The organism is Mycobacteroides sp. H003, from assembly GCF_001440135.1.
Lineage (GTDB): Bacteria > Actinomycetota > Actinomycetes > Mycobacteriales > Mycobacteriaceae > Mycobacterium > Mycobacterium gwanakae.
On record NZ_LJYL01000013.1, the window covers coordinates 1 to 55,601 of the forward strand.

Consider the following 55,601-nt stretch of genomic DNA (forward strand, 5'->3'; position numbering starts at 1 on the left):
TTTGGTCGGTCCCTCGAAGAATCACGCGATGACCTTCATTCATCCGGCTACGACACGCCGGTCATCACCGGCTCGTACACCACTCTGCTGGACGCAACTAGGTACTGGAATCGATAGCCTTTGGCACCGTGGTCTAGTACGGCCACCGGCGTAATTTAAGCGTCGCCGCCGGTTCCGCCATGCGACAGCGAAGCGTCGCGTGGCCATTGACGTCCGCGATAACAGCAATTCAGGCGAGGACATCGAGCAACCTCTCTCGATTAATCTTGACGAGTTCGACCGTGAAACGGTGCGCAGTCTCCGTCATCCCTGGGGCAGAAGCAAATAGGTCCTCAACGGTCCGCCGTTCAAGCGACAGTATCCGTTCACGCCAGTACTCGCGGGTGCTCGGTCCACAGAGTCTGATGGCGTCGCCTGCCAGGTCCACGAGTGTCTGCCAACGCGTGCCCTTGCGATGCTCAAATCGGCTCGCGTGCCCACGTTCTGCCCATTTCATCACTGTTCCGTCGCGTAAGTGCTCGGCGCGCAGTTCGTCGCTCAACGTAAAGCCGAGGCTAGCTGCGTGGTCGAAAGAGGGCTCGGATACGTCCGGCGGCGGCACAAGGACGGCCCAGTTGCGGTCGTGGCGATCTCCATGCGCGATCAACGCGTCAAACAGGAGATATCCTGCGAACGCATCGAAAGCCCGAAACGACGTAGGCATCGATGAGCCTGGCGGTGATCCAAACCGTGTGAGTGCCTGCCTGATAGAGCCGACATTGTATCCGCGCGCTTCAGGATCAGTCGGGTCGTAATCGATAACCACCTCTGGCATTAGCGCCTGCCCTGCCTGCAATTCCCACTCTGGCAATCGCACGTCTTCAACCAATGCGCCACGCACCCCGCCCCGAGTGGCTAGTTCGACCGTGGCCGCCGGCACTCCGACCAGCCGAGCCATCTCGCTTCCGAGCTTCTCCACAGTGTCTTCCCCGAGGGAACGATCGCGCTCTGGCCGTGCGGGTTTGAACAGCCAGGTACGCTCTCTCGACGGATGTTTGAGCCAGTCGTGCGGATGCTGGCCCTGGCTCTCGAGGCCAGCGACAGCCCAGTCGTCGGCAGCCACGACTGACCAGCGAACGGGCACGACGCAATTGTGCCTCGCAGGTGCTAGTGCAATCGCCACTGGCCACGCGCATGTCGCGTAGGGCTCCGCTCGAAGACAGCGGAGAGTCGAGGGGGACGGATCCGATACAGAGTTGGCAGCGACGGCACCTCGTTTTTGGCCCCATATTGGCCCCATCGCCGAGTCCGAATCGGTGATGACGAGTTCGTAGACAGAGCGAAAAGGGGCGCTGAAATGCACAGATACTTGGTGGCCAGGGGCGGGATCGAACCGCCGACCTTCCGCTTTTCAGGCGGACGAGATAGCCACTGACCTGTGGTTTATTTGATTCTGTGCGTTGTATGCGCCGCATTGAGCTGCGCTGACGCATCGAGTCTGTCCGGCGAACGGACATAAACCGGACACGGTGCTTGCACTCCTGACCAGGAGCTTCGGCGCTGCCGCTTGCGTTGTGGGCAGCCTCGGAGTCTCCGGGGAGCAGGCACCCCGATGCCCAGCATCGCAACATCAGCCACCGGATCGAAGCCGTCGGCGGGCTCGACTTTTGCACCTGATGGCCCGGTACCGAGGCCCGGTTCTCCGGGTGCCTCGGTGGACGGGAGGTCGCGAGCGCCCGAGGCCGCCAGGCCGCAGGGCGGGAGAGCGACAGCGGTCGGCCGTATGTCGACCGAGGCGCCCGGCCTCAACCCAGCCGCGGACGGCGGGCTTGTTATATGTGCCGAAAATGTCCGGGAGTCGGTCGACGACCGGATCGCGACGGGCGAGTTGCGGGCAATCGACGCATTGGGGTTGCGGTTCCCGACGCCCGAGATGGTCGCGGCGGCCGCGGCACTATTCGAACCAGCACCACCGTGGGCGCGTGGTCCTGGGCGTCGCGGCGTCGAGCCCGAATCCGGGCGGTTTCGCATTTCTGTCGGTCCTGGTGTGGTTCGGCTCGGGTGGACCAATCCGGTTCGTGCCGAGAAGACCGCCGAACGGGCAGTCAGCCATCACCAACGGGATGTTGACGACGCGAAGTTCCATGTCAGAAACGACCTCGAATGCGTGGCCGGGCACGGTGATCGGGCCGTCGTGTCTTTGACACGACGGAGTCATACGGAAGATGAACAGTTCTGTGCCGGCGGCGTCATCACCGAGTGGTCCCGGAAATCACGGTCGTCGATGTGCCGCACCCTCGCCGAACTTGATTACAGCCCATTGGTGGAATCGGGCCGTGTCCCGGCCATGGTGACGCTCACCTACCCCGGCGAGTGGGAAACCGTCGCCCCAGACGGAGCCAGTGTAAAGCGACACATGGTCCTGTGGCGCAAACGCTTTCAACGCGAGTACGGCGAGCCGGCTCGCCATATCTGGAAGCTGGAGTTCCAGCGACGCGGCGCCCCGCACATACACCTGTGGATGGCGCCTCCGACGTCACCGGGTCGCTCGGGTCGTGGTTTCGCGCAGTGGCTGTCCGAGGCGTGGGCTCAGGTTGTCGATCATCCTGACGCGGAGCAGAAGGCGCGGCACCTGCTCGCCGGCACCGCCATCGATGTGCGCAATGGACTGAAAGCGTGCGACCCCAAGCGGTTGGCCGTCTACTTCACCAAGCATTCATCCCCAAACCTGCACGGCGACAAGGAGTATCAGCACATCGTGCCTGAACTGTGGCGTCAGCCGGGACGTGGACCCGGCAGATTCTGGGGCGTGTACGGACTCAAGAAGGCCATTGCCGTCGTCGAGGTCGGCCAGGATGCGTACTTGACCGCTCGGCGCATCGTGCGGCGGTGGTCACGAAGCCAGGCGGTGTACGGCGATTCTGGCAGCCGCTTCCCCACGGCCGTGGTGCCACGGACGGCCAGGCGCCTTGTCCCTCGCGTCAACCGCGATACCGGCGTAGTGGCGCACCGGCACGTCGGGCGACGACGAATGCTTTGTAACCAAGGCGGATTGGCAGGCGGATACGCACTGGTCAACGACGGACCAAGCTTTGCAGCCCAGCTTGCCCGTGCGATCGCGTAATCCCGTCCTACGCCGCTGCCGGGCATGCGCCGTTGCGCACACCTCCCTGCAAATCGGACATCGCGTGCGCGACGAGCTACTTGACCTATTCACTCCGTGGACGTGGGATGGGCGGTCTGCGTGTATTTCGCAGCGCTGTGACCCACTCATGTGGGTACAGCACCTGGACACTCGGTTCGAGTTGATCCGCGCGGCAGGCTTCACGAAATTCGCGGTCACGGGTTACGCAGTACCTCGGCGATTCGAGGACATCGCCAGAGGACGCAGCAGTACGCATCACGCAACCGTCTTCGCGGTCCAACGGCGGATGGTTGAGCGGATCAAGGACCCTGCCCGCCGTACCGCCATGCGTGAAGTCGAACACCAGGTCGTAGACCAGCTTCTCCAAGAGATCCTCGGCGTTCGCCTGCGTCCAGCCTCTGCCCGCCGCGTCGGTGGCGTTCTCGTGGACCTTCTTGACCACTAGGTCATCGATGTGCTCGCTGGTCCACACTTCTAGACGCTCGCTGGACCCGCTCGGTCCAACCTGCCCCGTCTTGGACATGAGTACCGCACGAAGACTGTCGAATCGTGCGTCGGTCGGATGGGGAAGCGCGTCGTTCCAATGCCCAACCGCTGCCGCTTCGAGCTTGTCCCATTCAAAGGGCTGCGTGATGAGCCCGGCGAGGTCTACGTAGATGTTGACATCGAAGACGACAACCGCAGGCGGCGATTCCCCCACCGTGTCCGCTGTCGAGGATTACCGAGCGGGGCGCGTGCGCGTGCGCGTGCGGATCACGGTCGGGTAGTCACAGACACCCGCCGCCTCCGTCTGGCCACGACCAATAACCGGAGTGGGCGCAGGATGTTGTGCGGGGGCGCCCCAGAACTGCGCGGTCACGTCCGCGATCCTGACGCCAGCGACCAAGGGCTGAGGTGCGGCGACAACGGTCCAGCCGAGGTCACTCCAATCGCCGTTTGACGCCTCGTCGTCACATTCGTTTCCGAACGCACGGCGATCCAGGAATTTCGTACTCACCAACTATCTCGCCTCCTCCCATGCTGTTCTGCGGAACTTGCCTGCCAACTCTGCTGCGACATTACTAGCAGTTTGTTGAGCTTCGGTCACCCGTTTCATAACGTCAGATACATCATCCACACTTCCACCAGTTCGCCAGAATCCGACCTGGTCGACGTACACCGAGACAGGCGGGACATCGCGCCCGGGTTTCGTCCGATGAGCGATTCTTGCTCGTTCATCCACAGGCATCCTGTTTCCAAGTCTGCTCATGTCGGGATGACGCAGCCTGTCCAACAACTCCTGATTCTGGACGATTCCCCACTCTACCTGGACTTTCATGGTCTCGGATGTGAGATCCACAACGGCGGAGCCATCCGTGACTCGCCATAAGGCCGAACCTCCGAAGGCGTCACCCGATGCGAGCGTGCCGAACTGCGCGCACCGTTCGTAGTAGTCGTCGCCCTCTAGCGGAACCACTCCCGTAGACACGTACTGAGTCGCCAATACGGATGACGGCGCCATCACTTTGAACACGCCCTCGACCGCTGGCATGAGCTTCTCGATGGGGACATCAGAAAGGCCAGATTCAAGGGTCATCCCTCCTCGCTTGACCGTTATGCGCAGGTCAGGAGCAAGAAGCGCAACCCCCAGCAACTGTTTGTCGGGGTGGTCGACAAATGCGACTGGCTCGATGTTCTGCTCGAACCAGTCCAGCAACGCAAGGTGCCGCCTGGTGTAGGTGAGGATAGGAGTCCATTGGAACTGGAAGCTGGACAGCCAGTCCTGGTACATAGCGGAAGAGTACCCGCTTGTACCCATGTGCTCTCGCGCTATCGGTCCTGCATGTGGCCTTCAAGAGTGTCGACCGGCTGGGCGCGCGCCACACTGACTACGCAACCGCAATCTGTCGGGGGCCTCTGGCAGTGTCTCCGGTAAGCCGGCCGCGAAGCCGGGAGGACTTCCAGTCAAGGGGCACAGCGTGGTGCAACGAGCCTTCATCAGCTTCGACTACGACAACGACGCACGGTTGAAAGACCTGCTGATCGGCCAGTCGAAGAATCCCGACTCGCCGTTCGAGGTGCACGACTGGTCCATCAAGACGGCCTCACCGACATGGCGTGAAGAGGCCCGGCGCCGCATCCGTGCGAGCGGGCTGGTGATCGTCCTGTGCGGCAAATACACCCACCTTGCGACTGGTGTCGGCGTTGAGCTCGGCATCGCCCAGGCGGAGGGCGTGGACTACTTCCTCCTCGCCGGATACAAGGAAGGCGCGACCCGCCCGACGACGGCGAGGGCGACCGACAAGATGTACGACTGGACCTGGGAGAACCTCAAGAAACTTGTGGACGGCGCGCGGTGAGTGAACCAGCTGAAGCACTGCCCGACCCGCGGGTCCTGGACATCTACAAGCTGGCCGTAGAGATGGCCGACCGTGTCTCGGCCCGGCGTGCGTTGGCCAATGCCTTCTTTCTCACCGTGAACACCACCCTGGTCGCGGTGGTCGGGTTATCTACCACGCAGCCGGATTCCACCCTGCGGTTCATCGCGGTGTGCGTGGCTGGTGTCGCGGTGTCTGTGTGCTGGTGGCTCCTTCTCCGCGTCTACCGCAGGCTCAACGCGGCCAAGTTCGCGGTGATCAACAGGATCGAGGACGAGCACCTGCCCGTCAGGCCTTACACGGACGAGTGGACGGAGCTGATGCCTGATGATGACGTCATCAGCCGCCGCGCAAGGCTCGGCAAGGCCTTGCGCGAACTGGGCGGTGTCGAGCGCATTGTGCCGGTCGTCTTCGGTTTGCTATATATCGCGCTCTTGGTTGGCAGACTAGCGACATGAGTTACCTCGATGCCGACGCTCAGCTGATCCGGAGCTGCCTACCCGCGTGCACCGGTTTACCGGAAGACTCTGACGACCTGTTCGTCCTCTACGCCGTCCTTATGCGCGCCAAGGGCGAGAGCACGCAGGCTGCCGACGTGCACGACGCCTGGTCGGCGTGGATGTCCCGCAGCGAACCAGACCACGAGTCGATCCGCCCCTACGACCAGCTGGCGCCGTCGGTGCAAGAAGAAGATGCACCATTCCTCACCGCAATACACAGTGCCGCCAGAGCTCGCGCCGAGCGTATCTGACACTCACAGAGCCGCCTGAGATGAGGGTGCCACCCCCACTGACATGCGCCGACTTTCGTCGTGGCGTACCCGTTCCAGTGTCTCGATTCATTAGGCTCACCCCGTGAACTTGGTGAGGTCGAAGGAGCGCGTGGCAGACCACGGTGAGGTGTTCACACCCCTGTGGATCGTGGACGCAATGCTGAATCTGGTGAAGGATGAGTCGGAGCGCATCGACTCGCGTTTCCTGGAGTCTGCGTGTGGCTCGGGCAACTTTCTGGTGCCGGTGCTCATCCGAAAGCTCGCCACGGTCCACGCCCGGTACCGGCAGAGCGACTTCGAGCGGCGTCACCAAGCGCTACTGGCCCTGATGTCCATCTACGGCATCGAACTGCTCGACGACAATGTGGCTGAATGCCGCGAGAACCTGCTGGCGATCTTCGCCGACTACCTGGGCATCGCTGCGGGAGAACCCTTCCACACCGCGGCGGCCGCCGTGCTGACCGCGAACATCGTCCACGGCGATGCACTGACGATGACGACCCGGACGAGCTGCCCTGCGCCGATCACCTTCGCCGAGTGGTCGTATCTGGGCAAAGGTCGCTTTCACCGCCGGGACTTCCGGTTCGACACGATGACCAAGATGTCGTCATTTGACGAGGAGGACACCCTCTTCGCTGATCTGGGCAAGCACGAAATCTTCACCCCCACAACCGACTATGGGACGCTGTCGGTCGCCGATATTGCAGGCAGAGGCCCGGGCAGTGACTGATCAAGTTGCGTTCAGTCTGCGCAACCGAAACCCGGACGTGTTGACCTGCATCGCGAACCTGTCGAACGACGAGGTGTTCACTCCGCCGGAATTGGCCAGCCAGATGCTCGATCTTGTCGCTGACGCATGGGCTGGCGCCAATGGTGGGTCGGTCATCTGGGCCGACAAGTCGGTAACGTTCCTCGACCCCTTCACGAAGTCGGGTGTTTTTCTGCGCGAGATCACGGCTCGCCTCACCGAGGGCTTGAAGTATGAGATACCCGACCTAAACGAGCGTGTGGATCACATCCTGACCAAACAGGTCTTCGGCATCGCGATCACCCAACTCACCGCAATGCTGGCCCGACGGAGTGTCTACTGTTCAAAGTCGGCCAATGGCGAACACTCCGTTGCCAAGTCGTTCACGAACACGGACGGCAACATCTGGTTCGAACCCCTCGAACACAGCTGGGCTGGAGCGACCGAGTTCGTCGAAACCGCTGACACAGATGGCAACCCGGTCAGGCGAGGCATCAACGGCAGGTGCTCCTATTGCGGCGCAAGTCAGACCACCCTCGACCGCGGCGCCGGTCTCGAAACCCACGCATACGCCTTCATCCACACTGACAACATCAAGGCTCGGATCGCCGAGCTGTTCGGAGCAGATATGCAGTTCGACGTCATCATCGGGAACCCGCCGTACCAACTTCAATCTGACGGCGGGACTCGGGACATCCCGATCTATCATCACTTCGTCGAGCAGGCGAAACAGCTTGCGCCCCGGTACCTTGCGATGGTCATTCCATCGCGATGGATGGCCGGCGGCCTGGGCCTGGCCGAGTTTAGGGAGACGATGCTCTCGGACACTTGCATCCGCGAACTCGTCGACTATCCGAATGCGGCGGAGGTCTTCCCATCCGTCGGAATCAATGGCGGCGCCTGTTATTTCCTGCGAGACGCCTCACATGACGGCCCTTGCAATGTGACGACCGTTCGGGGCGGACACACCATCGGCCCGATGGCGCGGTCACTGAACGAGTTCGACGTGCTGGTGCGTGACGCACGGTCGCTCACCATCTTGCGCAAGGTCCTTGAGAAGGGTGAACCTTCGATCAACAAGATCCTGGCCCGGGACAAGGAGTTCGGCTGGACGTCCAACTTCGACGGCTTTCACGACGTGCAGCAGCCAGGAGACGTGGCGCTGTATTACATCCGTTCAATGAAGCGCGGCAAGGGATTCATCGAGCGGGAACAGGTCACCAAGAGCGCCCACCTCGTCGATACCTGGAAGCTTCTCGTCCCGAAGGTGGGTTCCGGGCGTGAGCGTGAACGGTCCGGCGTCGACCTCGTGCTCGGCCCCCCGCTTGTTGCCCCGTCCCCATCCGTGTGCACGCAGTCGTTTCTGTTCTTCTATCTCGATTCAGAGGACCAGGTGCGCAGCGTCAAGTCCTATTACGCGACGAGGTTCTTCCGATTCCTGGTCTCTCTGCGAAAGATCACCCAGGATGCCACCCACTCGACGTACACCTGGGTTCCCATGCAGCCATGGGACAGAACGTGGACGGACGCCGACCTTTACGAGAAGTACGGCATCGACGATGAGGAGCAAGGCTTTATCGAGTCGATAATACGGCCGATGGATCTGTCGGATGCCTAAGCCAATTGACGACCTCCTGCCTGCGAAACCCGAAGCACGTTTGCGCATCTACGCGTACTCGATCGAGGATGAAGCCCATGCCGGCTTGCTGAAGATCGGCCAGACCACGCAAGACGTCAAGACCCGCGTTGCGCAGCAACTCAAGACCGCGGCGATCAAGAACTTCACGATTCAGCTCGACGAGTCCGCGGAGCGCGATGACGGTTCGACTTTCAGCGATCACAACGTGCGGGATCGGCTCAAGACGAAAGGGTTCATCAACACCGAGCTGGAATGGGTGGCGTGCACGGTCGCTGATGTGGCGACGGCCATCGCCGAGTTGCGAACCGGACAATCGTTTAGCGGGACGCACCACGAGACGTTCGCAATGCGTCCTGAACAGTCTGCGGCAGTCGGCAAGGCACGAACCTACTTTGAGTCGATCTGGGCAGAGGACGACAACGCTGTTCCCCGGTTCCTGTGGAACGCGAAGATGCGGTTTGGCAAGACCTTCGCCACCTATCAGCTCGCAAAGAAGCTCGAAGCCCGCAAGGTGCTGGTAGTGACTTTCAAGCCGGCGGTGGAGGACGCCTGGCAGAGCGATCTTGAGTCCCATGTTGATTTTGAGGGCTGGCAGTACCTATCCAAGGCAACCGGTACCGATCCGACCACGGCCGACAAGTCGCGACCCCTTGTCTATTTCGGCTCGTTTCAGGATCTCCTGGGCAAGGACAAGCTGGGCAACATCAAAGCCAAGAACACGTGGCTGCACGAAACAAATTGGGATCTGGTTGTTTTCGACGAGTACCACTTCGGCGCCTGGCGTGACAGCGCCAAAGAATTGTTCGAAGGCGAGGACGACTCGGAGGCCAAAAAGGAGGCGGCCGCCGAATACAATCCCGAGCTCGATGCGTTCAACGAAGAACTCGACGAGCTGGGCGAAAGCGAAACCGAGTTCCTGCCGATCACCACCAAGGCGTACCTCTACCTGTCTGGCACACCGTTTCGAGCTTTGGCGACTGGCGAGTTCATCGAAGAGCAGATTTTCAACTGGACCTACACTGATGAGCAACGCGCCAAACAACAATGGGCGCATGACCATCCAGGTGCTTGGAATCCTTACGGCGCACTACCCGAGATGCGGCTACTCACCTATCGAATGCCGGACGAGTTGCTAGCGATCGCCGCTGAGGGGGAGTTCGACGAGTTCGACCTCAACGAGTTCTTCGCCGCGAGCGGTGTCGGTGCGGCAGCGCAGTTCAAACACAAGGACGGCGTGCAGAAGTGGCTAGACATCATTCGCGGCGCCTATTCGGCCACCCAAGTCGACAACCTCAAGCTCGGTGCTAAGAAGCCTCCGTTCCCGTACTCCGACGTGCGCCTACTGCCGTACCTGAACCATTCCTTCTGGTTTCTGCCGTCGGTCGCCTCCTGCCACGCCATGGCCAATCTCATCGCCGAGAAGCAGAACACGTTCTTCCACGACTACAAGGTTCTTACGGTGGCGGGTCAGGGTGCTGGAGTCGGCCTGGCCGCCCTGCCACCGGTGCGCGACGCCATCGGCAACGGACACGACACGAAGACCATCACATTGTCGTGTGGCAAGCTCACCACCGGTGTCACGGTCCCGCAGTGGTCTGCAATCCTGATGTTGCGCAACCTGAAATCGCCAGAAACCTACTTCCAGGCCGCGTTCCGAGTGCAGTCGCCGTGGTCGATCAAGAACCCAAACGGGGACGACCCGAACTTGGAGGTAACCCTCAAGCCGGTCTGCTACGTCTTCGACTTCGCCCCAACACGGGCACTGCGCCAGATTGCCGAGTACGGATCGGGCCTGCGACCGGACGCGGCCAACCCCGAGGACGCGGTGAAAGAACTTGTCGGTTTCCTGCCTGTGCTGGCTTATGACGGGTCCTACATGGTGCCTGTGGACGCCGGCGCCATTCTTGACACCGCGATGACCGGCACGTCTGCGACGCTGCTAGCCCGCAAGTGGGAGTCGGCGCTGCTGGTGAACGTAGACAACGAAACATTGCGCAAGATTCTTGACAACCCAGCGGCCTTGGACGCCGTGATGCGGATCGAGGGCTTTCGGGCACTCGGCAGCGACGTGTTCGAGACCGTGATCAACAAGAGCGAGAAGGTCAAAGACACCAAGAAGACCAAGGGTGACGACATCAGCGACAAAGAGAAGAAGGAGCTGACCGCGGAGGAGAAGGAGTACAAGTCCAAGCGCAAGCAGATCCAGGAAAAGCTGGTGAAGTTCGCGACCCGGATCCCAGCATTCATGTACCTCACGGACTTTCGGGAGAACACGCTTAAGGACGTCATCACGAAGCTGGAACCCGAACTGTTCAAGACTGTCACCGGCTTGAGCGTCGCTGACTTCAACCTTTTGGTGTCGCTAAATGTCTTCAACAGCACGCACATGAACCAGGCGGTGTTCGCCTTTCGCCGTTACGAAGACGCGTCACTGTCGTACACCGGCATTGATAGCCATGAAGGTCTCAGCCATCTTGGACTCTACGACACGGTTGTTGCACGGGAGGCGTGAAGTATGAATCCACTCTTCTCGGTTATTGGGCGATCAGGCTAGTCGTCCACTCGTTGTGAGGGTGCGTCCTGCGTATGGACGGTCGAAGGATCGGAATTGGCAGGAAAAGACTGCCGCAGCGCCTTTGCGGCAGCCTGCCATGCCCTACACGCTTCGGCTGATGTCCTGCGAGCAGCTTCAAACGCATCGAGGACATCCGCCACTTGGTCTGCGGCGAGTAGATCAGTACGCAGCCGCATTGCGAGGCCGCCGAGAACGTCAGCTTGCGCAAGTGCCACACCGGCGAGGTTCCTGACGATGCTGTTGACGACCGCCGGATCACCCACCGATTCAACCTCCCTGATGTCCCCATCAAGGATGTACATACGTGTCCGCAGTGTCTCGGAGTGCAGGATCAGGGGTGCAGCGTCGCCCCACCGATTGAAGTCGGGCATATCCGCACCGGCAGGCAAGCCCGGCTCCTGCGGCCAACGTTCTCTGATCGGTGGCATCGAGCGGACAAAGACACCACGACCGTGCTCAGACACAACAAGCCCTTCGGAACGAAGCTCCTGTATGGCTTGCCTGACCGTCATTCGCGCTACGCCGAAATGCGCGATCAGTTTCGCTTCCGACGGAAGCTGGTCCCCAGGCCGCAACTGATCCGAGGCGATAGCACGCCGCAATATGTACGCGATCTGCCGATACGGTGGCGTGTCCTCAGCCCGATCGATTTGCCCAAGCTCCAACATTCCTCCAGCTCCACACGTCTAGAGGTCAATGTACGCGTCCCGGGCTGGCTAGGTCACGCCCGACACGAGCATCCCAGCCTGCTTCAAGTGCAAATCACGAGCTAGCGAGGCCTGCAGTCCAGATCTCGCACAACAATCGCCCTGCAAACTACTTGACCAACTCATATAGACGACTAGGGTAACTAGTCATCTAGTCAACTCGATATGAAAGGTTCAGTAATGTCCATCCCCAAATGGCTCCAGATCGGCCACGACCAGGTGTTCTCGCTCGGCGCGTTCCTCGTTTCCGAGGTGACACCGATGATCGACTTCGACAAGTCCTCCGGCGAGAACCGCATTCAGGCGCGAGACCGCGATACCGGCCTACCGATGTGGCAGGTGGAAGTGCTCGACGGCGATCCCGCCGCGCCGAAGCGAAGCCGCACGGTGACCGTCAAGTTCGCCGCGCCGACGCAGCCAACGGCACCCACCAATTCCAGCGGAACACCCTTCACACCAGTCATTTTCGACGGGCTGATGGCGCTGCCGTATGTCGAGCGGTCGGGTGATTTCTCTAGGATCGCGTGGTCGTTCCGAGCCTCGGATATGCGGGCGCCGGGTAAGTCATCCGCCAGCGCAACGACAAACCGGGAATCGGCGTGAATCCCGATCCGTTCGCGCCAGTCGATATTGATAGCCCGTTCCGGTTCGACCACGTACTGGACTTCCTCACCAACCTCGCTCTGTACGTGGCGGTCATCGTCGGCGTCACCGGGGCAGCCCTTATCTACTGGCGGCTGTACTCACCAGAGACCTACGAGGAACGATTCGCGACACCTGCCCGGCTCCTGCGCTGGCGATTCTGGGCACATTTCTCGTGGCAGAAGCTGTGCAAGCGCTGCGGTTTGTCCGCCTCCGAGCAAGTCAGGCGCCGTGACAACGAAGGTCGGCAAGTGGCGTCGACGCGCTGGTTTCATCCAAAGTTGTTGGGAACTGACGTGTCTCGTACCACCTTGCGCCTGACGGTGCGAGCACGAATGGGGCAGACTGTCGAGGACCTGGAGCGTGCCGTTCCGGCGATTCGCGATGCCGCGGGTGCTCACTCGGCACGGTCGGTGGTCGTCTCGCCCGGGACGCTGCGGATCGAGCTGGTCATGCGGGAACAACTGTCGACTACAGGCCACGCAACACCACCGACAGCCGTGGCAACTGGCCGAGTCATGCTCGGGCGATGCGAAAACGGCTCAGCCTGGACCTTGCCCTTTAGCGGCCGGCACACCCTCACCGTGGGCTGCTCGGGCGCAGGCAAGGGCTCCATCTTCTGGGGCATCGCCGGCGGACTTGGGCCCTCCGTGGCTGCCGGTGTGGTGCACCTCGTGGGCATTGATCTAAAGTACGGCATCGAGTTGTCGGTCGGGTCCGGCCTATTCACCAAGATCGCCACCACCGAAGCCGATGCCGTGGAAACCCTTGCCGCGCTGGAGAAGCTGATGAACAACCGCGGCAATGCGATGGCAGGCCGAACGCGTGAGCACAGTCCGACCAAGGCGTCACCGCTGGTGGTGCTGCTCATCGACGAGCTGGCCGGCGTGACCGCCTACATGAGCGACCCGGCACTCCGCAAAGAAGCCGCCGCGTCGTTGTCACGCATTCTCACGAAGGGCCGTGCGCTGGGAATCGTGGTCGCGGCGTTCCTGCAAGACCCACGCAAAGAGATCCTGCCGATGCGAGGGCTGTTCACCCAGACCATCGCGCTCCGGCTGCGTTCCCGAGACGAAGTTGCCATGGTGCTCGGCGATGGGATGGCCGACGTCGCGCCCGCACACCGAATCAGCCCCGACAAGCCAGGCACCGGCTACGTCATCGCCACGGACGGACACGTGACCAAGGTGCGCGCCGACTATTGGTCCGATGAACAAATCCGTTCCACTGCAAAGCAATACATCCGGGCAAGCTCGCCCCGAGGGAGGGCAGCGCAATGAGCTCTATCTTCGACCCACCAGACCAGGGTCAAGTCACCCGGCATGCCGACGATCTGATGCAGCGTGCCAACCTCGTCCGCAGAGACGGATGGGACCAGTACCGGCATCTCTGGTCCTGCGGCGAAGTCATCGGCACTGCCCTGGTTCTCAGTGACGACGCCGCGCTCCAGCGCTGCGGCGAGACCACGATCTCCGCTCTGGAGCGGTGGGCATTCGACCTGTGGGGAATCACCGGCGGCCAGTCCGACGTCGACAGCGGATTGTTACGCACGCGCGCATGGTTCAACTCGATCCGTGCAGCGAGGTGAAGCGATGGTCACTCATGGCCTCCGGGACGCTCTCGTCGCCGCAGGCAACTTCCCTGAGCTGCTGACCGCGGAGCAGGTGTCAGCACTGCTCGGCGTCTCCGCCGCGACCCTCAACCGCTGGGCAGCGATACGCGAAACGACCGGCGAGCAGATCGGCCCGCCCTGCTACACGCTGTCAGAGCGGGTACGCCGCTGGGACTGCGCCGAAGTCCGGTCCTGGCTGAAGCAGGTGCGTCGGTAATGGCCGGCAACACACCGCGTGGCATCCGTAAACGGCTGAACGCTGCCGGGGAGCCCCGCTATCAAGTCCGCTATCTGATCCGTGACCCCGACGCCCCATCCGGCTGGGTGGAAACGTCCGCGACGTTCCCGACCCTGCGGGAGGCGAAGGCCTTCAAGTCCGAGCGCGACAACGAGGCCGCGCTCGGCGCCCGACGGTTCGATCCCCGTCTGGGCCGAACGCCGCTCAGCAGGATCTGGACGCAGTTCTCCGACACCAAGAAACCGGCGGTCTCACCAAAGACCTGGAGCGGTTACACCCAGCACTGGGAGCTGCGGATCAAACTGCGGTTCGGTCACGTACCCGTCGACGAGATCAGCCGCGGGGACGTCCAAGCCTTCGTTGACGACCTGACGGTCGGCCCTTGGGCGAAGGTATCGACACTGCGTCTTCTGCGGTCGATCCTCGACGTCGCACACCAGGACGGCCGAATCCACCGCAATCCCGCCCTCGGCGTCTCAGCGGGCCGTATCCCCGAACGGGAGCGTCACCGATACCTGGCTGCCCAGGAGGTGCAGAAACTCGCTACCGCGTGCGGGGACCAGGGCGACGTTGTCACGATCCTGGCCTACACCGGCCTGCGCTGGTCCGAACTCGTCGGCCTCCGGGTCAAGGACATCGACCTGACCGCTCGTCGGCTCTATGTCCGACGGGCCGCACCGGAAGTCGAGGGCCGCATCGTCATCGGGCCGCCGAAGACCCGGGCCGGTATCCGAACCGTCCCGCTCCCCCAAGTCGTCGTCGACATCTTCAAGGGGCGCATCACCGGGCGGGAACCGGACGAGCCCGCCGTCACCTCACCCAATGGCGCGATGCTGCGCTCCAACAACTGGCGTCGCCACACCCACTGGAACAAAGCCCTCAAGAAGACCGACCTGGCGCCATTGACCATCCATGATCTCCGCCACACCTATGCCAGCCTGGCCCGGAAGTCCGGCGCCGACCTCAGATATGTCCAGAAGACCATGGGCCACTCAACACCGACCGTGACCGCGAACATCTACAGCGACCTCTATGCCGATGAGCTGGACCAGGTCGCAACGAATCTCGATCAGCTTCACGCGACTGAGGTTCACACACTGAAGACCGGACAAGAACCGGACGAATCAAACTGACAACCGAGTGCAAGACCCGTGTCGATGCAGGTGAAGATTGGTGGCCAGGGCCGGGATCGAACCGGCGACCTTCCGCTTTTCAGGCGGACGCTCGTACCAACTGAGCTACCTGGCCGGACGGCAGATCCACAGATACTGCCTCGCCGTACTGGCGACCCTGACGGGACTCGAACCCGCGACCTCCGCCGTGACAGGGCGGCGCGCTAACCAACTGCGCCACAGGGCCTTACTCTGCTCCCAGTATGACTGGTTGCGTACCCCCAACGGGATTCGAACCCGTGCTACCGCCGTGAAAGGGCGGCGTCCTAGGCCACTAGACGATGGGGGCCCATTCCGAATCTCTCCGGGGTACCCACAACGCTTGTCGCGTTGGGAGCTCGCCCAGCTTAGGGCACAACCCGCCCAGAACCCAAACCGGATAACCACGGTGCTCGCGTGGTGAGCCAACCAGTATCCTGTCTCTCCGCGCCCCTATAGCTCAGTTGGTAGAGCTACGGACTTTTAATCCGCAGGTCCCAGGTTCGAGCCCTGGTGGGGGCACCACATCGCTGGTTGTGATCAGCGGGAGCAGGAGCCTTATCAGGCCCTCGCCCGCTGCCTACCGTTCGGGCAATGACGTCGACAGCCGAGGAAACCACCGAGACACCCGCGCGGCAATCCCGCCCGGTGACCTTCCGGCAGGCGTTCTTCGTCGCCGTGACAGCGGGCCTCGGGTACGGCTTCGACTCGTATGCGGTGAACATCTACGGTCTGGTGCTGCCCGAGATCAAGAAGACGCTGCACATCACCGAGGCCCAGGCGGGCTACATCGGCTCGATCTTTCTGCTCGGGTACACCATCGGCACCATCGGCTTCGGTCTCGCTGCCGACCGGTGGGGTCGCAAGACCACACTCGGGGCCTCGATCCTGCTGTACGGCATCACGACCGCCCTGGCAGGTCTCACCACGAACGTCGCCGCATTCACCGGGCTACGGTTCCTGACGGGCGTCGGCGGGGCTGGCGAGCTCGCGGTCGGCGCCCCCTACACCGCCGAGGTGTGGCCGGCCAAGACCCGCGCCATAGGCGTTGGCGGCGTCATCTTTTCACTGTTCTCGCTGGGATACGTGCTCGCCGCCGGCGTTGCCCTGGTCCTAGTACCACGGTTCGGCTGGCAAGCCGCATTCGTCGTCGCGATCGTGCCCGCGGTCGTACTTTTCCTTGCCCGGCAAGGCATCAAGGAATCTCACCGCTACACCCAGACGAAAGCCAAGATCGAACGCGGCGCCACCAAACCCAAGCTATGGCATGTCCCCGGTGTGCGTCGACGGCTCATTGTCGGCTGGCTGGTCTACACCGCCAACGCGGTCGGCTACTGGGGCATGACCCTCTTCCTGACCACGTACATCGTCAAGAAATTCCACGCCACTTCGGTGGAAGCGATCCGCTATGCCCTGATCTTCTTTCTGCTGCAGGCCGTCTTCGTCTTCATTGGCACCGCACTCGCCGACTGGATAGGGCGGCGCCCCTCGGCCATCCTCGCCGCAGTCATCGAAATCGCCTCTACTGCACTCGGAGCCACGTCAGACTCACTCTCGCAGTATCTGGTGTTCGGCGCCATCTCCATCGCGACACTCGGTTGGCTGTGGGGCGTCGGCGATACCTATGTCGCCGAACTGTTCCCCACTGTCTTGCGCGGCACCGGATTCGGTATCGCGGTCGGCGGTGGTCGCGTCGTATCCATCGCCGCACCCACCCTGGTGGGCTGGGCCATAACGCATTACGGAATTCAAACGCCCTATCTTGCGCTGAGCGGGCTGTGGATCCTGACGATTATCGGATACCTGCTGGGCCCTGAAACCAGGGGCAAGGAGCTCGAAGACCTTGCCGACGAGGCCTTTACCGAAGATCTGGCGACCTAACGAACGCCGATGGGGGCACCGGCAGCATGTGCCGATGCCCCCACGCGTGTGATTCTCTTAGCCGGCGAGTTCCTCAGCGGCCTCGGAGATCAGATCGGCGATGGCAACGGGTTGCGACGCCAAGGAGGCGTGGCTGGCATCCAGTTCGATGGTCTTGCGAGGATTGATCCGCTGCGCCATCTTGCGCTCGTTATCCGGGTTGATCATCCGGTCTTGCGTGGACACCTGGTACCAGGAGGGCTTGACCTTCCATGCGGGTGCCGTGATGGCGTCACCGAATGTCGATGCCAGTGGCGCCTTTTGAGTGACGGCCATGATGAGTGCCGCATCCTCGGGCAGATCCTGCGCGAAGCTCTCACGGAACTTGTCCTGCTTGATCCACAGATAGCCATCGCTGTCGGGGGCCAGATTGGCCGCCGCAGCAGGCGGCAGCTGCTCGGTCAGCTGACCGGGGCTCTCCCCCGCGTCAGGAGCGAACGCCGCGACATAGACCAGGCCCACCACGTTCGGCAGATCGCCCGCCTCGGTGATCACCGCGCCGCCGTACGAGTGCCCGACAAGGAGTACCGGCCCGTCGATCTGCTCCACCATCTGCCGTGTGCGGGCAGCGTCATCGGCCAGTGACGTCAATGGGTTCTCGACCGCATATAGCTCCCCGTAGCCACGCTTGTGCAGCTCGACGATCACGTTCCCCCAATGTGCGGCGCCACCCCAGAATCCGTGGACCAGGACAATAGCCGGTTTGCTGGACATATCTGCCTCTCAGTAGATGTTGGACGACCTCGACCCCGCCGTGTCCGCTCTCGGCGGCACTGTTGACTTACCGGGGCCCCACCAACATATTTGGACTATGGAGCAAGTGGTATGACCAATAATCCTGAATATTTTGCCGATCAGCCAAAATCGCACAGCTGGTTCTCAGATTCTCCCGATATCGACGCCTTCTCGGGAGTCTTGTCCGCCATCGGGTTGCGCGGAGAAACCGTCATGCGTTGCTCCTCCGAGCCGCCTTTCGACATCGCACTACCTTCGAATGAGCGCGTGCTGCACATCGCAGAAACTCCGGGCCTTCGCGTGCACATCGACGGAGATCTCGAGTACACCCTCGGCGCAGGGGACATGGTGCTGCTGGCACGGGGTACGGCGCACCGCGTCGCCCAGGGCGAGCCAACCTGTGTCCGAAATCTTTCTGCGGCGGACGGGCACGTGAGCGCGCGTGATAGCCGCACCGCAACCCGTTGGGTCAGTGGACGATTCACCGCGGAGAAGAAGGCCGCCGACCCCCTACTGTCGGTCCTGCCGCCAGCCATCGTCGTGCGGACCGACCAGCCCGGACATGAATGGCTATCACTGTCTCTCCAGCTCGTGCTGGCCGAAGTCGTCACGCCCAGCCCGGGCTCCTGGGTGATGCTCTCACGGATCCTGGACCTGCTGTTCATTCACGCACTGCGGGAGTGGTCTACCTCCGACCGCGCCGAACCAGGCTGGCTCACCGCGGCGCTGGATCCCCGGCTTGCACCCGTCCTCACCGCGATACACAACAACCTGGCGCACCCCTGGTCCATCGCGGAGCTCGCCAAATACGCGCAGCAGTCACGCTCGGCCTTCACCCAACGATTCACCGCGCTGCTGGGGCAACCGCCCGCCGGTTACATCACCGAGCGACGGCTCGACCGGGCAGCGCATCTCCTGCGCTTCAGCACCGACGCGGTGAGCCAGGTCGGCAGAGCCGTCGGGTACACCTCCGACGCCGCGTTCAGCCGGGCGTTCCAACGCCGATTCGGCGAGCCTCCGCTGCGGTGGCGCATGCGGCACCGGTCCAGGTGACCATCGTTCAGCGACTTCCCTTGCGGCTCAATATGATTCCTGCGACCACGATCGCCCCTCCCAGGGGTTCATGCCATCCGATTCGCTCGTTCAAGACCAGTGCCCCCAGCAGCACCCCGATCACCGGGGCCAGGTAGGTGACCGAGGACGCGGCGGTGGCACCCCATCCGTTGACGATCTGGGTGTTCCAGACGTACGCCAGTCCGGTGCCCAGCACCCCGAGAGCCGCCATGCTCAGCAGCACGGCGGGGGTGATCGCCATCCGGTGATGGTCAGCGAGCGCCACCACGGCGGTCATCAGCACCGCTCCCAAACCCACCTGAATACCGGCGACCGCAAGCGCGGGTAGCCCCAGCGGCGTGACGTACTTGCGCATGTACACAAACCCGATCCCGTAGCTCATGGTTGCCCCCAAGCACGCGAACTGCGCCAGCACCGGCCCTCCGTGGCCGATCAACTGCCACGGGGCCAACACCACGCACACCCCCAGAAACCCGAGCCCCAATCCGAGCAGCTGCATCCGGTCCGGACGCTCAGCGCGCAAGGCGACAAGGGTCACCAATGTGGTCATCAGTGGGGTCGCCGCGTTGTAGATGCTGGCCAGCCCGGAGTCGATGCTCTGCTCAGCCCAGGGATAGAGCACGAACGGAATGACGCACAAGGTCAGCGAGACAACGCCGATGTGCCCCCACACCTTGAGCTCGCGCGGCAGCGAAACACGCAGCAGCACAACCAGAGATGCCAGCGTCAGGGCACCGAAGTCCAAACGTGCGGCAGCCACCTGTAGCGCCGACAGTCCGTGCAGCCCGACCTTGATGAAAAGGAAACTCGCACCCCATACCAAAGCAAGAGCGGCGAACCTCAAGGGAAGCCAGCGGCTACGGGCAGGGGCGGCAGTCGCGGTGTCCACCCAACAATTCCACAGGACACCCAACCGCCCGCGCTAGCGGTTTTCCGCCATCTAGACGCCGGTACTGGACCCTGGGCGCACGATCATCAGCACGGTCACCGCTGCCCACAACAGGTTGAAGATCCCGGTGAACATCGCCAACCGCGCGAATACCCGCGCATCGAGGGACTCACCATCGCCCAGCTGGACCAACACCCGTTGTTGGCGCGGCAGCATCACAAACACCAGCACCACCGCCGCTATGCCGGTGAGCACCAGCGATGCGATCAGCCAGGGGCTGCCCAGCACCCCCATCAGATCGGCCAGCGGCAGACCAAACATCGGAATCGCAATCCCTACCACGGCATATACCCGGCAGACCCGATGCAGGGTGCGCAGACTTCCCAGCTCGCCGCCACCATCGGGCGTGGCGGCGGCCCGCCGCGAGAATGCCGGAAACATGCTGGCTGCCACGGCGATTGGCCCCACCGCGAGAATCACCGCCAGCACATGGATGGAGAGCAATAGCTTGGTCACGCGCAGACGGTATCGGTACTACCGCAATGCCGAAAGCCTGCAGCTGGCCATATTTCGACGACTTTCGGCCGTATCACGCCACAATCTTGGGAGTATGTGCCGATGGGCCGTCGGATACTGATGTACTTCACCGTGTTCGGAATCGCGATGTGGTTCTTCGGAAACCTCTACGAGGCGGTCGTGATCGGACCGAACATCGCCGGTGACACCAAGGAACAGCTACGGGCCTTTCAGCAGTTCACCGTGGTCACCAACCCGGTGTACTACTACATCCCGCTCACCCAGATCGCCGCCGTCACGCTGATCGTCTGGTTCGTGCGCACCCCATGGCGGGCCCCGGAGAAGCGCTCACTGTTTATCGCGAGCGCCGCCGAGATAGCGGCGGTCGCTCTCTCGATCTACATCATTGTCAAGCTCAACATGACGCTCTTCTTCGGATCGCTTGGCGAAACTCCCGACGAGCTCCACCGTCTCGCACTGCAATGGAACCTGCTCAACCTCGTCCGGGTTGGGGTGACGGCACTAACACTGGTGTTTGCCCTGGGGGCATTGACCAAGGTACGCGCGCGGACATCGACGCAGATCCCTTAACCTGTGACACTCGATCTCATTTAGCCATCTCAGCGAGGAGTGGGCATGCCCAAGACGATCGTCATCACCGGCGCCAACGCCGGCATCGGCCTGGCCAGTGCGCACCGATTGGCCGCGGATGGACACACCATCGTCATGGCGTGCCGCAATCAAGAGAAAGCTAACGCCGCCCGCGAACAAATCCTGGAAGCGACGCCGGGCGCTCGAGTCGATGTCCTGTCACTGGATTTGTCTTCGTTCGGGCACATCCGACGTTTCGCCAGTGAGCTGGCAGCGCAGCATCCCCAGGTCGATGTGTTGATCAACAATGCCGGCGCCTCGCCCATGCGCCAGTCGAAAACCGAGGATGGTTACGAGCTGCAGTGGGGAGCCAATTATCTGGGCCCCTTCTTGCTGACGCACCTGTTGCTTCCTCAGTTGCAGGCCGCACCGACCGGCGATGCCCGCATCATCCATCTGGCTTCGGTCGCCCACAGCGTGGGCAGGATCAACGAAAACACCTGGCGAGGAAGGCGTTTCTACTTCACTTTCTCCGCCTATGCGCAGTCCAAGATGGGCAATCTTCTGTTCAGCAATGCGCTGGCCCGCCGTCTCCCCGCAGGTGTCACGTCGAACGCACTGCATCCCGGTAATGTCAGATCCGACATTTGGCGCGAGATACCGCAGCCGGTGCGGTCAGTGGTGATGCTGGCGCTGATCACACCGGAGCGGCCGAGTCAGCTGATCACCGACATGGCGGTGTCGGAAGAGCACCGCGGACGCAATGGGGAATACCTCGCCGCACAAACACCGAGCCCGGTACGGCGCTACACCAAAAATCAAGCGGCGCAGGACGACCTGTATGCCAAGAGTTGCGAGCTCGTCGGTGTCGAGCCGTTGCCGGTCCGCGGCTAGGAAAGGTTCAGGCGGCGCTCGGCTTCGATGGCGAGATGCAGCTCGGCGACGTCACGGGGGCGCGCGATATCGCGTCCCGTCAGTTGCTTGAGCCTGCGCAACCGATACCGCACGGTGTTGGGATGGCAGAACATCGCACCTGCAGTGGCCGGAATGGAACCGTCACAGGTGACCCACTGCTGAAAGGTGCTCACGAGCAATTGCCGATCCGCGGCACCAATGTCACCGAGGCCACCTAACACCAGATCGCAGTATCGCTCCATGGTCGGTGGATCGGTAACCGCCGCTATCGCATAGGGATTCACGTCGAACGCCAAAACCGCCTCGTCCCCCGTGGCCGCCAACAACGCGGCCTTCGCATAGTTCAGAGCCGAACCATGCGGAGGGTAGCCGTCATAAACCGGGCTAACCCCTATTCGCTGCACGACAAGACCGCGTAGCGCTTCGCCCAGCTCTCCGAGCCGCGAACGCATAACGAGCGCAACCACTCCCACCTGCATATCGGGCTCAACCCGCCATGCGGAGGCAAAGCCACGGTCGCCCAGGGTCTTCTCCGCAGCACGCAACGCGCGGTAGTCGAGCGGCCCCGAATCAATAGCAACCACGACGAAGCAGCCGGATTCCGGTAGCCCGAGTAGATGTGCCGCATCCCCTGCGGTCATGCCCGCTGGTAGACGGCCGTCGATAAGCCCACCTACCAGCGCAGAACGTTCCTGATCCCGGTGGATGAGCTGCTCGACGACGACCTCGCGGTATCCCTCGGCCATCGCGTCGGTATAGATGTCCTGGTTCTGCCACGCCTGTGAAGCTGCGGCCCGCAACTCCTGCCGTGACAAGCCGGCTGCGTCAATCGCCTGCAATATTTGGTCCCATAGAAATTGGCCCCCGGCTCGGTAGGCCGACATCACGTCGGCCAACGGCACCCCTTGCTCTGCGCGCAGCCTGCCGACCCGCCCCGCCACACTCGTATCGGGAGCTCCCGCTCCCATTACCTCCAAGACGAACACCATCTGGTCACGGCCGGCCGCGAACAGATCGTCATCGGTGACCAGCGCAGGATCCCGGTATGCGGCGACGCGTTCACGAATGATCCGACATTGTTCGGCGCACAGCTCGTCCACTCGGACAAGCAGCTGACGTCCGACAACATTCAGATTTGCCTTCGCGGCGTCCGACAGTGACTCACCCACGGTGACCAGGCTACTGCTTCCCCCACGTCACGGATTGTTCAAATGGACAATCATTCTTGGCCTGTACACCATCGACGTGCGACTTATAGCTAGATACGTTGTTCACATAGTCAGAATCAAGTCGATAGAGCACGGTGAGGCGCCACCCGGATAGCCGCGCACGCGCGGCAAGGCAAGAACCCGAATCTGCCGTTGCTACGCCACACAAGACGCAGGAGGAACAATGAGCGATCAGCAGAAGACCATGGCAGTCGTCGGCGCCGGCGTCATCGGACTGTCGTGGGCACGGCTGGCCCGTGACCATGGGTGGCGCGTTGGCATAACCGATCCCCGTGAGGACCTCGATGCGGTGGTTGAAGCAACCTTCGGCGCAGATGACCCCGACGTGTTCGCCAGCCACACACTCGCCGAGGTCGTCGCCGAAGCAGACTTGGTCCAAGAAAACGGTCCCGAACGCCTAGCCGTCAAGCACGACCTTTTCGGCCAGTTCCTGGAGTCGGCCCCCGAGCACGCGGTGTTGGCCACCTCAAGTTCCTCGATCGGCGCGACGCTCATCGCCGACGGCCTCGAAGCAAGCGACCGCATCGTTGTCGGTCATCCTTTCAACCCGCCCGAGTTGATGCCTCTCGTTGAGGTGGTTCCCGGAGCGCATACGAGTGATTCCACGCTTCGGACCGCCCTCGAACTGTATCGAGCTCTGGGCCGCGCGCCGATCGTGATTCGTCGCGAGGTCCCCGGTTTCGTCGCCAACCGGCTCCAGGTAGCACTCACGCGCGAGGCCCTGTACCTCGTCGCGGAAGGTGTGGTCAGCGTTCCGGACCTCGACTTCGCCCTCCAGAACTCGCTTGGCTTACGCTGGGCCGCAACAGGATTGTTCGAAGGAAACGCACTGGGCGGCGGCTCAGAGGGCGCGCGGCATCTGTATAAGGGCCTTGGTGCCGAGGTAGGCAAGATCACGCCGGGAACTCCCCCATCGGACCCACAGATCATCGAACAACTCCTCGATGCAATTGACACCGCGTACGGGACCGGCGACGAGAACTACCACCGGCTACTGACGCGACGCAACGAACGCACCCGTGCGATCTTGGCGGCACTACATCAACTAGATGCCTGAATAGCACGACATCCCAAGGAGAACAGCATGTTTCGACACCTTCTTGCCCTGAATCAGCTCCAGAGGGCGATCCTGAAGTTCCCCGTCCCGGGTGGGGAACCCACCGAATTGGTGACCGAACTCAACGAACTGCCCGACGGCATAGTCGTCGACCCCGCACGGCAGAACATCTATTGGACCAACATGGGCGTGCCCACGCTCACCGACGCCAACCAACCCCTTACCGAGCACAACCTCGACTTCTACGGAAAGAACGGTTCCATCGAGCGAGCAGCCATCGATGGAACCGAGCGATCCTACCTCCTGCCAACAGGAAGTTTTGTTACTGGTAAACAACTTTCGGCGGCGTGGTCACTCGGACGGCTGTACTGGTCCGATCGCGAGGGCGCGGCTGTCCGCAGCGCGCGGCTGGACGGCAGTGACCTACGCGACGAGGTGACCGTCGCGGTGAACGAATCGGACCGCAACATTGTTCGCAATCATTGCGTCGGCGTGGCGGTCGACGAACAAAACGGACTTCTGTACTGGACGCAGAAGGGCCCTACCAAGGGCGGCGATGGACGGATCTTTAGAACTTCCTTGGAGATCCCCTACGGACAGACTCCACAGCACCGAGACATAGAGGTGCTATGGACCGACCTGCCCGAGCCGATCGACATCGAACTAGATCTTGACGCCGGATTGATCTACTGGACCGACCGCGGCGCAGCGCCCTTGGGCAATACGTTGAACAGAGCCAAGATTCCTGCACCCGGACAGGGAGGTGGAGAGGTCACGATTCTCGCTTCGGGATTCAGCGAAGCGATCGGCCTGGCAATCGACAAGGACGCCGACATCGCCTACGTGAGCGACATGGCGGGAGAAATCCGGGCCGTCAACCTCGACGGCAGCGGCGATCGCTCGTTCGCGAAAGTCGAAGGCAACCTCACCGGAATCGTTGGAATCTAAACGAAACTCGCCAATCGTCAACATAGATCGGAACAAAACATGACGTACTCACCCCCGACAAACATCGCCAATCGACCCGTCACCGTCTTGGGAGCGGGCACACTCGGCCGCCGCATCGCCCTCACCTTCGCAACGCGTGGCGGCGCGGTGCATCTCTACGACGTATCCGAGGACTCACTGAAGTCGGCCAAGGAATTCCTCGATCAAAGAATTCCGGAATTGGTCAAAGCCAGAGCCGATGTGGGCGCCACACCGGCGAGTGTCGAGTTCTTCACCGATCTGCCCAGCGCGGTGAAAGACGCTTGGTATGTCGTCGAATCCGTTCCCGAGGTGCAGGCACTCAAAATCGATATCCTCGGCCAGCTCGATGACATCGCCGCACCCGACGCGATCATCGGCACCAACTCGTCGTCCTTCATGAGCAGCGAGCTCATCGGCAAGGTCAAACACCCAGAAAGATTTCTGAACACCCACTACGGCCAGCCTCCCGAAGCGCCGCAGGCCGAGCTGATGACCGACGGGCAGACCGATGAACGGATCTTCGACATCCTTAGTGCAGAGCTGCCTACGCACGGCTTCGTCACCGCCGTCGCACGCACGGAAAGTGTTGGTTTCATCATCAATCGGGTGTGGGCTGCCATCAAGCGGGAAGCCTTGGCCGTCGTTGCCGAGGGCGTTTCGACACCGACAGAATTCGACCGGATCTGGGTCGCGGCACATATGAGCCCGATGGGTGTGTTTCGCGCGATCGATCAGGTAGGCCTCGATGTCGCGCTGGACATCGAAGAAAACTACATCAAGCACTTCCCCCATATCCCCACCACATCGCGGGACCTTCTGCAGCGATATGTAGATGACGGCAAGCTGGGCGTGAAATCCGGCGAGGGGTTCTACAACGACTACCCGAAGCCGTCACACGGCTGAACACGGCCTCAGGCCAACGCGTGAATTCCGTTGTATAGCACCAACACACCGATCACGATCAAGATGGTGGCCATCAGGGCCGCGTTGTTCTTCTCCATCCAATCCTTGAGCCGGCTCATCGTGTCATCGAGCCGGTGGCCCGCCGCCGCGTAGGCCAGTATCGGGATAGCGACGGTCGAGGCGGCGACAACGACAAAGAACGCCGCTGCCGTCCACCGATCAGCGAGATCCAGCCCACTGGCACCAATCGCCAATCCGGCTGGGACGCAAATGAACAGGACATCCGGCCGCACCAGCACCAGGGCCGTCCCGGTGATCGCCGCCCGGGCCGGGCCGATGGTGGAGAACGTTCGCATCCAGGCCGGTGAGTCGGTGTGATGATGCCGGGTCAGCCATCGATAGATACCGAACAGGATCAGCACCGAGCCGAGGACCACCCGCACCCACGAGGCCCAGTTCGGCGCCGATCGGTGTAGCCCGCCGAGTAAACCTGTGGCCGAGACACACAGCGCCGTGAGCGCGGCGAGGCCGAAGAGCCATCCGGCCAGGAAGGCAAGCCCACTCGGCCGTGGCCGTGGCGCTTGCAAGACCAACACTGCCGGGATGACGGTGATCGGCGAGAGCGCGACAACCAATCCGAGCGGAACGAGTCCGGTAAGGACAGAGCCCCAACTTCCTGCCATGAGCAGAAATCATGGCAGGTAGACCGCGCTGTCACCGGCGAAAGGCGAACAACGGCTATGACACCTTGGGGTTGTAGTGGTTGGGGCTGCCCCAGGTATCCAGCGGCGGCAGGTTGCGGTCCGGGGTCTGCGGCAGCGGCGCATCCGCCGGTGTACGCCCAACCGCGCGATCCCATCCGGCGCGGGCCCGGGGGTGACGGCGCTTGCGCTCGGGCACGAACTTGAAGAGCACATTGACGGCCTGCCCGAACTTTCGGTGCCACCATTCGTCGCGCGCAGACCAGGTGTAGCCGAAACGTTCCCGAACGGCCGGGTGGTACAGCCCAACGGTCAGCCAGACAAACATCGGCGCCACCAAACGCCGTTGGAACCGCCACAGCCCCTCGGGAATCCAGGGCGCAAACGGCGGCACCGCCAAAGTGGACAGGTCAAGCACATCGCGCGTGGCCTTGTTGTCCTCTAAGACGTTGGTGCACATGTGATCCCAGTACCCCTGGAAATCCTCCCAGGTCTTCGGCACCGGCCGCATACTCATGCCATACATCCGGTACCACGTGATGTGCTCATCGAAGAGCTGACGCTTCTCGGCCTCACCGATACCGCCGCTGAGCCAGTCCGCGACGACGATCGTGCCCATGAAGAAGGTCGCGTGCGCCCAGTAGAAGACGTCCGGATTGAGTGCGCTGTACCGGCGCCCCTGATCGTCGACTCCCTTGATGTTGACGTGATAGTCGCGCACCTCGGCACCCGTCATCGGTGCGCGATCCCCGTCGAACACGACGCCACCGATCGGATACAACGAGCGCAGGAGCCGCTGCCAACGTTCCCGGAAGAACAGGGAGTGCTGTTCGACGGCCGCGCCCAGTTGTGGATGCATGTTCTGCATGGACCCGGCATAGGGGCCTTGCAGCACCCCACGCCAATCGCCGAAGTACTTCCACGTCAACGATTCCGGGCCAAGCGGCACGGTGGTCGACGAAGCCGCGCCATGACTCACTGGGCAGCCCGACACGAACGCACCGGATTCCGCGGCAGACTGGGCGAGCTCGGACATATCGTTGACCATTCGGAACGCTCCATTGCAGTTCGACGTATAGTGACAATCAGGGTTGTCAACTTTGATATCAGATTAGGAGGCCCGTGACGAACGGTCAAGCGCAGCGACGTAGCTGGGCGGGTATCTCGGCGGCCGAGCGCGCCGATGAGCGGCGGCGCGAGCTCATGGCAGCGGGCGTGCGGCTACTCGGCGTGAGCCCACGGCCTGCCGTCACCGTCCGTGCCGTATGTCGATCCGCCGGCATGACCGAGCGGTACTTCTACGAGAACTTCTCCGACCGCGACACCTTTGTCCGGGCGGTCTACGACCACGTGGGATTTCGTGCGATCGAAGCGCTCAGCGGCGCGCGGTCGGCACACGAAGGTGTCGACGCGTTCGTCCGGCTGATGGTGGACGAACCCACCATGGGGCGAGTTCTCTTGATAGCGCCGACATTTGAGCCAACGCTCTCGGAGTCCGGTTACGACTGGCTGCCGCGATTCGTCGCGTTGTTGCAGGGAAAGCTCAGCACCAATCTGGCCGACGAGGTGCAGCAACAACTGGTCGCGACCAGTTTGGTCGGTGCGCTGACAAGCCTTTTCAGGGGATACCTGAATGAGGAGCTGAAAGTGGAACGCCAGCGGTTCGTGGACTACTGCGTGCAGATACTGCTACAGGGCGCGAACTCGACGCCGACGACAACGACTGGGACGACTACGCCGCCGCAGACTTCGCCTTCTCCTCGGCAGCCTTCTTAGCCGCCGCGACCTCCACCTTGTAGCAGCGCAGGGTCACATGAACCATCTTTCCGCGGTCGTCTTGACCCTTCTTGACGGTGAATGCTTCCTGGTGCGAGACAAGACAGTCGTCCAGCCCTACCTGATCACCGGAACGGCCAGCCACAACGACCGTGTAGCCCTCACCCTTGAGGGTCGAGGAGGCGTCGCTGTAGAACTGCCCGGTGGTATCGGTCGGACCACCCGCATGGGCCAGCCCCGCCATCGCCAACGAAAAACCCGCACCCGCAACCGTGACAATGGCCGCGTTCACTACCGACTTCACTGGTTACACCTCCATCTTTGGGTTGTCAGCAAGCATACTGCGGGTGTACAGGCCTCGCAGCTCGAGCGAGAAATGCCTTCATCCGCACGCCAGAGGGCCCGCGGGCACGTTGTTGTGCGCCACAGTCCGTCCACTTGTATGCAACCGTCGTTTACAGATATATTGACTGCAACTTCCAGATACAGATAACTCTGTCGAACCTGAGGGATATCCATGCAGAAGGAATTCACCGACCTGGAGCTGCTCCATGAGCTTGAGCCCGTGGTCGAGGAGAATGTCCATCGCCACCTCGGCGTCACCAAGGACTGGAACCCGCATGACTATGTCCCCTGGTCAGAGGGCAAGAATTACAAGGCTCTAGGTGGTCAGGACTGGGACCCCGAGCAGTCCAAGCTCTCCGAGGTGGCCAAGGTCGCCATGATCACCAATCTTTTGACCGAGGACAACCTGCCCTCGTATCACCGCGAGATCGCCATGAACTTCACCATGGACGGGCCGTGGGGCACCTGGGTGAACCGGTGGACCGCCGAAGAGAACCGCCATGGCATCGCCATCCGCGACTACCTGGTGGTGACCCGTTCGGTGGACCCGTTCGAACTCGAGAAGCTGCGCGTGGAGCAGATGACTCGCGGCTTCTCCCCCGGCCAGAACCGCCAGGGCGGCGAGGAACTCTTTGCCGAGAGCCTGTTCGACTCGGTGGTGTACGTGACGTTCCAGGAGCTGGCCACCCGGGTTTCGCACCGCAACACCGGTAAGGCCTGCGCCGAGCCGATCGCCGATGAGCTGCTCAAGCGCATCTCCACCGACGAGAACCTGCACATGATCTTCTACCGCAACATGGTCGAGGCCGGTCTCAAGATCGCCCCGAACCAGGCCATGAAGTCCATCTTCCGGGTGCTCGACAACTTCAAGATGCCCGGCTACACGATTCCGGGCTTCCGCCGTAACGCGGTCACCATCGCCACCGGCGGCGTCTACGACCCGCAGTCACACCTCGAGGAAGTGGTGCTGCCGGTGCTGCGTAAGTGGCGCATCTTCGATCGTGACGACATCAACGGCGAGGGCGACGAGTACCGCGAGGGTGTCGAACGCATCATCGGTGACCTCAAGAAGACCTCCGAGGACTTCGAGGAAGTCAAGGCCAAGTACCTGGAGCGCCAGGCCAAACGCGCCGAACGCAACGCCGCCAAGGCAGCCAGGGAAGCGGTCAGCGTCTAATCGACTGACACGTGACCGCATCCGTCGACCTCCCGAAGGCCCGATCCCGCGAACTGCGGATCGGGTCTTTGGCATTGCCTAGCCCGGTCGTACTGGCGCCGATGGCGGGTGTCACCAACGTGGCGTTCCGGACGTTGTGCCGGGAGCTCGAGCTGGCCACCACCGGCACCGTGAGCGGACTGTATGTCTGCGAGATGGTGACCGCACGGGCACTCGCCGAACGCCACCCCGTCACCCTGCACATGACGACCTTCTCCCCCGAAGAGTCGCCACGCTCGCTGCAGCTCTACTCGGTGGATCCGGAAACGACCTACCGCGCCGCCAAGATGGTGGTCGACGAGAATCTCGCCGACCACATCGATATGAATTTCGGCTGCCCGGTACCCAAGGTCACCCGAAATGGCGGAGGGGCCGCGCTTCCCTATAAACGGCGACTGTTCGGCCAGATCGTCTCCGCCGCCGTACGGGCCACCGAGGGCACCGACATACCGGTGACGGTCAAGTTCCGCGTCGGCATCGACGACGACCACCACACCCATCTGGATGCCGGAGCCATCGCCGAGGCAGAGGGCGCCGCGGCCGTCGCACTACACGCGCGCACCGCCTCTCAGCGTTACTCCGGGGCCGCCGACTGGAACCAGATCGCCGCACTCAAGAATCACGTCACAACCATCCCCGTTCTCGGGAACGGCGACATTTTCGATGCCGCCGATGCGGTCGTGATGATGGAGCAGACGGGCTGCGACGGTGTTGTCATCGGTCGCGGTTGCCTCGGCCGACCCTGGCTCTTCGCCGAGTTGAGTGCCGTATTCAACGGTCAGACGATTCCCGAGCCCCCGAATCTCGGTCAGGTCACGGACATCATGCGGCGTCATGCGGTGTTGCTCGTCGACCATTTTGGGGAGGACAAGGCGTTGCGCGATATGCGCAAGCACATCGCGTGGTATCTGCACGGCTTCCCGGCCGGTGGAGACCTCCGCCGGGCGCTCGCGCTCGTCAGTACCCTCGCCGAGCTGGACACCCTTCTCCATCAGCTGGACGCCACGGCTCCTTTCCCCGAAGGCGGAAACGGCCCCCGCGGGCGCCAGGGGTCACCGGGCAAGGTGTCGCTACCCGATGGCTGGCTCAATGACCCCGACGATTGCACTGTTCCCTCGGCCGCCGATGTCATGCACTCTGGCGGGTGACGTGGGGTCACATCTCGGTCACTGGGCATGGTGATCTGCGGCAATGCTCAGTAGCATGTGACGACGACCGTGCCCCGGGCACGGCGCTATGTGCTGCCGGTGTGCCGTGTACTTGCAACTGTCCAGACGTTTTAAGCGAGGTTGAACATGGGTGATGGCCCCAACGCCACTCCTGCCCAACCACGCGCATATGGCGCGGCGCCATGGGAACGCGCCATCGAGCCCGTTGGCAGTCATCCTGACATCGACGTGGCGCCGGAACGATCCAACACACCGTGGACACCACCGCCGGCCCTGAATCACTCGCTGCCTGACCCCACCGACGACGAGTGGACCCGGCGCTTGGAGATCGAGCAGTCGGTGCGCGAGACGCTGCGCGCCGAGCCGTCGTCGCGTTCTCCCCGGCCCGCACCCAGACAGGCCGCACGGCCTCCCCGACCGGCTCCCAGCGGAGCCAAGCCAACTCCCGCGCCGGAGGAGACCGCGCCGTCGGCACACGAGACCGGCTCGCACTCCCTGTCCGTGGCCGACCTCCTGGCCCGCGAGGGTGCTGGCGGTGGGCGCCGATCGAGGCGGCACGCTCGCTCAGAGGACGAGGACCGCGCCGAGGAGCCCACTCCCGGCCCGATCGCCGACGAGAGCCACACCGATGTCCTGCCGCAGGTGCCGCAGGACATGCCCCATCTCGATCACCACCCCGATGAACACCCCGACTTTGTGGACTACCCGGACGACGCCCCCCTCTATGACAAGGCCGCCGCGGGCCGCGTACGGGCATCGAATCTGGACGACAACATCGACACCCGCGCCATTCCGATCCGGGTGGGCAATCCGGAAGCCTCTGTTCGGGAACCTGAACCCAAGCGCTCGCGGCGGCCCATCTACCTCGGACGCTCCATCGCCGCCGTCGTCGCGGTGTGCTCCCTGGCTCTGACCGGCGGTGCGTGGCAGTGGAGCAACGTCAAGAACAACCGACTCAACCGCGTCGAGGCGCTGGACCCCAACTCTCACGATATTCGCGATCCCAACGCTCAATACGGCGACGAGAACTTCCTGATCATCGGCGTGGACACCCGGGCAGGCGCCAATAGCAACATGGGAGCCGGAGACACCTCCGACGCCGAGGGCACCCGCTCGGACACCATCATGTTGGTCAACATCCCGGCGAACCGTAAGCGTGTCGCGGTGGTGTCCTTCCCGCGTGATCTGGCGATCCAGCCGACACTGTGCGAGGTCTGGAACGAGGACACCCGGTCCTACGGGCCCGATAAGGCATACACCGAAACCAAACTCAATTCGGCATTCGCATACGGCGGACCCAAGTGTCTGGTCAAGGTCATCCAGAAGATGTCGGGGTTGAACATCAACCGCTTCCTCGGGGTGGACTTCGCCGGCTTCTCCAAGATGGTCGACGCGCTCGGCGGCGTCGAGGTGTGCACGCCCACGCCGATCGAAGACTACGAGCTGGGCACCGTGCTGGAAAACGCTGGGCGCCAAACGATTGACGGGCACACCGCCCTGCAGTACGTGCGCGCACGCCAGGTCACCACCGAATACAACGGCGACTACGGACGCATCAAGCGCCAGCAGTTGTTCCTGTCGTCCCTGCTGCGTTCGATGATCTCGCACAACACGTTCTTCTCGTTGAGCAAGCTCAACAACGTGGTGAACACCTTCATCGACGACTCCTACGTCGACAACATCAGGACCAAAGACCTTGTGGACCTGGGGCAGTCGCTCCAGGACGTGAAGGCCGGCCGAATCACCTTCCTGACGGTGCCGACCGACGGCACCGATTCCGAAGGCAATGAGACGCCCCGCACCACGGATATCCGAAAGATCTTCGACGCCATCATCAATGATGATCCGCTGCCCGGCGAGCTGCAGCCCGACGGCACCCGCGTTCCGATGCCCGGCACCACCACCCAGGACACCACGCTGGCGTCCAGCGAGCACGGAGCAGCAAGCGAACTCGGCGAAACATCCACCGCCACACCAACTCCGGCCGCTACGCCAAGCGAGCCCGTCGATCTGGTAACCACCGAGCCCAGCGAGATCAATGTGCACGTATCCAACAGCACGGGCCAAACGGGCCTGGCAGCGTCGGCTGCGAGCCAATTGACCCACTATGGATTCGGCATCACCGCTACCGACGACTATCCGTCCGCCCTGCCCTCCACCACGGTCTTTTTCTCGCCGGGGCACGAGCAGCAGGCCGCGACCGTTGCCGCCTCCTTCGGCGGTGCCAAGCTGCAACGGATCAACGGCGCACAAACCACCGTGCGTGTGGTCCTGGGCAGTGACTACGCCTCCACCGCGAACTTGCAGGCTCCGCCCGCCGCCGGCTCGACCGTGCCGTTACAGCTGTCCTCGGGCGCGATGGCGCCCGCCGAGCTCCCCATGGACCTGACGGTCGTCAATGCCGGCGACGCTACCTGCGGATAGTCCGTCTATTTAGACGCTGATCTCAGTTTCTTTCACGGAACCTGTGGCGGCATTCACTCGCCGTTCACGCCAGGGCCATGACTCAACGACGGCGGGTCCGTAGGCTTGATCCATGCGTACCGCGTTTCAGGAGCAGCTGTCCTCACTATCGGCACAGCTGGGGGAGATGTGTGGGTTGGCCGGAGCCGCCATGGAGCGGGCCACTCGTGCACTGCTGCAGGCCGATCTCGTGCTCGCCGAGCAGGTCATCTCCGACCACGAGCAGATCACCGCGATGAGCGCCGCCGCCGAGGAGAATGCCTTCGCCATCTTGGCCCTGCAGGCTCCCGTGGCCGGAGACCTCCGCGAGGTTGTCAGCAGCATCCAGATCGTCGCCGACGTGGACCGGATGGGCGCTCTGGCGCTGCACGTCGCCAAGATCGCCCGGCGCCGCCATCCGCAGCACGCACTGCCCGAAGAGGTCAACGGATACTTTGCCGAAATGGGCCGCGTCGCGGTCGATTTGGGTAACAGTGCGCAAGAGGTGCTGCTGACTCGCGACCCGGAGAAGGCCGCTCGCATCAACGAGGAAGACGATGCGATGGATGACCTGCACCGGCACTTGTTCACCGTGCTCATGGACCGCGAGTGGAAGCACGGAGTGGCCGCCGCCGTCGACGTGACGCTGCTGGGCCGCTTCTACGAGCGCTTCGCCGACCACGCGGTCGAGGTCGCCCGCCGGGTCATCTTCCAGGTGACCGGCACCCTGCCGCCCGAGGGACAGGGCCACGACCACCTGACGTCGCTCTGAGCGGCTAAGGCACCAAAACGATCTTTCCCCGGGTGTGCTGCCGCTCTAGAAGTTCGTACGCATTGCGCACCTCGTCCAGCGGGAACGTCTGCGCGACAATCACATCCAGCTTTCCGTCGACAATCAGTGCGGCCAGCTCGGCGAGCACCTGCGCAGAGGCGCCTTCGGCGTTTCCCACACTTTGCACGCCGTATCGCTCGATCGCCGCGAAATCGATGATGGTGTCGATTCGCCGCAGCTCCACTCCAAGCTCATTGAGCGCCAGCTCCACGTAGCCCCCGCCGAAGAGGTCGAGGAAGGCGTCGACCCGCCCCTCGGGCGCTGCTGCCTTGATGCGGTCCGCCAGCCCGTCGCCGTAGTTGACCGGGATGACGCCATGCGCGGTGAGCCACTCGTCGTTACCCGGCCCCGCGATACCGATCACGGTCGCACCAGCGGCCTTGGCGAGCTGTACGGCGATGGTGCCCACTCCACCCGCCGCGCCAGAGACGGCAACCACGTCACCCGGAGCCAGATCAACCGAGCCGACCGCGGCGTAGGCGGTGGTACCCGCGACGAACAGACTGCCTGCCACCTCCCACGACAAACTCTCGGGCTTGGTCACCAGTTGGCTGGCCGGAACAACGACGAGCTCGGCGTGACTGGCCCGATCGTCGGTATAGCCGAACACCTCGTCCCCTGGTGCAAAACGCGCCACGCTGTGGCCGACCTCCACCACGACACCCGCCAGGTCGCTGCCCTGCCCGGAGGGGAAGGTCGCAGGGAACCGATCGTGCAGCATCCCGGTACGGATCTTCGCCTCACCGGGGTTGATTCCCGCGGCCCGCACCTGCACAAGCACGTCCGTGGGCCCGGGTACCGGACGCGGCACCTCACGCACCTGCAGGACATCGATGTCGCCGTACTGGTCGAACTGCACTGCCTTTGTCATGCCGACTAAGACAGCGCCACGGCCCGAGGTATTCCGCCGAGTCTGCGTCTCACGACGTTTCGAGGCACAAAACCGTCGTGAGATGCAGACTCGGCGCCAATCGTGCGATCTGGATCAGCCGAAACGACCGGAGATGTAGTCCTCGGTGGCCTTCTGGCTGGGGTTGGAGAAGATCTTCTCGGTGTCGTCGATTTCCACCAGCATGCCCGGCTTGCCTGCGGCCTCCAGGTTGAAGAACGCGGTCTGATCACTGACGCGGGCGGCCTGCTGCATGTTGTGCGTGACGATGACGATGGTGAACTCCTGCTTGAGCTCGGAGATCAGATCCTCGATGGCCAGCGTGGAGATGGGGTCCAAGGCCGAGCACGGCTCGTCCATCAGCAGCACGTCCGGCTGCACGGCGATGGCTCTGGCGATGCACAGACGCTGCTGCTGACCGCCGGAGAGCCCGCCGCCCGGGCGGTCGAGACGGTCCTTGACCTCGTTCCACAGGTTGGCGCCCTGCAGCGAACGCTCAGCGACCTCGTCAAGGGTCTTCTTGCTGCGCACACCCTGCAACCGCAGGCCGGCCACCACGTTGTCGCGAATCGACATGGTGGGGAATGGGTTTGGCCGTTGAAACACCATGCCGATGGTCTTGCGCACCGACACCGGGTCAACCCCGGCACCGTAGATGTCGGCTCCATCGAGCAGCACCGAACCCTCGACGCGGGCACCGGGCGTCACCTCGTGCATCCGGTTGAGGGTGCGCAGCACCGTCGACTTGCCGCAACCGGACGGGCCGATGAACGCCGTCACGCTGCGGGGCGGAACCGACAGCGCGACATCCTGAACGGCATGAAACTTGCCGTAGTAGATGTTGACGTCCTTGAGATCGAGACGCTTGGCCATGACTACCTTCCTAGACCTTTTTGGGCGCGAAGAAACGCGAAATGAGTTTGGCGATCACGTTGAGAATCGCGACCAACAAGATGAGGGTGAGGGCAGCGCCCCAGAGCCGGGACTCGGCAAGACCCACCACCGAACCACTGCGCTGATCGAGCATCATGCCCGGGAGTGAGGCCATCTCCCCGCCGAACATGTCGTAGTTGATCAGCTTGCTGTAACCGACGAGCACGAGCAGCGGCGCGGTCTCGCCCATGACGCGTGCCAGCGCCAGCATCACACCGGTGACCACACCCGAGAGTGCCGTCGGCAGCACGATGCGCGCGATGGTCTTCCACTTGGGCACGCCCAGGGCAAAGGAGGCCTCGCGCAGATCATTCGGGACGATCTTGAGCATTTCCTCCGAGGAACGCACCACCACCGGAATCATCAACAGCACCAAGGCCAGTGAGACCGCAAGGCCCGACCGCGGCAGCCCTAGCGTGGCCACCCACAGGGCGTAGATGAAGAGCGCGGCGACGATGGACGGCACACCGGTCAGGATGTCGACCATGAACGTGGTGACCTTGGCCAACCGGGAGTTCGCACCGTACTCGACCAGGTAGATGGCCACGAAGATGCCGATGGGCACCGAGATGATCGCGCAGAACAGACCTTGGAACAGCGTGCCGACGATGGCGTGATAGGCACCGCCGCCCGCGATCCGGTTGGTCATCATGTTCTGCGATTTGAACCACCAGTCCGCACTGAGGACGGCGGTGAATCCACGGTCGAACACCGTGTACAGCACCCACACCAGCGGGATTAGCGCGATCAGCACCGCGGCCGAGACCAACACCGTGGCAAGGGCGTTGGTGGCCTTGCGCCGGCCCGAGAGCGGATGGAAGGCGGGCTCCTTCACGGGCCTGTCGAGAGTCGAGGTCATGCCTGGCCCTTTCCGCCGACGACGGCACGGGCCGCCGAGTTCACCAGGAATGTCAGCACGAACAGCACCAGCCCCGCCGCGATGTATGCTCCGGCCTCTAGTTCGTTATTGAATTCCGATGCATTGGAAGCGATATGGGTTGCAAAGGTGCTTCCGCTGTCGAACAGCGACCATCCGAACGCCACCGAGGTGCCCGACAGGATCAGCATCAGCGCGATAGTCTCGCCCAGCGCACGGCCGAGCCCCAGCATGGAACCGCTGATATATCCGGAGGTACCGAAAGGAATGATGGTGGTGCGCACCACTTCCCATTTGGTGGCACCCAGCGCAAGCGCGGCCTCGATCTGCCCCTTGGGGGTCTGAATGAAGACCTCGCGCGTCACGGCCGCGATGATCGGCAGGATCATCACCGCCAGCACAATGCCGCCGGTGAACAGGTTGCCGCCGCCTCCGATGTTCACGGGGCTATCGGCGAAGAGCGGGATGAATCCGAGATTTCTGTTGAGCCACAGGGCAACCGGCGCGATCGCCGGAGCCAGTACGTAGATGCCCCACAGGCCGTAGACGATGGACGGCACCGCGGCCAGTAGGTCGATGACGTAGGCAAGCGGACCACGCACCCGCGCGGGTGCGTACTCGGTCAGGTAGATCGCGATGCCCAGAGCCACCGGCATCGCGAGTAAGAGCGCGAAGACCGAGACGAAGACGGTGACCTGGAACAGATCGAGCACGCCGAATTGCATGTGCGACGTGTCGTCAGTGCGCCATGGCCCGTTGTAGAGGAAGAAGTTCTCGTCGTCGTTACTCAGCGCCGGCACGGCACGCAGGATCAGGAATACGGCCACCAGACCGATGAGCGCGACAACAAATACACCTGACCCCTTGGCGAGTCCGGAGAAGATGCGGTCGCCGGGACGGGTGACCGTCTTCGTGACCGTATTGGTGGCCTTGGCGGGTGGCTGATGGTCGCCCTCGTCGCTCATGGGTTGTGGCTTCTCCTCGAAGACCGATCCGTCAAGATCCGCCGGACGGGCTACCCCCACGGGATCGATCCCGCTGGTCTGGCTGCTCATTGAACTCGCTGTCTATGTCGTTGATGGTACGTCCCCACCCGGGTCACCCAAGCTCACCGGGTGGGGACGAATCAGCTGCTAAGAGAGCGCCTTGATGGCCGTCTCCAGACGGGACTTGAACTGCGTGGGCAGGGGGGCGTAGCCGACATCGGCCAGACCCTTCTGGCCCTGGTTCACCGCGACCGTCAGGAACGACTTCACCGCGGCGGCGACGTCAGCGTCCTTGTAGCCCTTGGAGCAGACGATCTCGTAGGTGGCCAGCACGATCGGGTAGGCACCGGCTGTCTTGGTCCCATAGATCGAGGCCAGGTCCAGCTTGAGGTCGTTGCCCTCGCCCGCGAACTTGGCGGTCTCCACCGAGGCGGCGGCGGTCTCCGGGGTCAGCGCGACGGCGCCGGCACCGCTGTCGATCTGGGCGTACGGCATCTTGAGGTCGTCGGCGTAGCCCTTCTCCACGTAGGTGATGGCACCGGGCAGAGCCTTGACCTTCTCGGCCACACCCGAGGACTTCTCGGCGCTCTCACCGGCGCCGCCCTCCCAGGTACCGCTGCTGCCCTTGGTCCAGCTCTCCGGCGCGGCGGTGGTGAGGTACTTGCCGAAGTTCTCACTGGTACCGGACTTGTCCTTGCGGTACACGGGGGTGACCTTGGTGTCCGGCAGCGTCACACCCGGGTTGAGGGCGGCGATGGCCGGGTCGTTCCAGGTGGTGATGGCGCCGGTGAAGATCTTGGCGGCCGCGTCCGCGTTCAGAACCAGCTTGTCGACACCGGGAAGGTTGTACGCCAAGGCAATTGGGCCGAAGACGACGGGCAGGTTCCACGCCTCGTTGCCGCTGCAGCGCTCCTTTGCCTTGCCCGCTTCTTCTTCGGACAGCGCCGAGTCGGAGCCGCCGATGTCGACCTGTCCGGCGATGAAGTTATCGCGTCCCTTGCCCGAGCCGGTGGGGTTGTAGTTGATCGACTTGCCGGAGCACGCGGTCGAGTACTCGTTGGCGAAGATGTCGAAGGCGTTCTTCTGGGCCGACGAACCCTCGGCGCTCAGCTTGGCCTTGCCCGCACACTCACCCGAGCCGGAAGCAGCGCCCGATGCGCTCGAGGAGGAGCCTCCCGTGGTGTTGTCGCTGCCGCAGGCGGCGAGGCCGGCGGTCAAGGCGACCGCGGCGGCTGCCGCGAAGATCGTGGTGCCGGTGCTTTTAAGATTCACGGCCTTGAGGTTCACGGCTCTCGCTTTCTCGCATGAGTGATGGGAAGACGGGTGATGGGGGTGGATCTTCTACGCGCACCCCGGAAACTAAAGGCAGACGATGGACGGGCACCCGACCGCAGGTGAACGGAAAGTGAACTCACAGACTTGACAGTCCGGTCGTTATCGCAGGTAAACGCCTTGTCAGGCCCGACCGTATGCCGCGTCGGTGTGGAACACCGCAAATCCCAGCCGCTCATACGTCCGCAGGGCCGCGCCATTGTCCGACTCGACGTACAGCAACACGGTGCCCAGACCGGCGTCAGCCAGATGGTGCAGCCCCACCAGAGTCAGCAGATGGCCTAGCCCCCGCCCCTGCGCGGCTGGGTCAACCCCGACGACGTACACCTCGCCCACTCCGGGCTTGTCCAAATGCGTTTTGGTCCAATGAAATCCGAGAAGATCGCCGGTTTGCGCGTCGTGCGCGAGGAACAAACCACCCGGATCGAACCACGGTTCGGCAAACCGGGCGGACAGATCGTCCTGACCCCAGCCTCCCTGCTCCGGATGCCAGGCGAATGCGGCATTGTTGACCCGCAGAATATCCGAATCATCTTGCGGCCCAGCATAATGGCGGATTACGACACTCGCATCGGCGGAGATGGCAGGCAGATCTGCCAGCGGTCGGCGCATCTGGTGCAGTCGCCGCAACGCGACCAGTCCGAGCGTCGCGGCCAGTGCGCGGGCGGGCGGAAGGTCGCCATGCGCCCAGATCCGGGTACCGTCACCGCCCTCCGCGAGGGCAAGCCGGATCATCGCCGAGCCGATTCCCCGGCGCCGTGCCCCCGGCACGACCACCAATTCGGCCATCGCCGTGGCATTCTCGTCGGCGGCGCCCTCATCGGGCAGCACCAAGTTCAGGTACCCCGCCACATCGTCGCCGTCCTCGGCGACCAGATGCTTGGCCCCGGTTCCACGCAGCTCCCGCAGCACCTGCTCCCCCACCGGGGCAATGCCGTCGACGCGAGTGGCCTCGACGATCAACTCACGTATCTGTAATTGGCGCTGATCATCAAGAAGCGGGACCCATTCGGTCATACCGCCACGCTAGTCGGAATTCAGCCCGCGTTGCGCGCCCCTGGTTCGGCGGTGATGTCCTCGTCGGCGCCGTCATCGAGCACGTCGTCGTCCAGTTCAGCGTCGTCGTCAGAGTCCACGGCACCGGCACTCTCGGATCCGCCGGCATCACCCTTCGCGCGCGGCGGGCGCACCGCCTTGTAACCGACATTGCGCACGGTGCCGATGAGCGATTCGTACTCACCGCCCAGTTTGGCGCGCAGCCGTCGCACATGGACGTCCACGGTGCGGGTGCCACCGAAGAAGTCGTATCCCCACACCTCTTGAAGCAGCTGGGCCCTGGTGAATACCCGGCCGGCATGCTGCGCCAGATACTTGAGCAGCTCGAACTCCTTGTAGGTGAGGTCGAGCGGGCGGCCACGCAACCGCGCGGTGTACGTGCCCTCATCGATGACCAGTTCGCCGAGCACCACCTTGCTGGCGTTCTCCACGTTGACCGCGCCAGCACGGCGCCCCACCAGCAGACGCAGCCGCGCGTCGATCTCGGCGGGTCCCGTGCCGGGCAGCAGGATGTCGTCCAGACCCCAGTCGACGTTGACTGCCACCAGGCTGCCTTCGTTGACCACGGCGACCACCGGAACCGAGGATCCGGCCGCGCCCAGCAGTCGGCACAGTCCGCGCGCCGACGCCAGATCGGTGCGCGCATCGACGATCGCCACGTCGGCGGAGCCCGCCTCTAACAGCGAGGACACCTCGCTGGGCACTGGTCGCACGGTATGGGCGAGCAGCGACAAGGACGGCAGCACCGCGTCCGGATTTGGGTCAGCGGTCAGCAGCAACAGGTCCAACGAGCCCTCCAACACCCGGGTGCTTCGGTCTCCAGGTGTTCCATAATGTACCGCGCCACCTGCTTGTAAGCGTGGATGAGCCGCCTGCATGAACACCAGCAGTCCGTGGCCGAGAACCGCGAACGCGCGGGAGTACGCCAGAATGTGCAGATGCGCAAACCCCTGATCGCCACTATCGCGGCGGTATGTGCACTGGCAATCGTGGCCACCGGCACCGATTTCGGGTTTGCGATTTACGCCGAATACCGGCTGTCCCGGACCCTGCGCGCCGAGGCGAACCTGAGCTCCGATCCGTCCGTCGCCATCTTGGTGTTCCCGTTCATCCCCCAGGCTCTGGCGCACCGGTACAAGGAAGTCGAGATCAAGGCGCACGGCGTGGACCACGCCGAAACGGGGAAGGCAACGCTGGAAGGCACGCTGCACGGCATCGATATCTCCCAGGCGTCCTGGTTGATCCGCCCGGACTCCCCGCTGCGGGTGGATCGGGTGGAGAGCCGGATCATCATTGACTCCAATCACCTGGGTCGATTCATGGGGATCAACGACCTCGCCGTCGAACCACCTCCGAAAGAACAGAACGACGCCACCGGCGGCACCACCGAATCGGGCATCTCCACCGGAACCGGTCTGCTGTTCACCGGCACTCCGAAGACGGGTGATTTCCAACATAAGGTGACCGTGTCCGTAGACGTCTCCGTCGGGGGACGCGACAAGACAGACCTTCAGTTCGTCGCCACATCCGTGGTCACAGGCCCGGGAACGGCCGACCGCGACGTGCCCGAGGAACAGCAGGCGGGTGTGTTCGCCGCGTTCACCAAGGTGGTCCCCCGGCAGAAGCTCCCCTTTGCCATCGAACCAACAACGGTCGGCGCACGTGGATCAGATGTGATCATCGAAGGTATCGCCAAGGGAGTAACCATCTCCCTGGACGCGTTCAAGCAGTCATGACGCCAGGTTTGTCCGCTCTTCCGGCGAGCGGCTCATCGCCGTTGGTGACCGCTGTCATTGCGATCGCGGTCGCGCTGCTGGCGTCGAGCCTCATCGCGGTCGCCATCAAGAGCAAGTCCGGCAAGCTGCGTGCCGGCCCCGGTGGCGCGGACGAGGCGCAGGCCCCGCCAGGTATCGCACTCTCGGCCACCGGACCGACAATCGTGCACTTCAGCGCGGTGTGGTGTGGCCCGTGCGCGGCGGTCCGTCGCGTCGTGGACCAGGTCTCGGCCGAGCAGCCCGAGGTGGCGCATATAGAGGTCGATATCGACGCAAACCCCGACGCGGCTCGGGCCCTGTCGGTCTTGTCACTGCCGACCACCTTCATCTTCGATGCCACCGGACGGCAGGCATATCGAGTCTCGGGAGTACCGAAGGCCGCGGACCTGCGCACTGCCCTGCAAGGCCTGACGCAGCCGGGGTAAACTCGTCGCCGTGCAAGCCCGCCTTGAGCCGATGCTCACCAAACGACGCGCCGTCGATCTGTGCCGCGTCGCGGGCTGCTGCTGTTGTTGCTGCTAATCGCGGCCACCTTCGAGTGTGCCGTAACAGGTGTAGCCATATCCGCCACCCTTAGGAGCACAACAATCCATGACCACTGCCCACTCAACGCCCTCAATCACGCAGGTTGACGTTCGCGGACCCCGCTTCGTCGCCTGGGTCACCACCACTGTTCTCATCGTCACCCTGGCGGTATCTGCCGTGTCGCCGGTGGCGGCCGCGGTCATCCTGGGACTCCAAGCGGTGGTCTTTGCGATCGGCGCGCTGCTCGGGCCGCATCGCGGCCCCTACGGCACGATCTTCCGGACGCTGATTCAGCCCAGGCTGAGCCCGGTGACCGAGCGCGAGCCCATCCCGCCGCTGCAGTTCGCCCAACTGCTGGGCTTCACCTTCGCCGCGGTCGGAACCATCGGGTTCGCCACCGGCGTCACATTGCTTGGCTTGATCGCGACGGCGTTCGCGCTGGGCGCTGCATTCTTGAACGCGGCCTTCGGCATCTGCCTGGGCTGCCAGCTGTACCCTCTCGTCACCCGTTTTCGCCGCACACAACCGTCGGCTCAGTAACCCGACAAAACTAATTACCCTGAAAGGAAGCCCTTTATGGCACGCTCTGACGTACTGGTCTCCGCCCAATGGGCGCAAGACAACCTTTCCGCCCCTAACACGGTGTTCGTGGAGGTGGACGAGGACACCAGCGCGTACGACGTCGGCCACATCGAGGGCGCCGTCAGGCTGGACTGGAAGACCGATCTGCAGGACGCGGTCAAGCGTGACTTCGTCGACCAGCAGCAGTTCTCGAAGCTGCTGTCCGACAAGGGCATCAGCAATGACGACACCGTGGTCCTCTACGGCGGCAACAACAACTGGTTCGCCGCGTACGCCTACTGGTACTTCAAGCTGTACGGGCACCAGGACGTGAAGCTGCTCGACGGCGGCCGCAAGAAGTGGGAGCTGGATGGCCGCGCGCTGTCCACCGACACCGTCTCCCGGCCCGCGACGTCCTACCAGGCCGCCGCCCCGGATAACTCCATCCGCGCTTTCCGCGACGAGGTGATCGCCGCCATCGGTGCCAAGAACCTGGTCGACGTGCGTTCGCCCGACGAGTTCTCCGGCAAGATCCTGGCTCCCGCGCACCTCCCGCAGGAGCAGAGCCAGCGCCCCGGGCACGTCCCCGGCGCCATCAACGTCCCGTGGAGCAAGGCAGCCAACGAAGACGGCACCTTCAAGTCGGATGAAGAGCTGGCCAAGCTCTACGCCGACGCGGGGCTGGACGGTGAAAAGGAAACCATCGCGTACTGCCGTATCGGTGAGCGTTCCTCGCACACCTGGTTCGTGTTGCAGGAACTCCTGGGACACCAGAACGTGACGAACTACGACGGCAGTTGGACCGAATACGGCTCTCTGGTGGGAGCCCCGATCGAGTTGGGAAGCTAGTTATGTGCAGTGCACCGAAGCAGGGCCTGGCCATTCCGGCGGGCGTCGACGTGGAGAAGGAAACCGTGATCACCGGCCGCGTGGTCGATGGCAACGGCCAGACAGTGGGCGGTGCTTTTGTGCGCCTGCTGGATTCCTCCGATGAGTTCACCGCCGAGGTGGTGGCGTCGGCGACCGGCGACTTCCGGTTCTTCGCCGCACCGGGCGACTGGACGCTGCGGGCGTTGTCCTCGGCCGGGAACGGCACCGCGACGGTGAGCCCCACCGGCGCCGGGATCCACGAGGTCGACATCAAGATCGAAAGCTGAGCGCCCTTTTCGCTCTATCTCGATAAGGCACCCAGGTACGTATTCAGCCCGGATCACGTACCTGGGTGCCTTTTCGTGTCAGCAGCTGACCGCCCGACGGATTCAGTTCGCGGTGTCCGGCGCGGCGACCGCGCTCCGGGCCGGTTGCCGAGCCTCCAAGCCGGGTATCGGCGCATCCGGCACGGTCCCCGTGGGGGCCGGATTCTCCAGACCGAGGGGCTGCCCGGTAGGGATGTTCTGCCGGCCGGTGGCGGCCGTCGCCCCCGGCGCGGTACCCCCGGCGGCCTCCGGTGCGCCGGTCCGCTGCATGGGCGACGACGGACGGGCGCCAAACACCTGCCCGAGCGGACCGGCTTCATGGGGCTTGACCGTCACATGCTTCAGTTGCACACCCAGCCGATCGCCCGGCATACCCACATGGGATGACATGGGGTCGGCGTTGGTCATCGCCCTGGTGCCGCCGGCGTCGCGGACTCGGGGTGGCGGAGTCAACGACCAAATGGACTGCAACCCATAGACACCGGGGTAATAGCCGATGTATCCGGGCGGCGTGTAGATCTGCCCGGTGGGGTCCCCCGGAACGGACGGGTCGGCTGCGGCGATGGGCGCGCCCAGTACGCCGGCGCCCACGAACGCCGCGATGACACCGGCCTGACGAATTCGAGCTCTCATACTCTCAGATCCCTCGTGTTGGATTGCGGTGCAGGACAATTCAGTGCGATGCGGCAGAGCCGAGGTCCGGTCCACTGTTGAGTGAGCCAGGCGCGATGGTTCCGTTGTCCTTCGGCTGGACGGACTCGCTGTCGGCAGCCGGTAGTGGTTGATGGGTGCCCGGGACGGGATCTTCCAGGCCACCTGGGACGCCACCGGGCGGGCTGGCACCCGGCACCACACCGGCGGAGGGATCGGGCGCACCGATCGAGTCCATCGGCGATTCCGGCCGCACACCCGGCGCGACTCCCAGCGTCGAGTTGCGCAGCGGTTCGACACCGAGTTCCGAGCCGGGCATTCCGTACTCGGCCGACGCCGAATCGGTATTGCTCATGGCGCTGGTGCCGGCCGCGTCCAGGACGCGGCGCGGCCGCATCCAGAAGCCGAGGATGTAGGTGTAAGCGCCGGGCTGGTGGCCGATCCGGCCCGGCATGTTGTGGTACGGGAGCCCGTCGTACCCCGGCGGCGGCCCCGGAGGGACAGGTGGCGACGGGGCGGCGAGTGCGGTCGGTGCGAGGACAAGACCCGCGCCGAGGAGAGCGACGAGCACTCCCGTGCTCTTGCCGATGCGTGATGCCATTCGGGTGACCGTCCTCGTCTAGATCTTGATGGGTTCGCCATAGATGGCGTACGAGGAATGGGCATTGGTGGTCGAGATCCGCAGGTAGCCGTAGGACCGGATGGTGACGTCCCCACCGCAGGCGTCCACCTTGACATGCAGGTTCGTCACATCCAATGTTGCCCGGCCCGCGGGATTGAGCGCCATGTTCGACATCGGCAGATCAACGATGACGCCGGGTTCCAGATCTGTCTGCACGTATCCCGTGGCACCGGCTCCTGCCGATCCGCCGATGGAGTTGCTCGAGCCTAGCGAGCCCGTGCCGCTCACACCCCCAGACACGGCACCACCCAGCTGCAGCCCGCTGGACACGTCGGACTGACAGCCCAACTGGTATCCCATGATGAAGAGGCTGTCGAGAATCGAGCCCTGCCCGCCGCTGACGGTCGCCGAAGAGTAGAGGTTGACGAAGGCCTCACGGGAGTTCGTGGCATTGGCGAGGTTTGGGATCGAGTTGACGACCTCGTTGTAACTGTTCAAACGAATATGCCAGCCATCCGGCGTCACCTGATCCAGGTCCTCCGGCAGCATGGTCACCGGTTCCGCTAATGCCGCGGGCGCTTCCATTGCCGCCATGGAGCAGAGCACTGCCACAACACATGCAGCGCGTGTAAATCGATCCAGCATTCCCGCCATGTGAACCTTTCCAATGGTTTCGACATCTGCAACACGTCAATGAGAAGCACCCATTCAGGCAGGCATAATTCAGCCGCTATTCCGGTTCATGCTTCGGGCACAATTTGCCCACCAGGAAGGATTCGCAAAGAGATCCAGAAATTAAAATGCTGCGCCCATTGCCCGATAAACGCTCTCCCATTGAACGGATCTCATCTAGCTAGAGAGCCGTTAACGCCGTCTCGAATCTCGGTTAACGGAGACTAAACGCGAAATTTGTTGCGGTTTGCCACTATTGGGCAGGTGGGGTTACCCCCCACACGCACGCGCTGCGGCAACCCAATCAGCGGATCGGAATCGAAATATCCAGGGAAGTGCCGCGCCCGACAGGGCTGGACACGCTCAACTGCCCACCGAGTGCTTCGACCCTGTCCGTCAGCCCAACGAGTCCCGAACCTTTACGGGGATTGGCCCCACCCACCCCGTCATCGCGAATGACCATACGGAGGTTGGGCCCCTCGCATCGCACCGAAACCCGCACCCCACTGGCCGCGGAGTGTTTGGCGGCGTTGGCAAGTGCCTCCGCCAGCACGTAGTAGGCAGCCATCTCCACCGACTCGCCCACGGCACCGTCCACATTCACCTCGATGGTGACCGGAACAGCCGAACGCCGGGCCAGCGTGCACAATGCGGGCCGCAAGCCGCTGGACAGGATCGCCGGGTGAACACCCCGCGAGAATTCCTGAAGATCTTCGGCGACGCCGACCAACCCGGCATTCAACTCGGCCAGTTGGCTGGCCAGGTCCGGAACACCGACGGGCAGCTCCGCTGTCATCATGCCGAGCCGCAGTCGCAGCGAGGCCAGGCGCTGCTGGACACCGTCGTGCAAATCGCGCTCCAGGCGACGACGTGCCTCATCGGCTGCTGTCACGATCCGCGCGCGAGAGGCCGTGAGCTCTTCGCGGGTGTGAGCGTTCGCGATGGCGGTGGCCGCCAGATCGGCGAAGTCATTGACGGGCGCAACCTCAAGGCCGTCCCCCCGTAAGACCGCGGCCCCCCAGGTGTTCCCGCCGACACGGATCGGGGTAGACAAGCTGGCACCGAATCCCAGCGCTTCTTCGGGAGGCACATCGTCATCCAGCGTGAGCTGGGTTCCCGGGACGTGGCCGATCCCTACCTCGCCGGATGCCGCAACGACGGTGACGTTGTTGCCCGCCTCGTAACGCAACAGAACCGCGGTGTCGGCGTGCAGACAATGAACCATCTCGTCGACCAACGCCGCGAAGACCTCCGCCGGCGGTACCTCACGCGCGACCAGGGTCGCTATTCGGCGCAACCCGGCCTGTTGCTCGGCGATAGCGGCCGCCTCCTGGCGGCGCGCTTCGACCTCGTTGGTGCGTGCACGGGCCAGGCTTGCCAACCCATTGGCGACCAGCGCGGCAACCAGGAAAATCACGTGGACCACGCCGTTTTGCAGCTCAACCGACAGCACGTGACCGTTCGGCCAATCCCGGACGTAGTCGAACGTGATGGCACTGGCGATGGAGGTGAGCACCGCGAGCCGCAGGCCCCAGATCGCCGATACGACCAGGATGCCCAGAAGGTAGATGGTGCCCATGCGTTCGGTGGGCGCGATCTGCCGCAGCAGCAGCGCGGCAACGGTTTCGCAGACGAGAAAGCCTGCGGCCACCAGGATTCCCAGAGTCGCCGAAGGGGGCGCACCCGGCCGGAAAGGCAGGGTCAGCCACCCCCGCAGTCTGGGTGACGACGCGCGGTGGTCATCGCCGACCGCGTCGCCGGCCACCCTGGACCGCCCCAGCGGCAGCGTTGAGATGGTGGGGGTCACGTCGGGAAACTTCCTTACCTCCGGGACCCAGATACGTCCCGCCACTTCGAATATAGCCACGCAGGTTGCGCGGCTACCCTGTCGCTGTGGTCGCCTTGCGGGTGGTAATCGCCGATGATGACGTACTCCTTCGTGAAGGGATTGCCAGCCTTCTCGAACGTTCGAGTTTCGAGGTTGTCGGCCAGGCACGCGACGCCGTCGACCTGATGGCCTTGGTCAGGGCTCAACGGCCCGACCTCGTTGTCACGGATATCCGGATGCCGCCGACGCACACCACGGAGGGACTCGACGCAGCCCGGGCGATACACAAGGAATTCCCCGGAATCGGGGTGCTGGTCCTTTCCGCACACGTGGAAGTGGAGTACGCGATCGAACTCGTAGCCACCGGCGGTGGGCGCGGCTACCTCCTCAAGAGTCGCATCGGCGATGTCGCGGAGTTCCTTGACGCACTGAACCGGATTGCCGGCGGGGCCGCGGTACTGGATCCGGCACTGGTCAGAGAGCTGGTGGTGACGCGCCGCCAGGATCACCCGATCGACGCCCTGAGCCAACGGGAACGGGAGGTACTGGGGGTGATGGCCGAGGGCTACTCCAATGCCGGTATCGCCCGCAGACTGTGGATTACGGAGAGCACTGTTGAAAAGCACGTCCACAATGTGATGACGAAGTTGAATCTCACCGAAACCGACGAGTATCACCGCCGGGTGCTGGCGGTGATCACCTTCCTGGCGGGCAGCTGATCCCGGACAGGTAAATCGACTGTCCCCGAAGGTTTTCCGTCCTACCTATGACGCGGTGTTTCCACAGACAACACCCGGGTTCTCACATTCGGGACCGGTGGCGTCGGGCAGCTGTGCCCATTCGGGCTGGCCGCGCTGACTCTGAACCTGGTCGGGGTACCAGATTCCCGTACGGCAGATGACGCCCCTGTCCATGCACTGCGGCCCGGTGCCATCGGGATGGTCGACCCAACCACCGGCACTGTCGCGCGGTTGCTGCGCTTCGGACGGGGCCATGCCTCCGTCGAGCCATTCACCATCGTGGTTCGGCGATGGCACCGGGGTGGGCTTGTCGGTCGCCGCATACGCAAGACCCGGCGTCGCCACCACGAGCGCGAGACTGACCAGACCCATGCCGATGCCCCGGAGTATTGATTTTGATTGCCACACAGTTGATTTCTTATTCACGACGCCCACCGGGCAATCGTCCTGCGTGTACCGGCAGCGGGCATCCAGACGGACACCCAATGTTCATGGGGGATTACCCCCAAAGATCGGGAGCGTGCGCTAGTAGGACCAGCTGCCGGAGGGCTGCACGACGAATCCGTGCTCGCCGTAATGCCGGTCCGGCGGATCCGGAGTGTCCTTTGCCCAGGAATCGGGTTTCTTGGCCTGGCAAGCCAGCGCATCCTCGGCGATGACCGCACAAACAACGCCGTTACCCGGCGCGATCTTGGACCCGGTCGGCAACAGCGGGTAGGCGCGATCGTCGGGCGTCTGGTCGTACTGGGCGATGAGACCCGGCTTGGTCAATGACACCGCCACCGAGTTCATGCCCTGGCCGGCTCCCACGATCCGCCCGGTGCACGACACCCCCAGATCCGCGATCATGCTGCTCTGGCAGGCCAGGCCGCCGGGAGTGCTGAACACCCAGCCCGACATGCTCGGGTGCGCGCCTATCACCTGGTAGTCGCCGAGGTCGACCGCGGGATAGGCGTCGACGTCCGGAAACTTGGGTGGTTGCGCGTTCGCTATGGGCGCAGCGACAAGCCCCGTAGACACCACAAAGGGCGCGAAAAACGCAGATAAAAATCGCCTCCGCAAGATCCTCACACCCCTCCATCGTGGTAGCTGGATCTGACGTTACCCGGCGAGTTGTGGGTCACACCGTTGTCCCAGGTAAGCTCCCTTTCCGTGGTGCTCTTCTTCGAGATCATGTTGGTGGCCGCGGTGCTCGTCATCACCTGGTTCGCGCTGTACGCGCTGTACCGGCTGATCACCGACGAGTCGTGACGGAACCAGATCCGACCGCCGCCGAGCCGCGGCCATCGGTGGGCCGGAACGTCCCCACTTTTCAAGACCTTCCTGCCCCTGCCGATACCGCGAACCTGCGCGAGGGCCCGGACCTCAACCAGGCGATGCTTGCGCTGCTGCCCCTGGTCGGGGTGTGGCGCGGCGAGGGCGAAGGCCGGGATGGCGACGGCGACTACCGCTTTGGACAGCAGATCGTCGTCGCCCACGACGGCAGCGACTACCTCACGTGGGATTCGCGGTCATGGCGCCTGGATGCCAACGGGCAGTTCGAGCGGCTGACCCTGCGCGAGAGCGGCTTCTGGCGGTTCGCGCCCGATCCCGATGATCCCGACGAAAAGCAGGCCATTGAGCTGGTGCTGGCACATGCCGCGGGTTTCGTCGAGTTGTTCTACGGTCATCCGCGCAACGCCTCGTCCTGGGAGTTGGTCACCGATGCGCTGGCCCGAAGCAAGTCCGGAGCACTGATCGGCGGGGCCAAGCGTCTGTACGGCATCGTCGACGGTGGCGACCTGGCCTATGTCGAGGAGCGGGTGGGTGCCGACGGCGGTCTGTCACCGCATCTGTCGGCGCGGTTGTCACGTTTCGCGGGCTAGAACTTCCCCGCCTATCGGCTCGCAGCCGGGTACCTCGGTGACGCCTTTCCGGCCGTCCCCAGAAAGGGGGCGGCCCCCGAACCGTTCGGCTCGATCGGACTAATCGAGGGTTCGGGGGCCGGGTGGCTGCCGTGGATTTGTCCACCGCAGCACATGGCTGCAGCTAGCGAGCAGCCACCTCACATGTCCAATAAGCAATCAATTTGTCGGACCACCTCCTTCCTTGTGTACCGACGACGGTACGACGCAAGAGCGTGTGCGACAAACGATTTATTCTGCGGCGATCAGAACTAGAGCCTGATGGCCTTGTCGACCAGCTCGGGCAGCCGCGCTGCCAGTGGCCCCGCGGGGCGGTCGGCACCGTCGAGCGTGCGCACCCGGGCCGCAAGCGTGATGCTGGCCAGCATCCAAACATCTTGGGCAGCAACTAGATCAGCGGGCTTCACGGCCTCGTACCGGCACGGGATGCCCTCGGCCGCAGCCACTTCGAAGAGCGCGCGCTGAGTGGTTCCGTGCAAGATTCCGTGCTCCGGAAAAGGGGTGACCAGTGCGTCACCGGTGTCCACGATGACCGTCGAGCGCGGGCCCTCCAGCACGAATCCGTCCGAACTGACGAAGATGACGTCCTGAGCCCCTTGAGTTTCGGCGTACCGCAGGGCGGACATGTTGACTGCGTAGGACAATGTCTTGGCCCCCGACAGCAACCAGGGCAGCGGATCGACGGGCTGCGCGGGCAGCCCACGATCCAGGGTGATCACCGAGACGCCATCGCGACGCGCCAGCAGCGACCGCTCGGGCACCGGCGCTATGGTCAGATATGCCGTTGCACCCCCGCCGCTTTCACGCCCACGGGTGTACACCAGGCGTAGCATCGCATCCGCGCTTGATGTCGAGTTCCATTGCCGCACACCAATCTCTACCGCCGTGCGCCAGGCGGGCCGATCAGGTTCGGATAGATCCATCGCTGCGGCCGACGCGGCCATCCGGTCCAGATGCGCCTCCAGCTTGCAGACGACACCGCCGCGCACCAACAGCGTCTCGAACGCGCCATCGCCACGAACGGCGGCGAGCTCATCGGCATACAACAACGGCACCGTCGGGTCGTGCACTTCACCGTCGAGTGTGACCAGCACCGCTACCGCCATGGGCAATGAGATTAGCGGTCGTAGAGTTGAAAACATCATGACGGCCATCTACGTCCCTGAAGGTAACCCCGACACCGGTGCGGTGTGGCACTACGGCGACCCCCTCGGCGAGCAGCGGGCCGCCCTGACCGGTGCCGTTCTTGTCGATCGATCGACGCGTCCCGTCATCACCCTGACCGGCGCCGAACGGCTGAGCTGGTTGCACACGATCTCCAGTCAGCATGTCGCCGATCTGCAGGACGGCCAGACGCGCGAGAACCTCAGTCTCGACGGGCAGGGACGTGTGGAGGACCACTGGGTGCAAACCGATCTGGACGGCGTCACGTATCTGGATACCGAGCCATGGCGGGGCCAGGCACTAAAGGATTTCCTCACCAAGATGGTGTTCTGGGCGAAGGTCGAGGTCTCGTCGTCCGAACTGACGCTCTTCACCCTGCTGGGACCGGACACCTCCGGCCTGGCCGGAAAGCTGGGCATCACGGCGCTCCCCGGATTCGACCGTGCGGTCGCGCTGCCCGGCGGCGGCCTCATCAGGCGCATGCCGTGGCCACTGCCCGATGCGACATTCGACCTGCTGGTGCCCCCCGGTCACGAGCTCCCCGAACGCCTTGGCCTACGCCCCGCCGGACTGTGGGCATTCGAGGCGCTTCGCGTCGCCGCCGCGCGGCCACGACTCTCCCTGGACACCGACGAGCGGACCATCCCGCATGAGGTGGCGTGGATCGCGGTCGACGACGATCCCCGAGCCGTCCATCTGGCCAAGGGCTGCTACCGCGGGCAGGAGACCGTGGCCCGGGTCCACAATCTGGGCAAGCCACCACGGGTGCTGGTGTTGCTACATCTTGATGGCTCTGCCGATCGCCCATCCCCCGGTGACGAGGTGGCTGCCGGCGGGCGTTCGGTGGGCCGGGTGGGCTCGGTGGTCGACCATGTTGACCTGGGCCCCATAGCCCTGGCTCTGCTCAAACGTCCGGTGGTCGAGGCCCTCGCCAAGGGCGATCAGACGCCCCTCACGGCCGGGCCGGCGGCGGCCGCGATCGACCTCGATCTACTGCCCGAACTGCATGGTCAGCAGCCTGGACGCGAGGCGGTCAACCGTCTGCGACAAGGTTCGGCCCAACCGGGCGGTTAGGGCGTGCAGCAGTTGGTGGATCGGCACGCTAAACTATCGTCAGGATCGATAAACAAACTCCACCGGAGCCGCCCTGAAATCGGGCCGCTCCGCTATTGCGCGAGGGGGTTCCCCCATGGGCCGCGGCCGGGCAAAGGCAAAGCAGACCAAGGTTGCTCGCGAGCTGAAATACAGCTCTCCTAACACGGATCTCGAGCAACTCCGCCGTGAGCTTTCGGGGGCTCCGGTATCTCAGCCGGACGATGACCGCACCGGCGATCGCTGGACTGAAGACGAGGACGCCTGGCGCCGCTAGGGCTCCAGGTATCTCTTCTCCCTAGAACCTCGGGTGCTGGCCCACCAGCACCGCATTTTCGCTGCTCGAATCCTTGCCCGACTTCTTGATCGTGCCGAGGGTCCAGCAGTCGATGTGCCGTGCGGTCAGGACGGCGAGCGCCCTGTCCACGTCTTCGGGTGCGACGACGGCGACCATACCGACGCCCATGTTGAAGGTCTTCTCCATCTCGGCACGCTCGATCCGGCCGCGCTGGGCGATCATCGCGAAGATCGGGCCCGGGGTCCAACTACCGCGCTCGAGCTCGGCGACCAATCCGTCGGGAATGACCCGGGCCAGGTTGCCTGCGAGTCCGCCACCGGTGACATGGCAGAAGGTCCGCACCTCGGTCTCGGCCGCCAGCGCCAGGCAGTCCTTGGCGTAGATGCGAGTGGGCTCGAGGAGTTCCTCGCCGAGGGTGCGGCCGAACTCCTCGACCTGGCCGAACAGGTCCATCCGGTCGATCTCCAGCAGCACGTGCCGCGCCAATGAGTACCCGTTGGAATGCAGGCCCGAGGACCTCATCGCGATCACGACATCGCCCGGACGCACCCGGTCGGGTCCCAGCACCCGGTCCGCTTCGACGATGCCGACACCGGTGGCCGACAGGTCGAAATCATCGGGAGCCATCAGACCCGGATGCTCGGCGGTCTCGCCACCGAGCAGCGCGCAGCCTGCAATGGCGCATCCTTCGGCGATGCCGGCGACCAGCTCACTGACGCGTTCGGGCACCACCTTGCCGACGGCGATGTAGTCCTGCAGGAAGAGCGGCTCGGCACCGCACACCACGAGGTCATCGACGACCATGGCCACCAGGTCCAGGCCGACGGTGTCGCGTTTGTCCATGGCCTGCGCGACGGCGATCTTGGTGCCGACGCCATCGGTGGAGGCCGCGAGCACTGGCTCGCGGTACCCGCCCTTGAGGGCGAACAGCCCGGCGAAGCCGCCGATACCCCCCAGCACCTCGGGGCGGTGGGTCTTGGCGACGGATTTCTTGAACAGCTCGACCGCCCGGTCGCCGGCTTCGATATCCACACCGGCCGCGGCGTACGAGTTACTGGGTTTGTCGGCTCGCTCGCTCATATCGGGCCTTAGGCTACCTGTCCCAGCTGGCAGCGGTGTCCGCACAGCCCTACTTGAACCGTCCCGCGAATCCACGCAGCGGCAGGTCGGCCGAGGTGAGGATGCCGGGCGGGGCATCGATGACGCTCCGGATGGCGTTGAGCGCGGGCAGCCCGGTGACGGTCATTCCGACAGATGCGAAGGCGGCCGGGTCGGAGAAATCGGTGCCAGGCCGGGGAATGACCATGTGTTTGCTGTACACGCAGGGGTCACCCTGGATCTTTGTGATGTAGCAGCCCTTGACGTTCCAATGCGGCTGCGTCTTGGGGGTCATCTGCCATTCGACATGCACCTCGACCTTGGGAATGCCGCCCACAATCCCCTGATACTTCAGGTAATTGGCACCCAGGGAGCCCTTGGGCAATCGGTACCAACCGAGGTCGATATCTTCGGTGCACGCGCCCAGCTCATAGGAAAACGTGACGTCGTCGAGCTCGAGGCCGAAACAGTCGGCCATCAGGTACACGCCGTCGGCGAAGACACGGGTGCCCTTCTCCAGGAGTGCCGGGATCTCCGGGTCTTCGATGGGGCGTCCGT

61 protein-coding genes, 5 tRNA genes and 1 pseudogene (1 of these 67 running past the window's edge) are annotated in these 55,601 nt (G+C 63.5%); 34 read left to right on the top strand and 33 right to left on the bottom strand.

What is annotated here, in order from left to right; all coding sequences use genetic code 11:
- Positions 1-229 precede the first annotated feature (229 nt).
- Both AOT87_RS09935 and AOT87_RS28805 read right to left on the bottom strand, forming a co-directional pair.
- On the bottom strand, positions 230-1,102 hold the full coding sequence (locus AOT87_RS09935; RefSeq protein ID WP_224113137.1) for a hypothetical protein: 873 nt from the start codon (positions 1,100-1,102) through the stop codon (positions 230-232).
- A 247-nt stretch (positions 1,103-1,349) separates the two neighbouring features.
- Positions 1,350-1,417, bottom strand: a tRNA-Phe gene (locus tag AOT87_RS28805).
- Between the two features lie 174 nt (positions 1,418-1,591).
- Between AOT87_RS28805 and AOT87_RS09940 the strand changes: the two genes are divergently transcribed.
- Positions 1,592-3,103: a hypothetical protein gene (locus AOT87_RS09940; protein WP_057969465.1), complete on the top strand. Its 1,512-nt coding sequence runs from the start codon at positions 1,592-1,594 to the stop codon at positions 3,101-3,103.
- A gap of 85 nt (positions 3,104-3,188) precedes the next feature.
- Here the strand turns inward: AOT87_RS09940 and AOT87_RS09945 are convergent, their stop codons facing one another.
- From AOT87_RS09945 to AOT87_RS09955, 3 genes are read right to left on the bottom strand one after another with little or no spacing between them, the layout of a single operon-like run.
- Positions 3,189-3,824, bottom strand: a complete 636-nt coding sequence (locus tag AOT87_RS09945; protein WP_057969466.1) for a hypothetical protein — start codon at positions 3,822-3,824, stop codon at positions 3,189-3,191.
- An 18-nt stretch (positions 3,825-3,842) separates the two neighbouring features.
- A complete protein-coding gene (locus tag AOT87_RS09950) occupies positions 3,843-4,121 on the bottom strand; it encodes a hypothetical protein (protein WP_057969467.1) in 279 nt (92 codons plus the stop codon).
- A gap of 3 nt (positions 4,122-4,124) precedes the next feature.
- Positions 4,125-4,895, bottom strand: coding sequence for a hypothetical protein (locus AOT87_RS09955; protein WP_131727283.1), 771 nt, complete (start codon positions 4,893-4,895; stop codon positions 4,125-4,127).
- 187 nt (positions 4,896-5,082) lie between these two features.
- On the opposite strand from AOT87_RS09955, the gene AOT87_RS09960 reads away from it, so the two are divergent.
- From AOT87_RS09960 to AOT87_RS09985, 6 genes are all read left to right on the top strand, one after another.
- On the top strand, positions 5,083-5,463 hold the full coding sequence (locus AOT87_RS09960; protein ID WP_057969469.1) for a TIR domain-containing protein: 381 nt from the start codon (positions 5,083-5,085) through the stop codon (positions 5,461-5,463).
- On the top strand, positions 5,460-5,939 hold the full coding sequence (locus AOT87_RS09965) for a hypothetical protein (protein WP_057969470.1): 480 nt from the start codon (positions 5,460-5,462) through the stop codon (positions 5,937-5,939). The genes AOT87_RS09960 and AOT87_RS09965 overlap by 4 nt, the downstream gene beginning before the upstream one ends.
- Positions 5,936-6,232: a hypothetical protein gene (locus AOT87_RS09970; protein WP_057969471.1), complete on the top strand. Its 297-nt coding sequence runs from the start codon at positions 5,936-5,938 to the stop codon at positions 6,230-6,232. Before AOT87_RS09965 ends, AOT87_RS09970 begins: the two co-directional genes overlap by 4 nt.
- A 103-nt stretch (positions 6,233-6,335) precedes the next feature.
- On the top strand, positions 6,336-6,983 hold the full coding sequence (locus AOT87_RS09975) for an N-6 DNA methylase (RefSeq protein WP_057969472.1): 648 nt from the start codon (positions 6,336-6,338) through the stop codon (positions 6,981-6,983).
- A complete protein-coding gene (locus tag AOT87_RS09980) occupies positions 6,976-8,619 on the top strand; it encodes an Eco57I restriction-modification methylase domain-containing protein (protein WP_057969473.1) in 1,644 nt (547 codons plus the stop codon). The genes AOT87_RS09975 and AOT87_RS09980 overlap by 8 nt, the downstream gene beginning before the upstream one ends.
- Positions 8,612-11,152 carry a GIY-YIG nuclease family protein gene (locus tag AOT87_RS09985; RefSeq protein WP_057969474.1) on the top strand — a complete coding sequence of 847 codons (2,541 nt, stop codon included), beginning with the start codon at positions 8,612-8,614 and terminating at the stop codon, positions 11,150-11,152. The genes AOT87_RS09980 and AOT87_RS09985 overlap by 8 nt, the downstream gene beginning before the upstream one ends.
- Positions 11,153-11,190: 38 nt before the next feature.
- Here the strand turns inward: AOT87_RS09985 and AOT87_RS09990 are convergent, their stop codons facing one another.
- Positions 11,191-11,643, bottom strand: coding sequence for a hypothetical protein (locus AOT87_RS09990; protein ID WP_240490403.1), 453 nt, complete (start codon positions 11,641-11,643; stop codon positions 11,191-11,193).
- Positions 11,629-11,883 (bottom strand): annotated as a pseudogene (locus AOT87_RS29300) (GntR family transcriptional regulator); the annotation flags it as partial. The gene AOT87_RS09990 and the pseudogene AOT87_RS29300, both read right to left, overlap by 15 nt.
- A gap of 219 nt (positions 11,884-12,102) precedes the next feature.
- On the opposite strand from AOT87_RS29300, the gene AOT87_RS09995 reads away from it, so the two are divergent.
- Genes AOT87_RS09995 through AOT87_RS10015 form a run of 5 tightly spaced genes read left to right on the top strand, consistent with a single transcriptional unit; the run spans position 12,103 to position 15,547 of the window.
- Entirely contained in the window at positions 12,103-12,525 is a 423-nt protein-coding gene (locus tag AOT87_RS09995; RefSeq protein WP_057969476.1) for a hypothetical protein, read from the top strand.
- A complete protein-coding gene (locus tag AOT87_RS10000; protein WP_057969477.1) occupies positions 12,522-13,844 on the top strand; it encodes an FtsK/SpoIIIE domain-containing protein in 1,323 nt (440 codons plus the stop codon). The genes AOT87_RS09995 and AOT87_RS10000 overlap by 4 nt, the downstream gene beginning before the upstream one ends.
- Entirely contained in the window at positions 13,841-14,152 is a 312-nt protein-coding gene (locus AOT87_RS10005) for a hypothetical protein (protein WP_057969478.1), read from the top strand. The genes AOT87_RS10000 and AOT87_RS10005 overlap by 4 nt, the downstream gene beginning before the upstream one ends.
- Positions 14,153-14,156: 4 nt before the next feature.
- The gene (locus tag AOT87_RS10010; RefSeq protein ID WP_009974951.1) at positions 14,157-14,393 is read left to right on the top strand and encodes a helix-turn-helix domain-containing protein; all 237 of its coding nucleotides are present in this window, start codon (positions 14,157-14,159) and stop codon (positions 14,391-14,393) included.
- Positions 14,393-15,547 (top strand): site-specific integrase, encoded by a 1,155-nt coding sequence (locus AOT87_RS10015; protein ID WP_057969479.1) that lies wholly within the window; start codon positions 14,393-14,395, stop codon positions 15,545-15,547. The genes AOT87_RS10010 and AOT87_RS10015 overlap by 1 nt, the downstream gene beginning before the upstream one ends.
- 38 nt (positions 15,548-15,585) lie before the next feature.
- Here AOT87_RS10015 and AOT87_RS10020 read toward each other — a convergent pair.
- From AOT87_RS10020 to AOT87_RS10030, 3 genes are all read right to left on the bottom strand, one after another.
- Positions 15,586-15,662 (bottom strand) — tRNA-Phe (locus tag AOT87_RS10020).
- Between the two features lie 34 nt (positions 15,663-15,696).
- Positions 15,697-15,773: transfer RNA gene (locus AOT87_RS10025), tRNA-Asp, on the bottom strand.
- A 29-nt stretch (positions 15,774-15,802) separates the two neighbouring features.
- Positions 15,803-15,875: transfer RNA gene (locus AOT87_RS10030), tRNA-Glu, on the bottom strand.
- A gap of 139 nt (positions 15,876-16,014) precedes the next feature.
- On the opposite strand from AOT87_RS10030, the gene AOT87_RS10035 reads away from it, so the two are divergent.
- Positions 16,015-16,090, top strand: a tRNA-Lys gene (locus AOT87_RS10035).
- Between the two features lie 69 nt (positions 16,091-16,159).
- The gene (locus AOT87_RS10040; protein WP_057969394.1) at positions 16,160-17,446 is read left to right on the top strand and encodes an MFS transporter; all 1,287 of its coding nucleotides are present in this window, start codon (positions 16,160-16,162) and stop codon (positions 17,444-17,446) included.
- 57 nt (positions 17,447-17,503) lie between these two features.
- On the opposite strand, the gene AOT87_RS10045 is transcribed toward AOT87_RS10040, so the two are convergent.
- Positions 17,504-18,199 carry an alpha/beta hydrolase gene (locus tag AOT87_RS10045; protein WP_057969393.1) on the bottom strand — a complete coding sequence of 232 codons (696 nt, stop codon included), beginning with the start codon at positions 18,197-18,199 and terminating at the stop codon, positions 17,504-17,506.
- A gap of 111 nt (positions 18,200-18,310) precedes the next feature.
- Here AOT87_RS10045 and AOT87_RS10050 point away from each other — a divergent pair, with 111 nt between their 5' ends.
- On the top strand, positions 18,311-19,273 hold the full coding sequence (locus AOT87_RS10050) for an AraC family transcriptional regulator (RefSeq protein WP_057969392.1): 963 nt from the start codon (positions 18,311-18,313) through the stop codon (positions 19,271-19,273).
- Positions 19,274-19,280: 7 nt separating this feature from the next.
- Here AOT87_RS10050 and AOT87_RS10055 read toward each other — a convergent pair whose 3' ends face one another.
- Together AOT87_RS10055 and AOT87_RS10060 are read right to left on the bottom strand one after the other, a co-directional pair.
- Positions 19,281-20,183, bottom strand: coding sequence for a DMT family transporter (locus tag AOT87_RS10055; protein ID WP_057969391.1), 903 nt, complete (start codon positions 20,181-20,183; stop codon positions 19,281-19,283).
- A 51-nt stretch (positions 20,184-20,234) separates the two neighbouring features.
- Positions 20,235-20,699 (bottom strand): hypothetical protein, encoded by a 465-nt coding sequence (locus AOT87_RS10060; protein ID WP_057969390.1) that lies wholly within the window; start codon positions 20,697-20,699, stop codon positions 20,235-20,237.
- Between the two features lie 102 nt (positions 20,700-20,801).
- Between AOT87_RS10060 and AOT87_RS10065 the strand changes: the two genes are divergently transcribed.
- Positions 20,802-21,290: an anthrone oxygenase family protein gene (locus tag AOT87_RS10065; protein ID WP_057969389.1), complete on the top strand. Its 489-nt coding sequence runs from the start codon at positions 20,802-20,804 to the stop codon at positions 21,288-21,290.
- 45 nt (positions 21,291-21,335) lie between these two features.
- The gene (locus tag AOT87_RS10070) at positions 21,336-22,184 is read left to right on the top strand and encodes an SDR family NAD(P)-dependent oxidoreductase (protein ID WP_057969388.1); all 849 of its coding nucleotides are present in this window, start codon (positions 21,336-21,338) and stop codon (positions 22,182-22,184) included.
- Here AOT87_RS10070 and AOT87_RS10075 read toward each other — a convergent pair.
- Positions 22,181-23,338, bottom strand: a complete 1,158-nt coding sequence (locus tag AOT87_RS10075; protein WP_057969433.1) for a helix-turn-helix domain-containing protein — start codon at positions 23,336-23,338, stop codon at positions 22,181-22,183. The two genes, AOT87_RS10070 and AOT87_RS10075, sit on opposite strands and share 4 nt — an antisense overlap.
- Before the next feature lie 259 nt (positions 23,339-23,597).
- On the opposite strand from AOT87_RS10075, the gene AOT87_RS10080 reads away from it, so the two are divergent.
- The 3 genes from AOT87_RS10080 to AOT87_RS10090 are packed head-to-tail and all read left to right on the top strand — an operon-like array spanning position 23,598 to position 26,363.
- Positions 23,598-24,491: a 3-hydroxyacyl-CoA dehydrogenase NAD-binding domain-containing protein gene (locus AOT87_RS10080; protein ID WP_057969387.1), complete on the top strand. Its 894-nt coding sequence runs from the start codon at positions 23,598-23,600 to the stop codon at positions 24,489-24,491.
- Positions 24,492-24,518: 27 nt separating this feature from the next.
- Positions 24,519-25,439: a hypothetical protein gene (locus AOT87_RS10085; protein WP_057969386.1), complete on the top strand. Its 921-nt coding sequence runs from the start codon at positions 24,519-24,521 to the stop codon at positions 25,437-25,439.
- 39 nt (positions 25,440-25,478) lie between these two features.
- Complete coding sequence (locus AOT87_RS10090; RefSeq protein WP_057969385.1) at positions 25,479-26,363, top strand: 3-hydroxyacyl-CoA dehydrogenase family protein; 885 nt, start codon at positions 25,479-25,481, stop codon at positions 26,361-26,363.
- An 8-nt stretch (positions 26,364-26,371) separates the two neighbouring features.
- Here the strand turns inward: AOT87_RS10090 and AOT87_RS10095 are convergent, their stop codons facing one another.
- Both AOT87_RS10095 and AOT87_RS10100 read right to left on the bottom strand, forming a co-directional pair.
- Entirely contained in the window at positions 26,372-27,046 is a 675-nt protein-coding gene (locus AOT87_RS10095; protein WP_057969384.1) for a GAP family protein, read from the bottom strand.
- A gap of 55 nt (positions 27,047-27,101) precedes the next feature.
- Positions 27,102-28,112 (bottom strand): oxygenase MpaB family protein, encoded by a 1,011-nt coding sequence (locus tag AOT87_RS10100; protein WP_057969383.1) that lies wholly within the window; start codon positions 28,110-28,112, stop codon positions 27,102-27,104.
- A gap of 74 nt (positions 28,113-28,186) precedes the next feature.
- On the opposite strand from AOT87_RS10100, the gene AOT87_RS10105 reads away from it, so the two are divergent.
- The gene (locus AOT87_RS10105) at positions 28,187-28,840 is read left to right on the top strand and encodes a TetR/AcrR family transcriptional regulator (RefSeq protein ID WP_057969382.1); all 654 of its coding nucleotides are present in this window, start codon (positions 28,187-28,189) and stop codon (positions 28,838-28,840) included.
- On the opposite strand, the gene AOT87_RS10110 is transcribed toward AOT87_RS10105, so the two are convergent.
- On the bottom strand, positions 28,797-29,144 hold the full coding sequence (locus tag AOT87_RS10110) for a hypothetical protein (RefSeq protein ID WP_057969381.1): 348 nt from the start codon (positions 29,142-29,144) through the stop codon (positions 28,797-28,799). The two genes, AOT87_RS10105 and AOT87_RS10110, sit on opposite strands and share 44 nt — an antisense overlap.
- Before the next feature lie 213 nt (positions 29,145-29,357).
- Here AOT87_RS10110 and AOT87_RS10115 point away from each other — a divergent pair, with 213 nt between their 5' ends.
- The 4 genes from AOT87_RS10115 to phoU all read left to right on the top strand — a co-directional run bounded on the left by AOT87_RS10115 (position 29,358) and on the right by phoU (position 34,784).
- Positions 29,358-30,362, top strand: a complete 1,005-nt coding sequence (locus AOT87_RS10115; protein WP_057969380.1) for an acyl-ACP desaturase — start codon at positions 29,358-29,360, stop codon at positions 30,360-30,362.
- 11 nt (positions 30,363-30,373) lie between these two features.
- Positions 30,374-31,549, top strand: coding sequence for a tRNA dihydrouridine synthase DusB (gene dusB / locus AOT87_RS10120; protein ID WP_057965195.1), 1,176 nt, complete (start codon positions 30,374-30,376; stop codon positions 31,547-31,549).
- A gap of 147 nt (positions 31,550-31,696) precedes the next feature.
- Positions 31,697-33,994 carry an LCP family protein gene (locus tag AOT87_RS10125; RefSeq protein ID WP_057969379.1) on the top strand — a complete coding sequence of 766 codons (2,298 nt, stop codon included), beginning with the start codon at positions 31,697-31,699 and terminating at the stop codon, positions 33,992-33,994.
- 112 nt (positions 33,995-34,106) lie between these two features.
- The gene (gene phoU, locus AOT87_RS10130) at positions 34,107-34,784 is read left to right on the top strand and encodes a phosphate signaling complex protein PhoU (RefSeq protein ID WP_030094258.1); all 678 of its coding nucleotides are present in this window, start codon (positions 34,107-34,109) and stop codon (positions 34,782-34,784) included.
- A gap of 4 nt (positions 34,785-34,788) precedes the next feature.
- On the opposite strand, the gene AOT87_RS10135 is transcribed toward phoU, so the two are convergent.
- The 7 genes from AOT87_RS10135 to AOT87_RS10165 form a co-directional block, all read right to left on the bottom strand.
- The gene (locus AOT87_RS10135) at positions 34,789-35,715 is read right to left on the bottom strand and encodes an NADP-dependent oxidoreductase (RefSeq protein ID WP_057969378.1); all 927 of its coding nucleotides are present in this window, start codon (positions 35,713-35,715) and stop codon (positions 34,789-34,791) included.
- A gap of 114 nt (positions 35,716-35,829) precedes the next feature.
- The gene (gene pstB / locus AOT87_RS10140) at positions 35,830-36,606 is read right to left on the bottom strand and encodes a phosphate ABC transporter ATP-binding protein PstB (protein WP_030094256.1); all 777 of its coding nucleotides are present in this window, start codon (positions 36,604-36,606) and stop codon (positions 35,830-35,832) included.
- Positions 36,607-36,616: 10 nt separating this feature from the next.
- Positions 36,617-37,525: a phosphate ABC transporter permease PstA gene (gene pstA, locus AOT87_RS10145; RefSeq protein WP_057969377.1), complete on the bottom strand. Its 909-nt coding sequence runs from the start codon at positions 37,523-37,525 to the stop codon at positions 36,617-36,619.
- Complete coding sequence (gene pstC, locus AOT87_RS10150) at positions 37,522-38,598, bottom strand: phosphate ABC transporter permease subunit PstC (RefSeq protein ID WP_057969376.1); 1,077 nt, start codon at positions 38,596-38,598, stop codon at positions 37,522-37,524. The genes pstA and pstC overlap by 4 nt, the downstream gene beginning before the upstream one ends.
- A 78-nt stretch (positions 38,599-38,676) precedes the next feature.
- Positions 38,677-39,816, bottom strand: a complete 1,140-nt coding sequence (pstS, locus tag AOT87_RS10155; protein WP_057965196.1) for a phosphate ABC transporter substrate-binding protein PstS — start codon at positions 39,814-39,816, stop codon at positions 38,677-38,679.
- Between the two features lie 168 nt (positions 39,817-39,984).
- The gene (mshD, locus tag AOT87_RS10160) at positions 39,985-40,878 is read right to left on the bottom strand and encodes a mycothiol synthase (RefSeq protein ID WP_057969375.1); all 894 of its coding nucleotides are present in this window, start codon (positions 40,876-40,878) and stop codon (positions 39,985-39,987) included.
- Positions 40,879-40,898: 20 nt separating this feature from the next.
- Positions 40,899-41,705, bottom strand: coding sequence for a response regulator transcription factor (locus AOT87_RS10165; protein ID WP_057969432.1), 807 nt, complete (start codon positions 41,703-41,705; stop codon positions 40,899-40,901).
- A 150-nt stretch (positions 41,706-41,855) separates the two neighbouring features.
- On the opposite strand from AOT87_RS10165, the gene lmeA reads away from it, so the two are divergent.
- From lmeA to AOT87_RS10190, 5 genes are all read left to right on the top strand, one after another.
- Positions 41,856-42,653, top strand: a complete 798-nt coding sequence (gene lmeA / locus AOT87_RS10170; RefSeq protein ID WP_030094250.1) for a mannan chain length control protein LmeA — start codon at positions 41,856-41,858, stop codon at positions 42,651-42,653.
- A gap of 44 nt (positions 42,654-42,697) precedes the next feature.
- Positions 42,698-43,117: a thioredoxin family protein gene (locus tag AOT87_RS10175; protein WP_078323034.1), complete on the top strand. Its 420-nt coding sequence runs from the start codon at positions 42,698-42,700 to the stop codon at positions 43,115-43,117.
- Between the two features lie 166 nt (positions 43,118-43,283).
- Positions 43,284-43,757, top strand: coding sequence for a DUF4395 domain-containing protein (locus tag AOT87_RS10180; protein ID WP_057969373.1), 474 nt, complete (start codon positions 43,284-43,286; stop codon positions 43,755-43,757).
- Positions 43,758-43,793: 36 nt separating this feature from the next.
- Positions 43,794-44,627, top strand: coding sequence for a sulfurtransferase (locus tag AOT87_RS10185; RefSeq protein ID WP_030094247.1), 834 nt, complete (start codon positions 43,794-43,796; stop codon positions 44,625-44,627).
- A 2-nt stretch (positions 44,628-44,629) separates the two neighbouring features.
- Entirely contained in the window at positions 44,630-44,935 is a 306-nt protein-coding gene (locus AOT87_RS10190) for a DUF1416 domain-containing protein (protein WP_005064245.1), read from the top strand.
- Between the two features lie 102 nt (positions 44,936-45,037).
- Here AOT87_RS10190 and AOT87_RS10195 read toward each other — a convergent pair whose 3' ends face one another.
- The 4 genes from AOT87_RS10195 to AOT87_RS10210 all read right to left on the bottom strand — a co-directional run bounded on the left by AOT87_RS10195 (position 45,038) and on the right by AOT87_RS10210 (position 48,582).
- Positions 45,038-45,607: a hypothetical protein gene (locus tag AOT87_RS10195; RefSeq protein WP_057969372.1), complete on the bottom strand. Its 570-nt coding sequence runs from the start codon at positions 45,605-45,607 to the stop codon at positions 45,038-45,040.
- 40 nt (positions 45,608-45,647) lie between these two features.
- Entirely contained in the window at positions 45,648-46,226 is a 579-nt protein-coding gene (locus AOT87_RS10200; RefSeq protein WP_057969371.1) for a hypothetical protein, read from the bottom strand.
- Positions 46,227-46,244: 18 nt separating this feature from the next.
- Positions 46,245-46,901, bottom strand: coding sequence for an MspA family porin (locus AOT87_RS10205; protein WP_057969370.1), 657 nt, complete (start codon positions 46,899-46,901; stop codon positions 46,245-46,247).
- Between the two features lie 322 nt (positions 46,902-47,223).
- Positions 47,224-48,582: a DUF4118 domain-containing protein gene (locus AOT87_RS10210; RefSeq protein ID WP_256364548.1), complete on the bottom strand. Its 1,359-nt coding sequence runs from the start codon at positions 48,580-48,582 to the stop codon at positions 47,224-47,226.
- Positions 48,583-48,812: 230 nt separating this feature from the next.
- Between AOT87_RS10210 and AOT87_RS10215 the strand changes: the two genes are divergently transcribed.
- Complete coding sequence (locus tag AOT87_RS10215; protein ID WP_057969369.1) at positions 48,813-49,466, top strand: response regulator transcription factor; 654 nt, start codon at positions 48,813-48,815, stop codon at positions 49,464-49,466.
- A gap of 45 nt (positions 49,467-49,511) precedes the next feature.
- Here the strand turns inward: AOT87_RS10215 and AOT87_RS10220 are convergent, their stop codons facing one another.
- Together AOT87_RS10220 and AOT87_RS10225 are read right to left on the bottom strand one after the other, a co-directional pair.
- Positions 49,512-49,859 carry a hypothetical protein gene (locus tag AOT87_RS10220; protein ID WP_030094241.1) on the bottom strand — a complete coding sequence of 116 codons (348 nt, stop codon included), beginning with the start codon at positions 49,857-49,859 and terminating at the stop codon, positions 49,512-49,514.
- Positions 49,860-50,012: 153 nt separating this feature from the next.
- Positions 50,013-50,387, bottom strand: a complete 375-nt coding sequence (locus AOT87_RS10225; RefSeq protein WP_081343289.1) for a hypothetical protein — start codon at positions 50,385-50,387, stop codon at positions 50,013-50,015.
- A 347-nt stretch (positions 50,388-50,734) separates the two neighbouring features.
- On the opposite strand from AOT87_RS10225, the gene AOT87_RS10230 reads away from it, so the two are divergent.
- A complete protein-coding gene (locus tag AOT87_RS10230; protein ID WP_057969367.1) occupies positions 50,735-51,352 on the top strand; it encodes an FABP family protein in 618 nt (205 codons plus the stop codon).
- 290 nt (positions 51,353-51,642) lie between these two features.
- Here AOT87_RS10230 and AOT87_RS10235 read toward each other — a convergent pair whose 3' ends face one another.
- Complete coding sequence (locus tag AOT87_RS10235) at positions 51,643-52,497, bottom strand: aminodeoxychorismate lyase (protein ID WP_057969366.1); 855 nt, start codon at positions 52,495-52,497, stop codon at positions 51,643-51,645.
- Positions 52,498-52,534: 37 nt separating this feature from the next.
- Between AOT87_RS10235 and AOT87_RS10240 the strand changes: the two genes are divergently transcribed.
- The gene (locus AOT87_RS10240; RefSeq protein WP_057969365.1) at positions 52,535-53,629 is read left to right on the top strand and encodes a folate-binding protein YgfZ; all 1,095 of its coding nucleotides are present in this window, start codon (positions 52,535-52,537) and stop codon (positions 53,627-53,629) included.
- 115 nt (positions 53,630-53,744) lie between these two features.
- Positions 53,745-53,924 carry a DUF3073 domain-containing protein gene (locus tag AOT87_RS10245; protein ID WP_030094235.1) on the top strand — a complete coding sequence of 60 codons (180 nt, stop codon included), beginning with the start codon at positions 53,745-53,747 and terminating at the stop codon, positions 53,922-53,924.
- Between the two features lie 21 nt (positions 53,925-53,945).
- On the opposite strand, the gene purM is transcribed toward AOT87_RS10245, so the two are convergent.
- Together purM and AOT87_RS10255 are read right to left on the bottom strand one after the other, a co-directional pair.
- A complete protein-coding gene (gene purM / locus AOT87_RS10250; RefSeq protein ID WP_057969364.1) occupies positions 53,946-55,025 on the bottom strand; it encodes a phosphoribosylformylglycinamidine cyclo-ligase in 1,080 nt (359 codons plus the stop codon).
- Positions 55,026-55,074: 49 nt separating this feature from the next.
- On the bottom strand, positions 55,075-55,601 hold the 3' portion of the coding sequence (locus tag AOT87_RS10255) for a dihydrodipicolinate reductase (RefSeq protein ID WP_057969363.1). It continues 547 nt past the right edge of the window; only the last 527 of its 1,074 coding nucleotides appear in the window; its start codon lies beyond the right edge, outside the window; it ends in the stop codon at positions 55,075-55,077.

Coding starts and splice junctions, on each gene's coding strand:
- AOT87_RS09940 (WP_057969465.1), top strand. CDS start 1,592: ATGCCCAGCATCGCAACATCAGCCACCGGATCGAAGCCGTCGGCGGGC.
- AOT87_RS09955 (WP_131727283.1), bottom strand. CDS start 4,895: ATGTACCAGGACTGGCTGTCCAGCTTCCAGTTCCAATGGACTCCTATC.
- AOT87_RS09970 (WP_057969471.1), top strand. CDS start 5,936: ATGAGTTACCTCGATGCCGACGCTCAGCTGATCCGGAGCTGCCTACCC.
- AOT87_RS09985 (WP_057969474.1), top strand. CDS start 8,612: ATGCCTAAGCCAATTGACGACCTCCTGCCTGCGAAACCCGAAGCACGT.
- AOT87_RS09990 (WP_240490403.1), bottom strand. CDS start 11,643: ATGCCACCGATCAGAGAACGTTGGCCGCAGGAGCCGGGCTTGCCTGCC.
- AOT87_RS09995 (WP_057969476.1), top strand. CDS start 12,103: ATGTCCATCCCCAAATGGCTCCAGATCGGCCACGACCAGGTGTTCTCG.
- AOT87_RS10005 (WP_057969478.1), top strand. CDS start 13,841: ATGAGCTCTATCTTCGACCCACCAGACCAGGGTCAAGTCACCCGGCAT.
- AOT87_RS10010 (WP_009974951.1), top strand. CDS start 14,157: ATGGTCACTCATGGCCTCCGGGACGCTCTCGTCGCCGCAGGCAACTTC.
- AOT87_RS10015 (WP_057969479.1), top strand. CDS start 14,393: ATGGCCGGCAACACACCGCGTGGCATCCGTAAACGGCTGAACGCTGCC.
- AOT87_RS10040 (WP_057969394.1), top strand. CDS start 16,160: ATGACGTCGACAGCCGAGGAAACCACCGAGACACCCGCGCGGCAATCC.
- AOT87_RS10045 (WP_057969393.1), bottom strand. CDS start 18,199: ATGTCCAGCAAACCGGCTATTGTCCTGGTCCACGGATTCTGGGGTGGC.
- AOT87_RS10050 (WP_057969392.1), top strand. CDS start 18,311: ATGACCAATAATCCTGAATATTTTGCCGATCAGCCAAAATCGCACAGC.
- AOT87_RS10065 (WP_057969389.1), top strand. CDS start 20,802: ATGGGCCGTCGGATACTGATGTACTTCACCGTGTTCGGAATCGCGATG.
- AOT87_RS10070 (WP_057969388.1), top strand. CDS start 21,336: ATGCCCAAGACGATCGTCATCACCGGCGCCAACGCCGGCATCGGCCTG.
- AOT87_RS10080 (WP_057969387.1), top strand. CDS start 23,598: ATGAGCGATCAGCAGAAGACCATGGCAGTCGTCGGCGCCGGCGTCATC.
- AOT87_RS10085 (WP_057969386.1), top strand. CDS start 24,519: ATGTTTCGACACCTTCTTGCCCTGAATCAGCTCCAGAGGGCGATCCTG.
- AOT87_RS10090 (WP_057969385.1), top strand. CDS start 25,479: ATGACGTACTCACCCCCGACAAACATCGCCAATCGACCCGTCACCGTC.
- AOT87_RS10095 (WP_057969384.1), bottom strand. CDS start 27,046: ATGGCAGGAAGTTGGGGCTCTGTCCTTACCGGACTCGTTCCGCTCGGA.
- AOT87_RS10100 (WP_057969383.1), bottom strand. CDS start 28,112: ATGGTCAACGATATGTCCGAGCTCGCCCAGTCTGCCGCGGAATCCGGT.
- AOT87_RS10115 (WP_057969380.1), top strand. CDS start 29,358: ATGCAGAAGGAATTCACCGACCTGGAGCTGCTCCATGAGCTTGAGCCC.
- AOT87_RS10125 (WP_057969379.1), top strand. CDS start 31,697: ATGGGTGATGGCCCCAACGCCACTCCTGCCCAACCACGCGCATATGGC.
- phoU (WP_030094258.1), top strand. CDS start 34,107: ATGCGTACCGCGTTTCAGGAGCAGCTGTCCTCACTATCGGCACAGCTG.
- AOT87_RS10135 (WP_057969378.1), bottom strand. CDS start 35,715: ATGACAAAGGCAGTGCAGTTCGACCAGTACGGCGACATCGATGTCCTG.
- pstB (WP_030094256.1), bottom strand. CDS start 36,606: ATGGCCAAGCGTCTCGATCTCAAGGACGTCAACATCTACTACGGCAAG.
- pstA (WP_057969377.1), bottom strand. CDS start 37,525: ATGACCTCGACTCTCGACAGGCCCGTGAAGGAGCCCGCCTTCCATCCG.
- pstC (WP_057969376.1), bottom strand. CDS start 38,598: ATGAGCAGCCAGACCAGCGGGATCGATCCCGTGGGGGTAGCCCGTCCG.
- mshD (WP_057969375.1), bottom strand. CDS start 40,878: ATGACCGAATGGGTCCCGCTTCTTGATGATCAGCGCCAATTACAGATA.
- lmeA (WP_030094250.1), top strand. CDS start 41,856: ATGCGCAAACCCCTGATCGCCACTATCGCGGCGGTATGTGCACTGGCA.
- AOT87_RS10180 (WP_057969373.1), top strand. CDS start 43,284: ATGACCACTGCCCACTCAACGCCCTCAATCACGCAGGTTGACGTTCGC.
- AOT87_RS10185 (WP_030094247.1), top strand. CDS start 43,794: ATGGCACGCTCTGACGTACTGGTCTCCGCCCAATGGGCGCAAGACAAC.
- AOT87_RS10190 (WP_005064245.1), top strand. CDS start 44,630: ATGTGCAGTGCACCGAAGCAGGGCCTGGCCATTCCGGCGGGCGTCGAC.
- AOT87_RS10195 (WP_057969372.1), bottom strand. CDS start 45,607: ATGAGAGCTCGAATTCGTCAGGCCGGTGTCATCGCGGCGTTCGTGGGC.
- AOT87_RS10200 (WP_057969371.1), bottom strand. CDS start 46,226: ATGGCATCACGCATCGGCAAGAGCACGGGAGTGCTCGTCGCTCTCCTC.
- AOT87_RS10205 (WP_057969370.1), bottom strand. CDS start 46,901: ATGGCGGGAATGCTGGATCGATTTACACGCGCTGCATGTGTTGTGGCA.
- AOT87_RS10220 (WP_030094241.1), bottom strand. CDS start 49,859: ATGGGTCTGGTCAGTCTCGCGCTCGTGGTGGCGACGCCGGGTCTTGCG.
- AOT87_RS10225 (WP_081343289.1), bottom strand. CDS start 50,387: ATGTCGGGCTGGGTGTTCAGCACTCCCGGCGGCCTGGCCTGCCAGAGC.
- AOT87_RS10235 (WP_057969366.1), bottom strand. CDS start 52,497: ATGGCGGTAGCGGTGCTGGTCACACTCGACGGTGAAGTGCACGACCCG.
- AOT87_RS10240 (WP_057969365.1), top strand. CDS start 52,535: ATGACGGCCATCTACGTCCCTGAAGGTAACCCCGACACCGGTGCGGTG.
- AOT87_RS10245 (WP_030094235.1), top strand. CDS start 53,745: ATGGGCCGCGGCCGGGCAAAGGCAAAGCAGACCAAGGTTGCTCGCGAG.
- purM (WP_057969364.1), bottom strand. CDS start 55,025: ATGAGCGAGCGAGCCGACAAACCCAGTAACTCGTACGCCGCGGCCGGT.